The sequence below is a fragment of the Streptomyces similanensis genome, assembly GCF_039543625.1.
GTDB classification, from domain to species: Bacteria; Actinomycetota; Actinomycetes; order Streptomycetales; family Streptomycetaceae; genus Streptomyces; species Streptomyces similanensis.
Genome location: NZ_BAABKC010000002.1, coordinates 1 through 56194, shown reverse-complemented (window position 1 = coordinate 56194; position 56194 = coordinate 1). Strand labels below are relative to the sequence as shown.

General features: G+C 72.3%; 52 protein-coding genes and 2 pseudogenes (1 of these 54 cut by a window edge). 31 read left to right on the top strand and 23 right to left on the bottom strand.

Translation table 11 applies throughout. The features are described 5' to 3' along the window. From ABEB07_RS39135 to ABEB07_RS00710, 4 genes and pseudogenes are all read left to right on the top strand, one after another. A pseudogene (locus ABEB07_RS39135) lies at positions 1-14 on the top strand (RHS repeat-associated core domain-containing protein) (its annotated part extends 259 nt beyond the left edge of the window); the annotation flags it as partial. 489 nt (positions 15-503) lie between these two features. Beyond that, positions 504-815, top strand: a complete 312-nt coding sequence (locus ABEB07_RS00720) for a hypothetical protein (RefSeq protein ID WP_345666544.1) — start codon at positions 504-506, stop codon at positions 813-815. Positions 816-1062: 247 nt separating this feature from the next. Next, positions 1063-1845: a flavin monoamine oxidase family protein gene (locus ABEB07_RS00715; RefSeq protein WP_345666543.1), complete on the top strand. Its 783-nt coding sequence runs from the start codon at positions 1063-1065 to the stop codon at positions 1843-1845. A 143-nt stretch (positions 1846-1988) separates the two neighbouring features. Further along, entirely contained in the window at positions 1989-2141 is a 153-nt protein-coding gene (locus tag ABEB07_RS00710) for a hypothetical protein (RefSeq protein WP_345666542.1), read from the top strand. Between the two features lie 67 nt (positions 2142-2208). Here ABEB07_RS00710 and ABEB07_RS00705 read toward each other — a convergent pair whose 3' ends face one another. Beyond that, positions 2209-2403 (bottom strand): hypothetical protein, encoded by a 195-nt coding sequence (locus ABEB07_RS00705; RefSeq protein WP_345666541.1) that lies wholly within the window; start codon positions 2401-2403, stop codon positions 2209-2211. Between ABEB07_RS00705 and ABEB07_RS39130 the strand changes: the two are divergent. Further along, a pseudogene (locus ABEB07_RS39130) lies at positions 2357-2719 on the top strand (AraC-like ligand-binding domain-containing protein); the annotation flags it as partial. The gene ABEB07_RS00705 and the pseudogene ABEB07_RS39130 overlap by 47 nt on opposite strands. Positions 2720-2993: 274 nt before the next feature. Next, complete coding sequence (locus ABEB07_RS39125; protein WP_425588930.1) at positions 2994-3137, top strand: helix-turn-helix domain-containing protein; 144 nt, start codon at positions 2994-2996, stop codon at positions 3135-3137. A gap of 132 nt (positions 3138-3269) precedes the next feature. Here the strand turns inward: ABEB07_RS39125 and ABEB07_RS00700 are convergent, their stop codons facing one another. Further along, positions 3270-4226 carry an amidohydrolase family protein gene (locus ABEB07_RS00700; RefSeq protein WP_345666540.1) on the bottom strand — a complete coding sequence of 319 codons (957 nt, stop codon included), beginning with the start codon at positions 4224-4226 and terminating at the stop codon, positions 3270-3272. A 61-nt stretch (positions 4227-4287) separates the two neighbouring features. Here ABEB07_RS00700 and ABEB07_RS00695 point away from each other — a divergent pair, with 61 nt between their 5' ends. Further along, positions 4288-4788, top strand: coding sequence for a MarR family winged helix-turn-helix transcriptional regulator (locus tag ABEB07_RS00695; RefSeq protein ID WP_176147244.1), 501 nt, complete (start codon positions 4288-4290; stop codon positions 4786-4788). Between the two features lie 90 nt (positions 4789-4878). Here the strand turns inward: ABEB07_RS00695 and ABEB07_RS00690 are convergent, their stop codons facing one another. The 5 genes from ABEB07_RS00690 to ABEB07_RS00670 form a co-directional block, all read right to left on the bottom strand. Then, complete coding sequence (locus tag ABEB07_RS00690; protein ID WP_345666539.1) at positions 4879-5481, bottom strand: hypothetical protein; 603 nt, start codon at positions 5479-5481, stop codon at positions 4879-4881. Positions 5482-5513: 32 nt separating this feature from the next. Beyond that, on the bottom strand, positions 5514-6503 hold the full coding sequence (locus ABEB07_RS00685; RefSeq protein WP_345666538.1) for a hypothetical protein: 990 nt from the start codon (positions 6501-6503) through the stop codon (positions 5514-5516). A gap of 256 nt (positions 6504-6759) precedes the next feature. After that, entirely contained in the window at positions 6760-7326 is a 567-nt protein-coding gene (locus ABEB07_RS00680) for a GNAT family N-acetyltransferase (RefSeq protein ID WP_345666537.1), read from the bottom strand. 121 nt (positions 7327-7447) lie between these two features. Next, positions 7448-8353, bottom strand: coding sequence for an alpha/beta hydrolase (locus ABEB07_RS00675; RefSeq protein ID WP_345666641.1), 906 nt, complete (start codon positions 8351-8353; stop codon positions 7448-7450). A 253-nt stretch (positions 8354-8606) separates the two neighbouring features. Beyond that, positions 8607-9542: a transcriptional regulator gene (locus ABEB07_RS00670; RefSeq protein ID WP_176147248.1), complete on the bottom strand. Its 936-nt coding sequence runs from the start codon at positions 9540-9542 to the stop codon at positions 8607-8609. 394 nt (positions 9543-9936) lie between these two features. On the opposite strand from ABEB07_RS00670, the gene ABEB07_RS00665 reads away from it, so the two are divergent. Then, a complete protein-coding gene (locus ABEB07_RS00665) occupies positions 9937-10836 on the top strand; it encodes a C1 family peptidase (protein ID WP_345666536.1) in 900 nt (299 codons plus the stop codon). A 149-nt stretch (positions 10837-10985) separates the two neighbouring features. Here ABEB07_RS00665 and ABEB07_RS00660 read toward each other — a convergent pair whose 3' ends face one another. The 3 genes from ABEB07_RS00660 to ABEB07_RS00650 form a co-directional block, all read right to left on the bottom strand. Continuing rightward, positions 10986-11666 (bottom strand): DUF5701 family protein, encoded by a 681-nt coding sequence (locus ABEB07_RS00660; protein WP_345666535.1) that lies wholly within the window; start codon positions 11664-11666, stop codon positions 10986-10988. Positions 11667-11752: 86 nt separating this feature from the next. Then, entirely contained in the window at positions 11753-12094 is a 342-nt protein-coding gene (locus tag ABEB07_RS00655) for a hypothetical protein (RefSeq protein WP_345666534.1), read from the bottom strand. Between the two features lie 116 nt (positions 12095-12210). Next, positions 12211-13920 (bottom strand): type IV pilus twitching motility protein PilT, encoded by a 1710-nt coding sequence (locus ABEB07_RS00650; RefSeq protein ID WP_345666533.1) that lies wholly within the window; start codon positions 13918-13920, stop codon positions 12211-12213. Between the two features lie 92 nt (positions 13921-14012). On the opposite strand from ABEB07_RS00650, the gene ABEB07_RS39120 reads away from it, so the two are divergent. The 3 genes from ABEB07_RS39120 to ABEB07_RS00640 all read left to right on the top strand — a co-directional run bounded on the left by ABEB07_RS39120 (position 14013) and on the right by ABEB07_RS00640 (position 15361). After that, a complete protein-coding gene (locus tag ABEB07_RS39120) occupies positions 14013-14330 on the top strand; it encodes a type II secretion system protein (RefSeq protein ID WP_425588927.1) in 318 nt (105 codons plus the stop codon). After that, positions 14257-14856, top strand: coding sequence for a YncE family protein (locus ABEB07_RS00645; protein ID WP_345666532.1), 600 nt, complete (start codon positions 14257-14259; stop codon positions 14854-14856). The genes ABEB07_RS39120 and ABEB07_RS00645 overlap by 74 nt, the downstream gene beginning before the upstream one ends. 88 nt (positions 14857-14944) lie before the next feature. Then, positions 14945-15361, top strand: coding sequence for a hypothetical protein (locus ABEB07_RS00640; RefSeq protein ID WP_345666531.1), 417 nt, complete (start codon positions 14945-14947; stop codon positions 15359-15361). A 220-nt stretch (positions 15362-15581) separates the two neighbouring features. On the opposite strand, the gene ABEB07_RS00635 is transcribed toward ABEB07_RS00640, so the two are convergent. Then, positions 15582-17153 carry an RICIN domain-containing protein gene (locus ABEB07_RS00635; RefSeq protein ID WP_345666530.1) on the bottom strand — a complete coding sequence of 524 codons (1572 nt, stop codon included), beginning with the start codon at positions 17151-17153 and terminating at the stop codon, positions 15582-15584. Between the two features lie 259 nt (positions 17154-17412). Next, the gene (locus tag ABEB07_RS00630; protein ID WP_345666529.1) at positions 17413-18615 is read right to left on the bottom strand and encodes a metallophosphoesterase; all 1203 of its coding nucleotides are present in this window, start codon (positions 18613-18615) and stop codon (positions 17413-17415) included. Positions 18616-18740: 125 nt separating this feature from the next. Here ABEB07_RS00630 and ABEB07_RS00625 point away from each other — a divergent pair, with 125 nt between their 5' ends. Then, a complete protein-coding gene (locus ABEB07_RS00625; RefSeq protein WP_176147256.1) occupies positions 18741-19157 on the top strand; it encodes an SRPBCC family protein in 417 nt (138 codons plus the stop codon). Further along, positions 19157-19585: a MarR family winged helix-turn-helix transcriptional regulator gene (locus ABEB07_RS00620; RefSeq protein WP_176147257.1), complete on the top strand. Its 429-nt coding sequence runs from the start codon at positions 19157-19159 to the stop codon at positions 19583-19585. The genes ABEB07_RS00625 and ABEB07_RS00620 overlap by 1 nt, the downstream gene beginning before the upstream one ends. Positions 19586-19866: 281 nt before the next feature. On the opposite strand, the gene ABEB07_RS00615 is transcribed toward ABEB07_RS00620, so the two are convergent. From ABEB07_RS00615 to ABEB07_RS00600, 4 genes are all read right to left on the bottom strand, one after another. After that, a complete protein-coding gene (locus ABEB07_RS00615) occupies positions 19867-20070 on the bottom strand; it encodes an antitoxin (RefSeq protein WP_176147258.1) in 204 nt (67 codons plus the stop codon). Between the two features lie 259 nt (positions 20071-20329). Next, positions 20330-21070, bottom strand: a complete 741-nt coding sequence (locus ABEB07_RS00610) for a phosphatase PAP2 family protein (RefSeq protein ID WP_176147259.1) — start codon at positions 21068-21070, stop codon at positions 20330-20332. Then, on the bottom strand, positions 21067-21672 hold the full coding sequence (locus tag ABEB07_RS00605) for a phosphatase PAP2 family protein (RefSeq protein ID WP_345666528.1): 606 nt from the start codon (positions 21670-21672) through the stop codon (positions 21067-21069). Before ABEB07_RS00605 ends, ABEB07_RS00610 begins: the two co-directional genes overlap by 4 nt. Continuing rightward, positions 21669-22337 carry a DedA family protein gene (locus ABEB07_RS00600; RefSeq protein ID WP_345666527.1) on the bottom strand — a complete coding sequence of 223 codons (669 nt, stop codon included), beginning with the start codon at positions 22335-22337 and terminating at the stop codon, positions 21669-21671. Before ABEB07_RS00600 ends, ABEB07_RS00605 begins: the two co-directional genes overlap by 4 nt. A gap of 259 nt (positions 22338-22596) precedes the next feature. Between ABEB07_RS00600 and ABEB07_RS00595 the strand changes: the two genes are divergently transcribed. Both ABEB07_RS00595 and ABEB07_RS00590 read left to right on the top strand, forming a co-directional pair. Next, the gene (locus ABEB07_RS00595; RefSeq protein WP_176147262.1) at positions 22597-22971 is read left to right on the top strand and encodes a BlaI/MecI/CopY family transcriptional regulator; all 375 of its coding nucleotides are present in this window, start codon (positions 22597-22599) and stop codon (positions 22969-22971) included. Next, positions 22968-23909 (top strand): M48 family metalloprotease, encoded by a 942-nt coding sequence (locus ABEB07_RS00590; protein WP_345666526.1) that lies wholly within the window; start codon positions 22968-22970, stop codon positions 23907-23909. The genes ABEB07_RS00595 and ABEB07_RS00590 overlap by 4 nt, the downstream gene beginning before the upstream one ends. A gap of 159 nt (positions 23910-24068) precedes the next feature. Here ABEB07_RS00590 and ABEB07_RS00585 read toward each other — a convergent pair whose 3' ends face one another. Continuing rightward, positions 24069-25016 (bottom strand): M48 family metalloprotease, encoded by a 948-nt coding sequence (locus tag ABEB07_RS00585; RefSeq protein ID WP_345666525.1) that lies wholly within the window; start codon positions 25014-25016, stop codon positions 24069-24071. After that, positions 25013-25396: a BlaI/MecI/CopY family transcriptional regulator gene (locus ABEB07_RS00580; protein WP_345666524.1), complete on the bottom strand. Its 384-nt coding sequence runs from the start codon at positions 25394-25396 to the stop codon at positions 25013-25015. The genes ABEB07_RS00585 and ABEB07_RS00580 overlap by 4 nt, the downstream gene beginning before the upstream one ends. Positions 25397-25758: 362 nt before the next feature. On the opposite strand from ABEB07_RS00580, the gene ABEB07_RS00575 reads away from it, so the two are divergent. Next, entirely contained in the window at positions 25759-27519 is a 1761-nt protein-coding gene (locus ABEB07_RS00575; RefSeq protein WP_345666523.1) for a M4 family metallopeptidase, read from the top strand. Positions 27520-27718: 199 nt separating this feature from the next. Beyond that, entirely contained in the window at positions 27719-29287 is a 1569-nt protein-coding gene (locus ABEB07_RS00570; protein ID WP_345666522.1) for an ABC transporter substrate-binding protein, read from the top strand. A gap of 104 nt (positions 29288-29391) precedes the next feature. Here the strand turns inward: ABEB07_RS00570 and ABEB07_RS00565 are convergent, their stop codons facing one another. The 3 genes from ABEB07_RS00565 to ABEB07_RS00555 all read right to left on the bottom strand — a co-directional run bounded on the left by ABEB07_RS00565 (position 29392) and on the right by ABEB07_RS00555 (position 32233). Beyond that, on the bottom strand, positions 29392-30249 hold the full coding sequence (locus tag ABEB07_RS00565; protein WP_345666521.1) for a hypothetical protein: 858 nt from the start codon (positions 30247-30249) through the stop codon (positions 29392-29394). Positions 30250-30254: 5 nt separating this feature from the next. Then, positions 30255-30866 carry a papain-like cysteine protease family protein gene (locus ABEB07_RS00560; protein ID WP_345666520.1) on the bottom strand — a complete coding sequence of 204 codons (612 nt, stop codon included), beginning with the start codon at positions 30864-30866 and terminating at the stop codon, positions 30255-30257. A gap of 137 nt (positions 30867-31003) precedes the next feature. After that, positions 31004-32233 (bottom strand): S8 family peptidase, encoded by a 1230-nt coding sequence (locus tag ABEB07_RS00555; protein WP_345666519.1) that lies wholly within the window; start codon positions 32231-32233, stop codon positions 31004-31006. Between the two features lie 514 nt (positions 32234-32747). Here ABEB07_RS00555 and ABEB07_RS00550 point away from each other — a divergent pair. Both ABEB07_RS00550 and ABEB07_RS00545 read left to right on the top strand, forming a co-directional pair. Further along, entirely contained in the window at positions 32748-35471 is a 2724-nt protein-coding gene (locus ABEB07_RS00550) for a helix-turn-helix transcriptional regulator (RefSeq protein WP_345666518.1), read from the top strand. Between the two features lie 151 nt (positions 35472-35622). Beyond that, positions 35623-36459: a hypothetical protein gene (locus ABEB07_RS00545; protein WP_176147271.1), complete on the top strand. Its 837-nt coding sequence runs from the start codon at positions 35623-35625 to the stop codon at positions 36457-36459. Positions 36460-36498: 39 nt separating this feature from the next. Here ABEB07_RS00545 and ABEB07_RS00540 read toward each other — a convergent pair whose 3' ends face one another. Further along, positions 36499-38829 (bottom strand): SpoIIE family protein phosphatase, encoded by a 2331-nt coding sequence (locus ABEB07_RS00540; protein ID WP_345666517.1) that lies wholly within the window; start codon positions 38827-38829, stop codon positions 36499-36501. Positions 38830-38967: 138 nt separating this feature from the next. On the opposite strand from ABEB07_RS00540, the gene ABEB07_RS00535 reads away from it, so the two are divergent. The 11 genes from ABEB07_RS00535 to ABEB07_RS00485 all read left to right on the top strand — a co-directional run bounded on the left by ABEB07_RS00535 (position 38968) and on the right by ABEB07_RS00485 (position 52101). After that, positions 38968-40167 carry an acyl-CoA dehydrogenase family protein gene (locus ABEB07_RS00535; protein WP_345666516.1) on the top strand — a complete coding sequence of 400 codons (1200 nt, stop codon included), beginning with the start codon at positions 38968-38970 and terminating at the stop codon, positions 40165-40167. A 67-nt stretch (positions 40168-40234) separates the two neighbouring features. Further along, entirely contained in the window at positions 40235-41506 is a 1272-nt protein-coding gene (locus ABEB07_RS00530; protein ID WP_345666515.1) for a CaiB/BaiF CoA transferase family protein, read from the top strand. 468 nt (positions 41507-41974) lie between these two features. After that, a complete protein-coding gene (locus ABEB07_RS00525) occupies positions 41975-43558 on the top strand; it encodes an MBL fold metallo-hydrolase (RefSeq protein ID WP_164588777.1) in 1584 nt (527 codons plus the stop codon). Continuing rightward, positions 43546-44868, top strand: a complete 1323-nt coding sequence (locus ABEB07_RS00520) for an aminotransferase-like domain-containing protein (RefSeq protein ID WP_345666514.1) — start codon at positions 43546-43548, stop codon at positions 44866-44868. Before ABEB07_RS00525 ends, ABEB07_RS00520 begins: the two co-directional genes overlap by 13 nt. Before the next feature lie 112 nt (positions 44869-44980). Further along, positions 44981-46132, top strand: coding sequence for a 3,5-dihydroxyphenylacetyl-CoA synthase DpgA (dpgA, locus tag ABEB07_RS00515; protein ID WP_164588779.1), 1152 nt, complete (start codon positions 44981-44983; stop codon positions 46130-46132). Between the two features lie 23 nt (positions 46133-46155). Beyond that, positions 46156-46854 carry an enoyl-CoA-hydratase DpgB gene (gene dpgB, locus ABEB07_RS00510; protein WP_176147277.1) on the top strand — a complete coding sequence of 233 codons (699 nt, stop codon included), beginning with the start codon at positions 46156-46158 and terminating at the stop codon, positions 46852-46854. Next, positions 46851-48200: a (3,5-dihydroxyphenyl)acetyl-CoA 1,2-dioxygenase DpgC gene (gene dpgC, locus ABEB07_RS00505; protein WP_345666513.1), complete on the top strand. Its 1350-nt coding sequence runs from the start codon at positions 46851-46853 to the stop codon at positions 48198-48200. The genes dpgB and dpgC overlap by 4 nt, the downstream gene beginning before the upstream one ends. After that, positions 48197-49003, top strand: a complete 807-nt coding sequence (gene dpgD / locus ABEB07_RS00500; protein WP_345666512.1) for an enoyl-CoA-hydratase DpgD — start codon at positions 48197-48199, stop codon at positions 49001-49003. The genes dpgC and dpgD overlap by 4 nt, the downstream gene beginning before the upstream one ends. Before the next feature lie 266 nt (positions 49004-49269). After that, a complete protein-coding gene (locus ABEB07_RS00495; protein ID WP_164588782.1) occupies positions 49270-50073 on the top strand; it encodes an alpha/beta fold hydrolase in 804 nt (267 codons plus the stop codon). Positions 50074-50221: 148 nt separating this feature from the next. After that, positions 50222-51154, top strand: a complete 933-nt coding sequence (locus ABEB07_RS00490) for a VOC family protein (RefSeq protein ID WP_345666511.1) — start codon at positions 50222-50224, stop codon at positions 51152-51154. A gap of 341 nt (positions 51155-51495) precedes the next feature. Further along, positions 51496-52101 (top strand): class I SAM-dependent methyltransferase, encoded by a 606-nt coding sequence (locus tag ABEB07_RS00485; protein ID WP_176147280.1) that lies wholly within the window; start codon positions 51496-51498, stop codon positions 52099-52101. A 36-nt stretch (positions 52102-52137) separates the two neighbouring features. On the opposite strand, the gene ABEB07_RS00480 is transcribed toward ABEB07_RS00485, so the two are convergent. Further along, positions 52138-53055 carry a transcriptional regulator gene (locus ABEB07_RS00480; protein WP_345666510.1) on the bottom strand — a complete coding sequence of 306 codons (918 nt, stop codon included), beginning with the start codon at positions 53053-53055 and terminating at the stop codon, positions 52138-52140. Positions 53056-53950: 895 nt separating this feature from the next. Between ABEB07_RS00480 and ABEB07_RS00475 the strand changes: the two genes are divergently transcribed. Beyond that, positions 53951-56194 (top strand): condensation domain-containing protein (locus ABEB07_RS00475; RefSeq protein ID WP_345666509.1); only part of this gene is annotated, 2244 nt, incomplete at its 3' end.

The window sequence follows — 56194 nt, the reverse complement described above, 5'->3', positions numbered from 1 at the left end:
GCCGGAAATGGAAGTGCAAAGCCAAGTGCCAGCTAGCAGGCCGGGGGTCGCACTGCACTGGCTATGTGTTCGGAGCAGGTTCGGGCAACAACGAGGACAGCGCGGTGAAAGACGCGAAGCGGGACGTGGTGCACCAAGCGCCCCGTGGCTGCTACGCCAGGCACTGCAAGGCGTACGACTGCACCAAGAACAGGCTCCGCCAGTGGCTGGACGGCAACTACAACCCGCGCACAATGCACAGGCAGAACGTGCCCAACTGGATGCGCAGTGCCAACCACAATTCGTGGGGCATCCTGTTCCACAGTGAGGTCTGGAGGGGAACCAGCGGCAGCCTCTGCGGCTGCAGTCCCTGATCAATCGGCCGGATCCCATACCTGACGTTCCCGGCCGAGTACCGGCGGTGTGTCCCGCGAGGCTTACTCCGGGACACACCGCCCTCTCTGTCGTCGGGGCCGCAGGCCACGCCGACGACGTCACCCGCAGCAGAGACAAGGAGCAGCATCGTGTCCGACTCCGCCTCCGACGACAACACCCAGGAGCGGCCCAGGCTCTGGCAGGTGACCATCGCGATGGTCGCTACAGCTGCCCAGCACGAGGAACTGATGGACCGGCTGACGGACCTCCTGTGTCCTGATCCCGAACACGAGGGCCCCTGCCCGATCCCCTGGGCCATGCACAGCACCAACGAGGACTCCCTGCCTCGTCGTAAGCGCGAGGCGCTGCTGACGGAGATCAGGGAGACCAACTGGAATCCGGTGAACGAGGAGGACTTCGGCGGATCCGGAGCCGATTCCGGTCGGCGGCCCGCCTACTGACCTTCGTAGCGTGGTGTCGTCATGATGGTTTGGGCAGGCCGGTGCCGGTGGGACAGCCGTCGGTCGTGTCGGTATTGGCATGATCGGCGAGGCCCTGCCGGCCGTGGGCATCACCGAGGGTAGCCTGCGCGGCGACCGGGCCTACGCAGTGCTGGGCGGAGCATCCGCTCACGGTGGGGAGCGCCCCGGCGGTGGGAAGGGCGGTCGGCCGAGGCATGGCTGCGCAGGGTGCCAGGCCGCACGGCGAGTGCTCGCGGTGCTGGTCGCGGTCTCCACCACGGCGGACCTCGACCGCTACTCGATGCACGCCTTCGCCGAGACGGTTCGCTTCCAGGGCGCGCTGGCGGCGATGCTGTCGACCAGGGGCGGCGCCCAGGAGGCGCTGGTCACCGAGGGCGCCGGTACGCTGACGGACCGGCCGGCCGCCGAGCTCGGGTCGCGAGTGCTGACCGGCCGCCGGGTCACCTCGATCCGGTACGACGATGGCGGCGCGACCCTGCACACCACCTCCGGCGCCGTCCGGGCCGGCCGAGTGATCGTGGCCGTCCCGCCTCCGCTGTCCGGCCGGATCGGCTACGACCCTCCGCTCCCGGCGAACCGGACCGAGCTGGAGCGGAACACCTACATGGACTCGGTCTACAAGGCCATCGCGGTCTACGAACGGCCACTCCGGCGGAAAGGCGGCGGCCACGCGGAGTTCGTGATGCTGGGGGAACCGGGCGGCGCGGTCTTCGACACCTCGCCGTCGGACGGTCCCGGCTACCTGTGCGTGCTGGTGGCCGGGGCTGAGGCCCGGAACCTCGACCGGCTGGCTTCCGCGGACCGGCGCCGGACGCTGCTCCAGCAGCTCGCCCCGCACCTGGGGCCGGAGATACTCGAACCGGTGACCGGCTCGCGGGGACGCTGGGCGCCAACGTCATCGCGCACCCGCACACCCTGCGCGCGCTCGGCGCCGGGTTCACCCGAGCCGTCGCCGACCTGCGCTACGGCACGGTCGCGGTCAACGCCTGGACCGCAGTCGGCTATCTGACGGCCCGTGCCACCTGGGGCACCTTTCCCGGTCACACCCTCCATGACGCGCAGAGCGGCATCGGGGTCGTCCACAACGGACTCCTGCTTGCCGACACCGAACGGACCGTCGTGTGCGGGCCGTTCCGGCCCTTCCCCCGGTCCGTGCTCACCGGGCAGTTCACACTCTCCCCGCGACCGCCGTGGTTCGTCACCCACCGGACCGCGGCCGTCACAGGCCGCCGGCTCACCGCGTTCGCCGCCCGCCCCGGATGGGCGAAGCTGCCCGGCCTCTTCGCCGCCGCCCTGCGCGGCTGAGCCGCGGCGTGGCGCGTGATCATCGCGTAGGAATGCGATGAGGGAGCCTTCGGCCAGGCGCGGTCCGTCATGCGGAGCGCTGTAGCGCTGCGGACTCCTCAAGCGCGTCGGCGAGGTACTTCGCCGACGCTCCGACGCCTCCTTCGGCGACCTGCGCCGGGGTGCCGCCGGCGACGACGGTGCTGCCGTCCTCCCACGCTCCGGGCCCGAGGTCGATGACGCGGTCGGCCGTGGCGACGACGCGCATGTCCAGCGCGAGCATCACGACGGTGTTGCCCGCGTCGACGAGCCTGCTCGTCGAACAGGCGGGACGTCGGACGCTCGCGACTCCCGGGTCGCTGGTGATCTACGACAGTGCCGAGCCGTTCTCCCTGTCCGCGAAGGAGTACTACGAGCAGGTCGTCCTCGAACTGCCCGCCGACAAGGCGTTCTCGCTGGCCGGCGTGAGCCGCAGCGACGACCTGCTCGCCAGGACGTTCGACTGCGGCGGGGCTACGGGCGCGGTGGCGGCGTTCTTCGTGCACCTTGCGCAGCGCCAGGACGGCGACCGCCTCGGCGCGCACCGCCTGGAGCCCCAGGCGACCGCGTTGGGAGCATCGCTCATCGGCCTGCTCGCCCCCGGTCAGGGTGTGATGCCCGAGTCGCTGCGTCGCGCGGAGGCGCTGGCCTACATGCGCGCACATCTGGCGGACCCTGACCTGGACGCCGAGGGCATCGCCGCGGGCCTGCACGTCTCCCGCCGCACCCTGTTCCGCCTCTTCGAGGGCACGGGTGAGTCCGCCATGGCCCGCCTGCGCTCCCTGCGGCTGGAGCGCGCCCGGCTGATGCTGCGCACCCACCCGGGCCGGCACGATCGCGCTGGAGACGGGTTTCTCCAGCGCGGTGCAGTTCTACCGCGCCTTCCGCACGGCGACCGGCATGACCCCCAGCGAGTACAGGGAGGCCGCGGTCACGGAGGGGCCGGCTGCTGCGGTCGTCCCGGACCTGGAGACATGACGTGCCCGGGCGGCACGCTCGTGAGCGCATCGCCTGGCATCCGAGGCTCACGCCTCGGCACGGCACGCCTTCCGGTTCCACGGAGCGCCGCCGGAGTGCCGGCGGGACTCGGCGGCTGTGAGGGCACTTCGATCAGCGGGCGAGCCGAGGGAAGAGGGCCTGGGCGTTGCCGTGGTCGATGGCGGTGCGCTGCCGGTCGTCGAGGGGGTAGGCGTCGAGCTGCCGGGTGAAGTAGGCGGACATCTCGGCGGTGGCGTACGGGAAGTCGCTGCCGAAGGTGATGCGGGCGGGGTCGGCGAAGGCGAGCAGGGTGGGGAGGGTGTCGGGGTTGGCGCTGAGGGCGGTGTCGAAGTAGAAACGCCGCAGTTCCGCGAGGATCTCCTCGTGGGGCATGACGGGCCTCGTCCCGCTGACCTGCTGGTGCCCGGGCAGGGCGAGGGCGATGCGGTGGGCGGCGTAGGGGAGGAAGCCGCCGCCGTGGGACAGGATGAACCGGATGTCCGGGTGGCGGGTGGTGGTGCCCGACAGGACGAGGTTCATCGCGGCGCGGGTGGTGTCGAGCAGGAAGTCCGCGGCGTAGGGCGGGATGCCGGGGACGAGCGGGCCGGGCAGTTCGGCGGGGTGGACGAAGACGGTGGCGCCACGCCGGCCGAGTTCGGCCATCAGCGGTTCGAAGGCCGGGTCGCCGAGGTAGGTGCCGCTCTGGTTGGCGAGGAGCACGATGCCGTCGGCGCCGAGCTCGTCCAGGGCACGGGCGGCCTCGTCGAGCGCACCGTCGACATCGGGCAGCGTGAGGGTGGCGAAGAAGCCGTAGCGGTCGGGGCGGTCCCTGACGATCGCGGCGGCGTAGTCGTTGACCTTGCGGGCCCACGTGGTGGCCTCGGCGGCGTCCCCGAGGTAGGCGCCGGGCGTGGAGACCGACAGGACGGCCGCCTGGATGTCCTGGCTGTCCATGAAGGCGAGGTCGGTGTCGACGTCCCAGCGCGGGACGGGCAGACCGCCGGCGGTCACGCCGCGGGAGAGGAGCCAGTCGCGGTAGTGCGGCGGAACGATGTGGTGGTGGGTGTCGATGCGCGCGGGGTGTGTCACGGTGCTTCACCTCTGAGTGACTTAGCAAGCTAACTCTTAGCTTTGTTGTTAACGTAGACCCATGACCCCGCCCACGCAAAACGAACACCCCGGCCCGGAGCCGGCCGGTGACCGCCTGCCGCAGGCCGACGACGCGGAGTTCCATGAGTTCACCCGGGCGGTGCAGAGTCTTCTCGGCGCCGTTCGCCGCAGCCGTGGCCGGCTCGCCGGCCAGACGCGCCCGGCCCTGTCGCTCTCCCAGGTGCAGCTGCTGGAATCACTCGCCGACCACGGTGCCCTCGGCGTCAGCGAGATGGCCGAACGCGCCGGCGTCACCACCCCCACCGCCACCCGGATGCTCAAGCAGCTCGAACGCGACGGCATCGTCACCCGCACCCGCACACCCGGCGATGAACGCCGCGTGGAAATCGCCTTCACCGGGACCGGCGCCGACCTGATGGCCGAGCACCGCACCCGCCTGCGGGAACGTCAACTGCGCGCGTTTCGCGAGTTGACCCCCGAGCACCGCGCCGTGGCCACCGAACTCACCCGTAGGCTCAGCGAGTTGGTCGACGAGATGTGAAATCCGGCCGCCGGAACGGCGGGACGGGGCAGGGATTGCCGCAGGCCGGCCTCGGGCGCGAAGGCGAGGGGCCGTGCCGGCCCGTGCGCGTCAGCCCTTGTGGGGGGCGAACGAGCCGTCGGCGTTGCCGTGGACGGAGCAGTCCGTGTCGCGGTAGTGGTCGACGGAGGTGCCGACGATGCCGGTGAACGCGTCGTACGTTTGGTCCAGGGGCAGGTCCTCGTGCACCCTGAACCGCAGCTGCACATGCACGGACGCGCGGGGTTCGAGCGTCGTCGGGCCGGGGACGGTGCCGCCGGCCTTTCCGTCGGCCCGGCGCAGTGTCTTCCAGACGTGCCGCGAGGTGTCCCAGTACTCCAGGTCGCCGTACGGGCTCAGGTCGCGCTCGCCCTCGTTGTAGACGTAACTGCCCAACTCGGCGGTGAGTGCGAAGGACTTGAGCTGCTTCGCCGAGGCGTTGGTGAGTGTGGCGGTGTAGGTGGTCCAGTCTGTGCCCGGGGTGATCGACCTGGGTATGCCGAACGTCCGGCCCACGAATGTGTTGCTGTGGTACTGCCCGTGGGCGGTGTCGAGGTCGGAGCAGGTCGGGAGGTCCGCGGCGGGAGCTGCCTGGGAGGCGGGCGCGGCGGCCACCGCCATGGGGAGCAGGGCGGCCGAGGCGGCCGAGAGGGACAGGACGCGGCGCAGTGTCATGGAGGTCTCTTTCCTGGACGGCAGGGCGGGGCTCACGTGGTGGCGTCCGTGCCGCCTGGACCGGCGGTGCCCCTGCGGCGGCGTACGCCGATGACCGCGCCCGCGCCGGCTACCAGCGCGGCTCCGCCGATGAGAGCGATCGCCGGGAGCGCGGACGAGGAGCCGGTCGTGGAGAGCCGGCCTCCGCCCCGCGGGCTCGCGCCGCCGGCGGCGCCGGAGCCCGCCGTACCACCGGCCGGCGCGGCGTCGTCGCCGGGCCCGGCCGTGCCACCCGGCTTCGCGCCTGCCGGGGCGATGGTGAAGTCGTACCAGGTCTCCTTGGCCGAACCGCAGGAGCCGTCGCCGTCGCGGTAGTCGCCGGAGGCGAGCACGTACCCGGCGCCGGGTACGGCGGTCTTGACCGCATGGGTACGCAGCTGGAGCGTGACGGTGCCGTGCGGGCCGATGGCGAAGGAGCCGAACAGCTCGTCTGGCGTCGCGTCGTGGAAGGTCTTCCACCGTCCCGACCCGGCGTCGTGGTACTCGGTCTCCAGCTCCCAGTACGGCCGGTCGACGTTCTCGGCGGAGGACACGTACAGGAAGGGCTGGACCTTCTCCAGCGCCCTGCCGGTGGTGTTGGCGAGCGTCATGGAGAAGGTGCTCCAGGCCCCTCCCGCGGCCAGCCGGCGCGGCAGCCCCTGGACGGCCACGCGCACCTGGTCGGACTCGAACGCGCAGGACTTGCCCGCACCGCTGGAGTCCCCGACGCCCTGGTCACGGCCGTGGCCGACGGCACCGCCCGAGCCGACGGTCCCGCCGCCTTTCGACGCCCTCCCCCGGCTCCCGTCGCCCCGCTCGGCTCCAGTCCCACCGCCGCCCGGTGCGGACTCCGCCGGTGGCGGGGCATCGGGGGAGGCGGTCGTACGCGGGCCGTCCTCGGCCACCGGACCCGCCGCGAACGCGGCGGCGGGCGCGGCCAGTACGGCGGCGGGCGCGACCGCGGCAGCCGCTGCGGCTGCCACCAGGGCGCGGCGAATCTTCATCCGGCAACCTCTCGCATCCAAGTACCGTCGAAACGGCACCGGTTGGCGGTCGTCATGCTCAGGTCGTGCATGATGCGTGCTGCACGGGTGCGCGCACGCGGACATGCCCACATCCACATCTGTCATGACCGCTCGTACTGCGAAAAGGTTGCAACCGCCGACGCCGAAGCAGCACTGTTGACCGGTTTCCGACGCCAGCTGTTCCGTGCTTCGGGAGGCACCCGGACCGCAGCGTGTTCGATAGGGCGGGCAGGTCTCAGTCCGGGCGGCCGGCCGTCGCGTGCCACTCGCGCCGGAGGAGGCCGAAGACCCAGGAGTCGGAGACCTCGCCGTTGACGACGCAGTCCTCGCGGAGGGTGCCTTCGCGGACGAAGCCGAGCTTCTCCAGGACCCGGGCGGACGCCACGTTGCGGGTATCGGTCTCGGCCTGGACGCGGTTCAGGTCCAGGGCGTCGAACGCCCACCGCAGGACGGCGTGCGCGGTCTCCGTGGCGTAGCCGTTGCCCCACACGGCTGCGTCGAAGACGTAGCCCAGGGACGCGCTGCGGAAATCCGGGTTCCAGCCGGTCAGGCCGCACCAGCCGATGAACGAGTCGTCGCAGACGCGCTCCACGGCCATCCGCGCTCCCGTGCCTTCCTCCTCGATCGTCCGGCAGGTCGCGATGAAGCGCTGGGCGCGGGCCGCTTCGGTCCACGGCGGGGAGTCCCAGTAACGCAGCACATGGGCGCTGCTGTGCAGCGCGTAGAGCGGCGCCGCGTCGGCGTCGGTGAACGGCCGCAGTCGCAGGCGCGCGGTGGGCAACTCGGGGGTGGGCAAGGTCATGCGGAGCATCCTGCCGGGTCACGCTCGTCCCCGACCATCCGTTTACCCGGACGGTCGGGAGGCGGACCGCGAGGGCGGCCTCCCCGCCGACTCCGCGAAAGGTCCACTCTCGCGGCAGACCTTAGCCCCCCTGCCCCGCGAGCGTGTCCAGGACGTCCGCGACCGGGGTGGGATCCAGAGGGCCGACGTGTGACGCCCCGGGGAAGTCATGCACGCGGAAGCGGTTGCCGGGTGTGGACGCGTCCGCCTCCGCGATCATTCTGTCCTGGAGCGCGGTGGCGATCGTACGGTCCCTGCCGAAACGCAGATACGTGCGGGGAACGCGTCCCCAGTCGCCGGCTCGGCCGACCGCTCGGCCCGCGTAGGCGGCGACGGGCTCGTCGGTCTGCATGCCGGCCAGTATCCGGCGGAAGTCGGCGTCGGGGTAGTCCGCGCAGATCATCTCCTTGAGGAGGGCCAGCTCACCGCTCACACCCGTACGGAAGTTCAGCCGCAACACCCCGAGCCGGTCCGGGTCACCCACCGTCAGCTCCACCGGGCTCACGGCGTTCGCGTTCTCGGGTGCCGCCGTGCAGGCGTCCGCCGTGGGCAGGACGCGGCTGGGACAGAAGGCCGCCATGTAGCAGAGGTGGTGAAGCAGGTGCGGGACGGCGTCGCCGACACGGCTGACCGACACGCCACCGAGGCTGTGCCCGACCAGCACCACCGGGCCGTTCCGTGCGGCCTGCCGCACGATCCCCGTGACACGCGCCTCGTAGTCGTCCAGCCCGAGGCCCTTCAGCGGAGAGGGCTCGACCGCCATCGCGGTGAGGTCCTGCCGCTGGTACGACTCCGCCACGAAAGCCTCCGCGCCGTGCCGCGGCTGGTCCACCATGACGACGCGATGGCCGCGCAGCACCAGTTCCCGCGCGATCGGCATCCAGAACGCGCCGGCACTGTGGGTACCGTGTACCAGGACGTAAGTGACGAGCCCGCGACGCGGGTACGCCGCGGCCGGCGAGGTTCCGAGCCCGGTGGCCGGCGCCATGCCCCCCACCGCGAGTCCCAGCCCACGCAGCGCCGTCCGCCGGGTGGTGCCTTTCCGTTCTTCGTTCGTGTCATCCATCATGAACACAACGCTATGAACGTCTCGTTCGGCTCACCAGCGGTCCAGCGCCCCCACGGGGGGTGGACCCAGAACCACCCGTCCCCTTCCGCGGCGTGGTCATCGACGGTGTTCCCTGGACCGTCGTGCGGTCCGTCGACGGGGGCGTGCTCGGACAACGCGCCACCAGTACGTGTCACTCCCAGCGGATACCGTAGACACCGGGACTGGTCCGCGTGCCGATCACATGGACGCAGCCGTCGGTCGTGTGGAGGAGGCGGCGGGACTCCGGACCTGATTCGCTCGACGTGCTGAAGGCGTAGCACGTGGCAGGCAACGCGGCCGGATCGAAATGCACCTCCATCGCGTATTCACCGGCGGGTTCGCGCTGGCGGACGGTGAACTCCTCGGCCGACGGGCGCGGTTCGGCGTGGGTCAGGACGGCCTCGAAGATGGCGGTGTCGCCGCGCCGCAGCGGCCGGCTGAACAGCACCTCGGCGACGAGCATGCCGGTGCGCGGGTTCTCGACGACGGTGCCCCGACGGCACGGCGGCCGCAGTTCCAGGGACGGCACGGAGCCGGGGGTGTCCGGCAGGTGGGTGAGGATCGCGCGGTCCGGTCCGTCCTGTTCCGCCCGTACCACCTGGCGCATCCACACGCGGTGTTCACGCCCGCGCGCGTCCACCTCCAGCCGCATGTGACGGTTGAGGCAGCGCAGTGACGACATCCAGCGGGAGTCGACGCTGCGGTACGCCTCGCCCACATCGCTTCCTCTGGACCGCGGCCAGAGCGTGGTGAGACCGGGGGCGTCGGCGGCGAGGCGCAGCCACCGTGCCCGGGGCCGGGGAGGGCCGAGGAGGGAGCTGAGCGCGCCCGGCGCCACCTCCAGGACGCCCTCCAGCGAGGCCAGGGCGGCCAGTGCGGCGGTCTGTGACGGCTGGTGACGGCCGGAACGCCAGCAGCTGAGGGTGGCGGTGGAGACCGGCGTACCCAGGCTCTGGAGCCGGTGCCGGATGCGGCTGAGGGTCAGGCCGCTGGCTTCCATCGCGGCACGCAGGGCGTCCGGGAAGGGGCCGGTGCGCAGCAGGTCCGCCAGCCGTTCGTCGGGGAGCGAAGCGGCGTCGTCATGCATCGTCGTGTCTGCCTCCTGCGGACGTCGGGCCGGTTCTCGGCCGGACAGCTCGACGATCCATCGGCTGCGGCCCCGGAAGCGGAACGTGGTTCCGCGCGGCGTCCAGCGAAGCGGGGGTCACCCACTCAAGTCAACGAAGCGCAGGTAAGAGTTGGGGCAGAAGCCGAACTCTTGGCTGTGGGCCGTCAACTCCTAACAGTTAAAGGGAAGATGGCCTTGCCCTCTCCGGGCGGTACAGCGCAGGCTTCCGGTTGCCGGTCGAACAAGGAGTCGGGAGGCGGCCGTTCAGTCGCCAAGTCCTTCCCCGCCGACCTCCGTTCACCGGCATGTGCCCGGTCTCCACCACCTCGTGGGGCCCGGCATGTCCCCCACTGCTCCCCAAGGAGTCGGAACGATGCGTTTCCGCAGAATCGCCGGTGTCGCCGCCGTGACCGCCGCCGCCCTGTCCTGCCTCTCCACCGCCGCGTTCGCGAACCCCGCGACCGCCGCCGGCCAGGCCACCCCCCACGCGCACCACCTGTCGCACGGTCTGGGTCTCAACCTCAAGGAACTGAAGGCCCACTCCGACGCGCAGCTGGCCGGCCACGGCGCCCAGCCGGTCTTCAAGACCTCCAGCGCCGTGCCGGACAGCTTCGACCTGACCAAGTACGCGCTCTCGCCGGGCGACCAGGGCCAGGTCGGCTCCTGCGTCACCTGGGCCACCGGGTACTCCGCCTACGGCATCCTCATGAACGAGCAGGGCATCCAGGGCGCTCCCATGGCGCCGATGTACATCTACTCGCAGATCGCCAAGGGCGACGACGAGGGCACCACCGCGGCCGTCGCGCTGCCCATGGAGCAGAAGCAGGGCATCGACACCCAGTCCGACTACTGGCAGGGCACCGAGGACTACACGACCCAGCCGGACTCCGGCGAGCGCGCCAACGCGGCCCACTACAAGCTGTCGGGCTACACCAGGCTGTCCACCAGCGGTACGGCGGCCCAGTCGGACATCGAGAAGGCCATCTCCCAGGGGCAGCCCGTGGCGATCGGCTTCACGGCGCACCAGAGCTTCGAGGACCTGAACTCCACGACCGCCGCGAACTACACCTACGTGCCCGGGAGTTCCATCAGCGACCCGGTCATCGGCGGCCACGAAGTCACCATAGTCGGGTACAACACCAAGGGCGTGAAGATCGAGAACAGCTGGGGCACCAACTGGGGCGCCGGCGGCTACTTCACCGTGCCGTGGAAGTTCTTCACCACCAGCAACGTCAACGAGGTCCACGCGGTCGGAAAGCTCGTCACCAGCTGACCTCTGACCGCCGGCGTCGGTGACGGCCGCCCTCCGCGACACCGGTGCCCGGCTCGGTCTCTGACCGAGCCGGGCACCGGCAGTTCGGCTTGAGGAGCGGAGCACGGTCATCTGGCTCCGCAGCCTCCGCCCCGCCTGATCACGCCTCCTTACAGGTGCCGGACCCTACGGCCCGTTGCGGAGGCGAAGCCCAGCCAGGTGTGACGCTTGCCCGCCCAGCACCAGCCGACCTTGGGGGCGTCGCGGCGCTCGCGGCCGTCGCGCCCGGTGCCGTTGCTGATCCAGAGTGCCGGTGTGCGGGCGTCCAGAGCGCCGTTGGCTTTGCGCCGCCGAGAGCCGATGGTCATGAAGCAGTGGTTGCGCTCCAGGACGGCCGGCTGCTGCATCACCCAGTGGATGCCCTCGGTGAGCAGCAATGGGGTCCGGGCCTCCGCCGTGAGGGCGGGCAGCGCCTCGTCCGGGCTCCAGCCGGCGATCCGGTCGCCACGGTCGAGGCCGGTGAGGAGGTAGAGCGGGGCGTCGGGCAGCACGACCGCGTCGAGCGGGGCGAAGAGGTCGACATCCGTCATGTCGGTGACGACGAAGCCCGCTTTGCCCTCACGGCGGAGCAGCGGCGCCAGGGCGGAGGCAGGAACCTGGTCCGGGTGCACAGCGAGCAGGGCACTGTCGCCGCCCACAGGGGCGTCGGCGGCTGCGGCGAAGGCACGAAGCTCGGCGGCAGGCAGCCCTGCCGACTCGTGCACCCCCAGCTCGATGAGTCGCTCGGCCTGCGCGCTCAGGGCCGGGAGCGCGGGGAGGACAGTGGAGGTGGCGTGCGTGGTTTCGGGCACGATACTCCCAGGGGTGGCAACGTGGATGGACCCCGGGGCAACGAAGCACCTCGCCGGAACGTTCCCGCCGTCGCGGCCTTCCCCCGTTAAAAACCTTGCTGCGGAGGAACGTCTGATCGCACCAGGCGGACTCGCGCGGCTGGTATGCGGCTGGGCAGGTAGACGAACCCGTTGCCGTTGTCGCGGAGCAGCCCCTCATCTATGCCGTCCACGGACCAGAGATCGGCCGGCCCACCGGTGTTGTTGATCTGAAGGAAGAACTCTGCGTCCTCCTCGCCCCGACAGACGAAGATCCCCTCCACCTCGGGGCGGCGGCTGCCGGCGATCCCCCGTGCGGCGCCCATCCGGGTCCAATCCAGGCCATGTTGTGCGATCGACTGCCGGTTGAGCACGGACGAAACGTGGAAGAGGTGCGACGTATCAGACACGCCAGGAGTATAGGAGGCAGCGAGGCCGTAGTCCTCGTCGCGCTCGCTCTGCTGCGGCTGTCCCGCGTGGTCGCCGGCCGCGCTGCGGAGCGTCTCTTCGAGACGCCATCGCACGGTCAGGCGCGGCCGACCGGGGCGTGGGGTCGCTGGATGTCCTCCGGGTGGGCCGTGTGCAGCACGGCCTCCTCGTAGGTGATGGCGCCCGCCGCGAGCGTCTGGTTGAGGATGCCGACCAGGGTGTGCGCCAACTGCAGGCGGATCTGCGGCTGTTGCTCGGCCGGGAACACGTCGACGATGCGGTCCAGTGTCTGCGACGTGTCGTTGGTGTGCAGGGTGGCGAACACCAGGTGCCCGGTCTCGGCGATGGTCAGGGCCGCGGAGATGCTCTCCGGGTCGCGCATCTCGCCCAAGAGCAGGACGTCGGGATCCTCGCGCAGGGCCGAGCGCAGCGCGGCGGGGAACGACTCGGTGTCGGTGCCGACCTCGCGCTGGTTGACCGCCGAGCGCTTGTGCCGGTGCAGATACTCGATCGGGTCCTCGATGGTGAGGATGTGCACCGGCCGGTGCGTGTTCACATGGTCGAGAAGCGCCGCAAGGCTCGTCGACTTCCCCGACCCGGTCGGCCCGGTGACCAGCACGAACCCGCGCGGCATGCCCGCCCATCCGACGACGACCGGGGGGAGTCCCAGCTGCTCGGACGACGGCACGGAGAACGGGATGATCCGCAGCGCCAGCGCCGACGCGCCGCGCTGCACGAACGCGTTCCCGCGCAGCCTGGCCTTCTTCCCCCAGCTGAACGCGAAGTCGACCTGCTTCTCCCGCCGGAACCGCTCCGTGAGTTCCGCGCCCAGCACCCCGGTCACCAGGCGATCGACCTCCGGCTCGGTCAGCGCGGCCCCCTCGACCGGTCGCAGGGCGCCGTCGACGCGGAGGAACGGCGCCGATCCGGCGGTGAGCAGCAGATCGCTGCCGCCCCGCTCCGACAGCTCACCGAGCAGGTGGTCGATGATCGCGGAACTCGGCCCGGACATGGTGGTCTCCAAGGTGGCGTGCTGGTACACCGCGATCTGCTGCCTGTCCGGGCTCACCGGGGCGCACAGTTCGACGTGTCCGCGGTCGACCTGGAACCGGCTGCCGCCGCCCATCATGACCTCGACGCCTTCGGGCCGCGTCCGGTCACACCCGCCCGGGTCGGGGACGGCCGGGCGGATGGGGCTCGCGGGGTCCCAGCCTGCCCGCGTGCCGCCGACCACGCTGACCGTCGGGTCGTCGACCGTCCAGACCGCGCTGCCGCCGGTGAAGGTGAAGTCGAAGTAGTAGACACCCGGCTCCAGCCAGACGACGACGTGCGGGCAGTCGCCGCCGGTGAGGTGGCTGAGGGCGCGGGCGTCGTCGTAGTAGCCGGGCCGCAGCCGCGCCAGCCAGGAACCGGGGGCGGGGCACGCGGGCGCCGTCCGCCGGACCGGGACGGCCGTGGCGGGCGGGGTGTAGTCCGGGTCGCCGCCCACGGCCTCGTCGGCGGGGGCCGGCGGGGTGTCGTCGGCGCAGTCGTGGGCGTACGGCACCTGGGTCGGTGGCAGTGGGGTCTGGGACACGGCACGGGAGCAGTCGCCGACGGCGGACACGTCGCCCGACACCGTCATCGACGCGCCGGCGCCGGTGGTGACGTTCGAGTGCGAGAACACGCCGCCCTGCACGCGCAGGCCGCGCGTGGACACGTCGATGCCGTCCGTGGCCGCCCGGCCCAGGCTGCGCAGCGCGTCCTGCGGTTGGGTGGCGCGGGTGAGTGCGGGGGACGCGTTGAGGGGGTCGCAGTGGACGGTCATCCGCCCGCCGTTGATCGGCGGGGCGGTGTAGGGAGCGCACGGGTCGCCCTGCGAGAAGTTCTTGATCGCGAGCGGACCACAGCCCGTTCTCCTTGCGCGCCAGACGCCAGGACGGCTTCTTGCTCATTGAGTTGCTCGTGGTCATCGTGATCCTCGGCGTCCTCGCCGCCATCGTGGTGTTCTCCGTCAGGGGGCATCGGCGACAAGGGCCACAAGAGCGCGACCGCCGCGGACGCGGCCGCGCTGCGCACAGCGGAGGAGTCCTTCTGCGCGCGGCACGGACACTACGGGACCGTCGACGATCTCAAGGACGACGGGCTGCTGTCCAGCGAACCGGTGTACAACGTGCTGGTGGTCGGCGAGGAGAACAAGTGCGGCCGAGGCGAGAAGTCGTCGTACACGGTGCATGACACCTCACCGACGGAGAACGGAGCGGAAGCGATCCCGGTGGGCCTGGCTCCGGCCGACGTCGCGGTGGACGAGAAGGCCGACCGCGTGTACGTCGCGGCTTCCGGCAGCAACGCCGTGACCGTGATCGACGGCAGGACCGACGAACCGATCGGTCCTCCGATCGACGTCTCCAGCGCTGTGTCGGCCCCGAATCGCATCGCGGTCGACCCCGGCACGGGGCGGGTCTACGTCGGGGGTACCGCGGCAGCCGGGAGCGGCGGCAGCGTCGCGATCATCGACACGGCGCACGCCAACCGAGTGACCCAGGTCAGCGACTACACGACGACCGTCACCGGCCTGGCGGTCTCCCCCGAGAACGGCGACGTCTATGTCGGCGGCGGCAACGCCAGCTCCTCGGCGGTCGCCTACATCGCGGCCGGCAGCTCGTCCGCGACGCCGATCCGTCTGCCCGACGGGGGACTTGTGGGCCCGAGCAACGGCATGGACTTCTCCTTCGACCCGTGCACCACGCGGTGTACTTCGTGAAGGCGGGTGTCAGCAACAGCACCGGCGGCCTCTTCGCCGTCTCGTCATCGACCCCGTCGGCCGCACTTCGACAGCGATCGACGACCCGGTGGGATCCCTCTACCCCTTCAACCCCATCACCGTGGTCTACAACTCCGCGGCAGGGGCCGTCTACGTCTACCTGGACGGTGGAACGAGCTGCGGCAAGTCCGGTGGCCGCATCGACCGCATCGTCGGGACGACGGTCACGGGGCAGGCAGCGGTCTGCGGAGCTTCGAAGGCCACCGGGAATCCGGCGCGCAAGCTCACCGTGCTGAAGAACTTCAACAGGGTCTTCGCGGCGCAGCAGAACGCCATCGGCACGTCGGGCGGCATCGGGGTGGTCGACGGCAGCACACTGCTCCCGCAAGCTCCGCTCGGCACGCCTCGTCAGTTCGCCGCGCTGGCCGTGAACAACACCACCGGGAAGGTGTACGCGGTCGATCCGGCCGGAACGGTCGCGGTGTTCCGGACCGGATCGGCCTAGAACAACGCCGGACCGGCCACGCACCCGGCCGGCGCGCCGTCGCACGACCTCGCCGCCGCGGCACGGCCGCAAGTGCTGACCTGCCGGCCGGGGCGGCGGGTGTCCGCCGACTCCCCCTCCGAGGTGCGGCACGCCGCCCCAGCGCCGGGGTCGCCGCGAACCCCCGGGTCCCCCTGCCGGACCGCAGGCGGGGGGACCCGGGGGTTCAGGTCCGGTCGGACTACTTCGGGCAGGTCACGAGGCCCATGACGATGCCGCTGAAGGCGCCGGTCATCATGCCGGTGGCCACTCCGGGAGGTCCGCTCAGGAGGCCCATGACCCCTCCGCTGACGATGCTGGTGCCGATCTTCGCGGCCATGCACTTGTCGTGCGCGTCGCTGTTCCGGGCAGCGGCAGCGGCCTCGAAGGACGCCGCCGACATCGTCCGGACGCTCTTCTCGGCGGCGGCGGAGCCGGTGGCGGCGCTGTCGCCCAAGGAGAAGGCCGGGGGTGTGATCGTGCCGGTGACGGTGTCCCCGGTGACGCCCTCGACGTTCTGGGTGACGGTGGTCCCGTTCAGGGTGAAGGAGATCTTGTGGACCTGTCCGTCGGTGTCGATGACCGTGCCGGGCATGACCGTGGCCACCGTGGAGCCGTCCGCGTCACTCACCCTGATCCCGCCCTGGTAGGCGGTCAGCCTGCCGCCCTCGGGCACGTCCACGGCGGCCGACGCGGTCCTCGCGATGACGGCGGGCTTGACGTCGGCGCCGCCGGTGCCGGCGCTGGCGCCGGGCGCGTTCGCGCTGGTGCGGGCGACGTACATCGTGGACCCGGCCGCCGAGTTGATGACGGGGACGGTCACGGTCGCGTCGGCCGTCCAGGGCTGGTGGTCGGCGTCGAAGGTCCAGGTGCCGGTGACCTTCTTGCCGACGGCGGCGAAGTCGACCCATCCGTAGTTCTTGGGCGGGACGTCGATCGAGATGCCGTTCACGGTGGTCTCGTCGGAGGTGTAGGTCTGCGTCGCGTTGAGCTGGCTGGTGACCATCGCCTGGACCGGGGCGGAGACGCCGACGGAGGACGACAGACCCACGGAGTACGACTGTGCCCAGCCGGAGTGGTAGATCGTGGTGAAGACCTGCTTCATCGTGGCGTCGGTGTCGTTGTACCAGATCGACGAAGCGGGCTGACGGGGCAGGACTTCCGGCTGCCCTTCGGACTTCTCCGTCCACGAACAGGTGCTGGTCTTGCGGGAGCACAGGTCGGCGTAGTAGTCGAGCGCGAGCTTCAGCGCCTCGGGCGCCTTCGCCTGGGGCACCGTCCACTCCTGCCCGGCGGAGCCGTCGCAGGGGTTGGGCTGGGCCAGGATGCCCCACAGGTGCAGGCCGCCCCGGTTGTCCAGGCAGTAGCTCTCATCGGTGCGCACCAGCCGGAAGGCGTTCGGCTTGCCGGTGACGGGGTGGAAGTGCCACAGCTGGCCGTCGTCGCTGTCGCCGCCGCCGCATGAGCGCTGAACGAGCGGCTGGACGGAGTAGAGGCATCTGCCGGTGTTGGTGTTGGCGACGCGGAAGGTGCCGGTACCGGCGGCGATCAGGCGCCAGTTCGTGTAGTTGGTGCCGTCGGGGGTGACGGAGATCTGCGCTCCGTCGCCGGTGCCGGTCGCGTTGAGGGTGCCGTCCGGGTTGGTGAACGTCCAGGCGGCGGAGTCGGCCGCCCGCGCGGTGGTGGCGGAGGCGATGACACCGGTGGTGAGCATGGCCAGGGCGACGAGCGGGGCCGCCAAGAGGCGCCTGACGTCCTTGATCTGTCTGTGCATGTCGACCTTCCGTAGGGAGCCCGTGAACTTCCTGGCGGAGCGCGGCGCACCTGTGGGGACCCCCCGGACGTGTCGTCCGCTGTCCGCTGCCTCGCCGTGGTGGCGCGGTGGCGCGGCGGCGGCCACCGGCTGGCCGCACTCCTCATTCCCTGAGTGTGCGGGGGCCGATGAAATCGGCGTGAAGGCCGAGTCGGTCGCCGGTTCACCCCCCAGGTCCACCGCGACGATCAGGCCGGACCACCCGCCACGGGTCGCGGTGCTACCGCGAGCGGAGGACGAGCAGGGTGATCTCGCTGGGCGCGAAGACGCGGAAGGGCGGGCCCCAGAAGCCGGTGCCGCGGCTGGTGTAGAGGAGGGTGCGGGCGCCGTGCCGGCTGAGACCGGCGAGGGCGGGCTGGTCGACGCGGACCAGGTGGTGGAAGGGCCAGATCTGGCCGCCGTGGGTGTGCCCGGAGAGCTGGAGGTCGATGCCGGCGGCTGCCGCCCGGTCGATGAACTTGGGCTGGTGCGCCAGGAGCAGCACGGGCAGGTCGGGGTCGGCGCCGTCCAATGCTCCGGCGAGGTGGGCACGGTGGCCCGCCAGGCCGGAGGACTCGGCGGTGACGTCGTCCACGCCGGCGACCACGAGGGTGTCGCCGCCGCGTTCGAGCAGCAGATGGCGGTTGCGCAGCGGTTCCCAGCCCAGCTCGTCCATCAGGTCGACCCAGCCCTGGGCCTCGCTGTAGTACTCGTGGTTGCCGGTGACGTAGACCCGGGCGCGGGTGGCCCGCACGGTTTTGAGCGGGGCGGCCTGCGCGCGGCGGCGGTCGGCCGTGCCGTCCGCGATGTCGCCGGTGTGGCAGACCAGGTCGGCCTCCAGGGTGTTCACGATCTCGCACACACGTGCCGACCAGCGGGCGCGGTCGAGCGGACCGTAGTGGGTGTCGGTGATGAGGACGACGCGGGTGCCGTCCAGTCCGGCGCCCAGCCGGGGAAGCCGCACGTCGAGCCGCCGCACGCGCGGCACACGGCGGGCCTCGGCGTACCCCCAGGCGAGCAGGACGGCGGTCACACCGAGGACGGCCCAGGTGACGATGCGGGCCCGGTCCTGACCCGTGCCGACTCCGGCCGCGGTCAGGCCGAGCCGCAGGAGGACGCCGACCAGAACGGACCAGGTGAACAGCACCCAACTGGCGCCCAGCAGGGTGTCGCCGACGATCGCCGCCCGGTCCTGCTGGCGCCGGCCGTGGCCGCGCACCATCGCGAGCGGCATGCAGACGAGCCCGAGGGCGAACAGCGCGGTGCCGGCCAGTGTGACGGGCGGCGGCCAGTGCTGGCCGCCGTACAGGAGCACCCCGCAGGGCACCGCCCACAGCAGAACGGGGGCGATCAGGGGGACGTGACGCATCAGGCGGTGCAGCCGGCTCGGCCGAGGAGCCTTTGCCCCGCTGTCGACGGATCGGGTGTTGCTGGTGTCGGTCACGCTTCCCCTCCCTGACCGGGCTGCCGTCATGCGCACTGTATCCGGTCGCCCCCGGACGGCCTGGACAGACTATCTGCGCGCAGATAGTCTGTGCGAAGAACAAATTCTGGACCGGGAGGCCACTGATGTGGACGTATGAGCACAGCATCGAGACCGACGCCGCGCCTGAGGCGATCTGGGGCCTGTGGGCCGACGTCGTGAACTGGGGAACCTGGAACGCCGACGTCGCGAGCATCCGGATCAGCGGTCCGTTCGCGGCGGGCGCCGAGATCGTGATGACCCCGGCCGGGGACGACCCGGTGCACCTGCTGGTCGCCGAGGCGGTCCCCGGCGAACTGTTCGTGGACGAGGCCCGGTTCGGCGGGCTGCTCCTGCGCACCGTCCACCGGATCGGTCCGGGCGAGGGACCGCGCACCCGGGTGACGTACCGGATGGAGATCACCGGCGCCGGCGCGGACGAGATCGGCCCGCAGATCGGCCCGGGCATCACCGCGGACTGGCCGGAGACGATGGCGGCCCTGGTCAAGCTGGCGCAGGGCTGATGGCCCTAGACCCCGGGGGCAGTCCCGGCTTCCTGCTCTGGCACGCCACGCTGCGCTGGCAACGCGACATCGCCGCCGCCCTCGGCCCCCTGGACCTCACCCACGTCCAGTTCGTCCTCCTCGCCTGCACGTGGTGGCTCAACACACACGGCACGCACCCCAACCAACTGGCCCTGGCCCGCCAGGCCGGCACCGACGTCAAGATGACCTCGCAGGTCCTGCGCGCGCTGGAGGCCAAGGGGTTGATCGAGCGCGAGGTCGACCCCGCCGACACCCGCGCCAAACGCCTGCGCGTCACCGACGCCGGCGCCGGGCTGGCCCCGCGCGCGATCGCCGCCGTCGAGGACGTCGACGCGCGCTTCTTCCGGCCGGTGGGGCACGAGGACGCCGTGACCCTGCTCAGCCGCCTGGCCGACCCCGAAGCCTGAGCCTGCCCGGGAGCCGCCCCCGACGGGCCGTCACCCACGGCCCGGCGAACACGTCGGGCCCCGGCCCCGCACCGGACAGTCCCATGAGACGGCCGGGGCGTCGGCGGCCGGCTGCCGATCGAGGGCGGCCAGTACCGGGGCGGCGCCAACTACCGCCACAACCGAGCCCTGTCGGGGTTATGGACCCGGGCGAACGGAGGGGGACGGCCCGACATCCCGAATGCCTCCCGGCCCGGGGGGCGGGAGGCATTCGGGGAACATTCGGGGAAGAGGAACTGCTCCTACTGGTCCTGCTGGTCCTGCTGCTGACCGCCGCCGTAGTAACGGCGCGCCGCGTCGGCGGCCTTGTCGGTCTGCGCGTCGTACTTGTCGCCGGTTCGCTCGTCCACCAGTTTCTCGGCGCGCTCCACGCCCTGGTCGGCCTGGTCCGGGTGGCTCTTGGCCATCTCCTTGGCCTTGTTCGCCATGTCGCCCAGCTTGCCCATGAGAACCCTCCTGGGATCGTGCTCGTGCGGTCGTTCTCCAACCGGGTGCCCACCCGCGGCCGATCGATCCCCACGAATTCGCCGCGGCCCGTCGCGGACCGGCACCGGCGGCATCCGCAACCCGCGGGGGAGGGCGGCCGGTTCCACGGTCGCGGCCGGAACGCCGGCCCGGGCGACGGCGTTTCGGCGACGGCGTTTCCGTGGCGGTACGACGCCGACGGGCGACGCGACGGTCCATGACCGGCGTCGCCCGTCAACGTCAGGCGCCCTTCCCCCGGTCAGGTCCCCGGGCCGGCCGGCCGACCCCTGCGCGACTCCGCGACTCCTCGGCGCCCGTGCGCGGGGGCGGTTGGGCGACGAACACGTCGGGCAGCCAGCGGGCCGCACCCCACAGGCACGCTCCCAGCCAGCCCGCGGCGAAGAGCCACCCTCCGGCGACATCGGTGCACCAGTGCACCCCGAGATAGGCGCGGCTCAGTCCCACCGACACGGCCCAGCAGCCGATCAGCAGCCGGAGTCCGGTCGCCCCGCGCGGCGCCCGCCACGACACCGCGGCGATCAGCAGGCCGGCCGCGAGCGCGCTCGTCGCGGTGTGCCCGGACGGGAACGCCCAGCCGGAGGCGTGCGTCGCCCAGTCCGGGTACGGCGGACGCGGCCGGTGCGCCAGGCGCATCACCGCGTAGCGCGACGCCTGGCCCCCTCCCATCGCGGCCAGGCCGAACGCCGCCATGGCCAGCCGTTGCCGCGGTGCGCGTCCGGCCGCCAGGGCCGCCACCGCCACCAGCAGACAGGGAAACACGCCGGTCCCGGTGGCGGTGACCCCGCGGGCCACCGCCAGTGCCGTGGCCGACCGGTGGCCGACCGCCCAGGCGAGAACGTCGCGGTCCAGTACGAGCGGCGCGCCGCCGTGGCCGACGGCGACCGCGCCCAGCACTCCGAACGCGGCCCAGGCGCCGAGGCCGAGGCTCCCGGCCAGCTCGGCCAGCTCACGGCGCTTCATGCGGTCAGCAGCAGAGCGCCCAGACGCCGGTGCACGAGCCACCGCGCCCACGTCCGCGACCGGCGCCGGACGGCGAGCATCGCACCCGTCGCCACGAGCGCGCCGACGAGCAGGCCGGCCAGGACGTCGTGCGGATAGTGCGCGCCGACCCACACCCGGGACACCCCCATCGCCACGGCGGCGACCAGCGCGACAGCGGCCGGGCGACGCGCGACGAACAGCAGGGCCACGGCCGCCGAAGCCGCGATCACCATGTGGTTGCTGGGGAAGGACCAGTCGCCGGGCGCCGGGCACGCCTCAAGGGTGCGCACGTGCAGGCTCCGGCACGGCCGGTCCTCGCGGACGAGCGACTTCAGCACCATGTCCACGCCGTACGCCACGACCACGACGACCGGCACGGCCAGTGCCGCCACCGCCGTCGCCGCGTCGGCCCGGCGCGCTCGCCACCAGCAGATCACCAGGAGGGCGGCGAAGACCACGAGCCCGTATGCCGACCACGCGGTCACCAGGTCGTCGAGCCATCCGGGCGCGCGCTGAGCCCGGTGAACCACCGCCTCGTAGGCGGCACCGTCGATGGACGAACCGTCGAAGGCCAGGATCACCGTGCCTCCTCCTTCCGCTGGGCGTTCCGCCGGCTCCGGAGAACCTCCGGGAGCAGGGGGACGAGAGACACGACGACGATCAGGGCGACCAGCGGCAGCAGGTAGTGGTCGACGTTCGGGATCGACGACCCCAGCGCGTACCCCGCGAGGATCACCCCCACCGTCCACACCAGACCGCCGACGACCTGCCAGAGCGTGAAGGTCCGCACGGGCACGCCCAGGACGCCGGCCAGCGGGTTCAGCACCGTGCGTACCACCGGGACGAAGCGGGCCAGCACGATCGCCTTGGCGTGTCCGTAGCGCCCGAGCAGTTCCTCGGCCCGCTCGGCGCCGTCGTGGAGCCGCCGCGACCGGCTGCGCGCGAGCAGCGAGCCACCCGCACGCCGACCGATCAGATAACCGCACTGAGCCCCGGCCAGCGCGCCGACCACGGCGGAGAGCAGCAGGAAGCCCAGCGACAGACGGGCCGTCCCCTCCACCGGGCCTGTGGCCAGCAGTCCGGCCGTGAACAGCAGCGAGTCCCCCGGCAGGAAGAACCCGACGAGCAGTCCCGTCTCGGCGAACAGCACCACGCCCACGCCCAGCGCGCCGAACGCTGCCAGCAGGGATCTGGCGTCGAGCACGTTCACGGCGAGCTGTGCCGCCAGGTGCGTCGATGTCGTCATTGAATCGCGGCCTCTTCCGTCGCGCGTCGTGGAGGGGGTGAGTGGCCCCATTCTCGACTACATCACTGTAGACGGTCTACGTCACTGTAGACGATGACGGGCGAGGCGCGGCGTCTCTGCGGGCGTAAGGAGGCGGGTGTCGCCCGCACGCGGCCTGGGCGTCCGGCTCCGGGCGGGAGCCTATGCTTACGTCTACAAGAAAGTAGTCCGATCGCTTCCGCTCGGGCGACGCGGGGTGCGGTGAACGGAAGGAGACGCCATGGCGGACACGGAGGGCGAGCGCCGGCCCGCCAGGGAGCTGGAGGCCAGTGTGCTCGGGGTGCTGTGGGCCGCCGGCGCGCCACGGTCGGCCGCCGAGGTCAGAGCGGCGATACCCCAGGACCTGGCGCGCACCACCGTGGCCACCCTGCTGGGGCGGCTGTGCGCGAAGGGAATGGTGGGCCGCCGGCCCGGCCGACGCGGCTTCGTCTACTTCGCCGTGCAGGACGAGCACGGACTGACGGCCCGGCGCATGCATCGCGAGCTCGACCAGGGCGGCGGCGACCGCGGCCTGGTCCTGGCCCGGTTCGTCGAGGGACTCGATCCCCGCGACGAGGCCGAGCTGCGCCGCCTGCTGGAGGGCGGCGGATCGTGATCGTCCTCCTCGTCGTCCCGCTGCTGCTGCCCTGGGCGCTGCCGCCGCTGGCGCGCCGGACCGCCGAGCGGGTGCGTCCGGACGTCGCCCTGTGCGCGATCACCGGCGCCGCGGCCACGCTCGCCCTCGGGGTGGTCGCCTGCCTGGGCGTGCTCCTGCTCCCGCTCGTGCTCCGCCTGCCCCTGCTCGCCCAACTCGCGCACCTGCTCCATCCGCTGCGGGTGGGACCGGCCTTCCTCACCTCGACGGCCTCCTGTCTGGCGGCCGGAGCGCTCGGCGTCGCCGTGGCCGCCGGGGTGCGGGGCGCCGCGACGGAGGTGGCACGGCTGCGGGCGGTCCGCCGGTACCTGGCGGGGCTGCCGCACGCCGGGGGCATGTGCGTCCTCGACGACGACCGGCCGGACGCCTTCGCCCTGCCGGCCGGCCTGCGCTCACGGAGCCGGATCGTGGTGACGGCGGGCATGCTCCGCGCCCTCGACGCACGGGAGCGCGAAGCGCTCCTGGGCCACGAGCGCGCACACCTGGCCTCCCGTCACCACCTGTTCCTGGCCGTCGCCCAGCTGGCCGGCTGGTGCCATCCGGCCCTGGCCGCCGTCGTCGCCCACGCCTCTTTCGCCGCCGAACGCGCCGCGGACGAGGCTGCCGCGCGGGTGTGCGGGGACCGGCGGCTGACGGCCCGGGCCGTCGGGCGCGCCGCCCTGGCCGCCGCCGCCCACCGGGCCGGCCCGACGCCACCGCTGTTCGCGGCCAAGGGCACCACCGGGCCGGTGCCGGCACGGGTCAAGGCCCTGCTCGCCCAGGCTCCCGCACGTCGTATCGCTCCCGCCCTGCTGGCCATGACCCTCCTGTGCGCCGCGGCCGGCGCGTCGTCCCTCGCCGGTGCCCTCTGGGTGCACCACGGGATCGAGATCGCGCAGGGGGAACGGTCGGCCGGCTGACGCCGTGTGCCGCCAGGTGGGAGGGGCGCCCATGACGGCCCATGGCAGCCCATGACGGCCCAAGACGGCCCATGGCCCCTGGCCTACCTGAGCACGGCGGCGGAGGCGGCCGCGCACCGTTCCGCCCGGGGCGCCGCCGCGTGCGGCTCGGGCGGCGGGTCAGTGTCCGCGCACGGCGACGGCCGCGTATTCCACGTACTCGTGGAGTCCGTAGGCCAGCGCGAGTGCCGCGAGAGCCGAGACGGCCACGGTCGCCGCCAGGCCCACGGCGGCCGCCCGGCGGGCTCCGCCCCGCGGTGCCGCGGGCTCCGGCAGGAGCAGCGCCTCGACCCGCCGGGGCACCGGCCCGCTCGCCACCGACAACCGCGGATACCCGCCGCCGGCACCGCGCGGGCGGGCCGCTCCGGCCAGCGCCGCCCGGGCCACGGCCGTCGCCACCGCCTTGCGGTCACCGACGGCGGCGGCGGCCTCTTCGTCCGCCCACCGTTCGAGGTGGAAGTCCAGCGGCCCCCGCAGACCGCGCACCGCGGGGTGCACGGTCGCGCCGAGGTCGGTCAGCAAGGACAGGAAGTGGTGGCGGCCCGACAAGTGGGCGCGTTCGTGGGCCAACAGGGCCGCACGTTCGACCGGTTCCAGCGCCCGCACCATGCCGGCGGTCACAACGATCCGGCCGGGGCGGCCCCGGTGGCCGGGAAGCGCGAAGGCGTCCACGTCCTCGTCCGGCAGCATCAGCAGATCCCCGTCGCCCGCGCCCCCAGCGGCCGACAGCCACGCTTCCCCGAGCAGGGACCGGTGCCGCGCCCAGCGCCGGACCAGCAGAACCGCCTGAACCGTCATGATCAGCGCGGCCGCGCATGCCACCGGAACCGCCGCCGGCCACACCGCGAGCACACGAGGCAGGGACACGTGTTCCAGCGAGGCGAGGAACGGCACCTGGAACAGGCCGATCAGGGCCGCGATCGTGCCGCCGGCCATCAGGACCGCCGCGCTCGCCAGCGCCCAGCACGCCTCACGCGGCCGGAGCCCCGCGGCCAGACGCCGGGCGACGGGGGCGGCGCCCCACGGGAACGCGAGCGCCGCCACGACCAGGATCAGCGCGTACGTCACCCGGACTCGTCCCCGGCTTCCAGGAGAAGGCGTCGCAGCGTCTCCTCGTCGTCCTCGGAGAGGGAGGACACGAACCGCTTCAGCACCAGATCGCGCCGTGGCTCGCTCTCCAGTTCGCGCCGCATGCGCCCGGCGACGAGTCCGGCCGCGTCCTCCACCGGCTCGTAGGCGAAGCCGCGTCCGGCGGGGGCACGGCGCAGCGTGCCCTTCTCGTACAGGCGGGTCAGGATGGTGGCCATCGTCGTCCTGGCCAGTCCCTTGCCGAGGGCGGCGTTGACCTGTTGCGCGGTCATCGGCCGACCGGCCTGCCAGAGCACCGCCAGCACGTCCGCGAGAAGCTCGCCGTGCGGACGTCTCTCGTCCCGACGTTTGTCCGACACCTCTGTCCCGTCCTCCCACACCCGCGGTGACGCGGCGAGCCGCCGCGCCTCGCACCTGACGGCGGCCGCGTGCGCGTCGACACGTGGCGCGGCCGGTCCTCCAGGCACGGTCAATCTACCCGCCCTGCCGCCGGGCCGGTCCGCCCGCGCCCGCTCCCGTGGTGCGGGCGCGCAAATAAATAGGGATACGTAGAAGCCCGCACACGGATAGCTCCCGCGGGGGCGCCGGAGGGAGAGTGCCGCAGCGACGACGCAAGATCCGCCGCGTCACCGCTGCCGCTGCCCACAGGCAGCGGACTCACTTCCCCCTCAAGGAGTCCTCCATGCGTGGAGCCCCCATACGCACTTCCGTGGCCGTTGTCATGGCGGCAACAACCCTGTGGGGTGCGAGTGCGCTCAGCTCGGCCTCCGCCGCTCCCGGCCGGCCCGCGCAGGCCGCCGGAACCCTCGCGTCGCGCCACGCCTCCGCCGCCGTCGTGGCCGCCGCCGAGGCCGCCGCGCACGCCCATGAAGCGGCGACCGGCGTGAGCGAGGACGACGTACTGAAGGCCACGGACGCCCTGGAGGACGCCGGCGGCAGGAAGCACGTCCGCTTCCAGCGCACGCACGACGGCCTCGCGGTGCTGGGCGCCGACCTGATCATCCACCTGGACGCCCGGAACCAGTACCTGGGTGTGACCCGGGCGACCGACCGCGCGATCTCCGTCTCCACCACCACACCGAACAAGTCCGCCGCCGACGCCCGGGCCACGGCCGCCGACGCGGCCGGGGGCACGGCGGGCAAGGCCGAACTGGTCGTCAGCGCCCTGGCGGACAAGGCGCCGGTGCTCGCCTACCGGATACGTGTCACCGGCAAGGCGACCTCGAACGACACCGGCGTGCGGGACGTCGTCGTCGACGCCGCCACCGGCAAGGTGCTGAGCAACGCCCCGGTCGCGGACGCGTTCCTGGCCCCCTCGACGCTCGCCAAGCTCAACAAGGAGGCACAGGCGCCCGCTTCCCCGCCGCTGGCCACCGGCGCCCCGCTCGCGGGCGGCGGCAAGCCGCAGCCCGCCGCGGCCGGCGCGGGAACGGACATCAGCGGCAACTCGCTCTACAGCGGCACCGTCACCCTCACCGCCTCGCCCTACACCGACGGCCAGGGCACGAAGTGGAACATCCTGCGCGACCCCAGCCGCGCCAACACCGAGGTCCGCGACGCCAACGGCCAGCAGGCCAAGAAGTTCTCGGACGGCCAGCTCATCGGTACCACCGGCACCACCATCGGCAACGGGTCCACCAGCAACCGCACCACGGTCGCCGTGGACGCCATGTACGGCATCACCAAGACCCTCGACTTCTACAAGAACACGTTCGGCCGGGACGGCATCGGCGGCAACGGCGGCGGCGCCTACGGCATGGTCCACTGGGGCTCGAAGGTGGGCAACGCCTTCTGGAGCCCCGACTGCGGCTGCATGGAGTACGGCGACGGAGACGGCAGCACCTTCAAGAACCCGCTGGTCGTGCTGGACGTCACCGGTCATGAGCTGACGCACGGAGTGGTCGACGCCACCGCGAACCTCCAGCCCACCCGCATCGACAGCAGGGGCAACCAGTTCGGCGAGCCCGGCGCCCTCAACGAGTCGCTGGCCGACATCTTCGGCACCGGCATGGAGTTCGCGACGAACAACTCCAAGAACCCGCCCAACTACCTGCTCGGCGAGAAGCTCGGCCTGGCCCAGGGTTTCCTGCGCCGCCTGGACCAGCCCTCCCTCGACAAGCTCGAAGGCACCGTCGACTACTGGTCCTCGAAGGCGTACGACACCGAGGTGCACGCGGGCTCCGGCATCTCCTCCCACGCCTTCTACCTGCTCGCCGAAGGCAGCGGCAAGAAGACCATCGGCGACGTCGCCTACAACTCCGCCACCTACGACGGCGCCGCCGTCACCGGCATCGGACGGGCGAAGGCGCTGAACATCTTCTACACCGCCCTGACGAGCTACATGGTCTCCACCACCGACTTCCACGGCGCCCGCACCGCCACCCTCAACGCCGCCAAGGACCTCTACGGCTCCGGCAGCACCGAGTACCAGACCGTCAACCGGGCCTGGGCCGCCGTCAACGTCACCGCCGCCAACGGCTGACCGACCGGTCCGCCGGCTCACGGCGGCGGCCGGGCACGAGCGGAACGGGTGACGGCACCCCGTCCCGGCTCCGCCGCAGGCACGGCCGCCGACACCCTCCACACCCCCCGCAGGCAGCGGGCCGCCATCCTCGCGGCCCGCTGTCCGGCTGTGCGGGACACCCGCCCAGCATTCCCCCACACCCCCCGGGAGGGCCACCATGCGGCCTCTTCGCACACGTATCATCACGGCACTGCTGGTGCTCACGGCGGCCGCGGCAGGCGGCCGGCAACTGCTCGCGGAACAGGAGGAGGACCAGGAGGCGATCACGGTGGGAACGACGGAACCCGTCACCTCACTGGACCCGGCCGGCGCGTACGACTCCGGTTCCTGGGCCCTGTTCAGCAACGTCTTCCAGGCGTTACTGACCTTCGAGCCGGGCGACACGACCCCGGTACCGGACGCCGCCGAGAGATGCGGCTTCCAGGACGACGGCCTGCGGCTCTTCCGCTGCACGCTGCGGCACGGCATCAGATTCCCGAGCGGGCGCGAGATGACCGCGGCGGACGTGACGTACTCCTTCGACCGGATCAGGCGGATCGACTCCGACCTCGGCCCGGCCTCCCTCTTCACGACGCTCGGCTCGGTGACCGCCGACGACAGCCGGACGGTCACGTTCCACCTGTCGACCCCGGACGCCACCTTCCCGCTGAAAGTCGCGACCGGAGCCGCTTCCATCGTGGACCGGGAGACATACCCGGCCGCCTCCCTGCGCGCCGGCTCCGCGGTCGACGGCACCGGCCCGTACACGCTGACCGCGTACACCAAGGACCGTACGGCGGACCTGAAGCCGAACCCGCACTACAAGGGCTACCTGCACCGGACCGGAAGCCCGATCAGGCTCCGCTACTACTCCGACGCCCACGCGCTCGCCCGCGCCTGGAGCGCGCGGCAGGTCGACGTCACCAGCCGCACGCTCCCCGTGGACCTGCTCGCGGAACTCAACCCCGGCAACCCCACGCAGCGGGTGGCCGAGGGCGACACCGCCCAGACGCACAACCTCTACCTCAACACCCGGGGCGGCTCTCCCCTGCACGACCCACGTGTGCGCCGCGCCCTGGCCTGGCTGGTCGACCGGGAGGCCCTCGCCTACACCGTGTACCGCAACACGGTCGATCCGCTGTACTCGGTCATCCCGAGGGGCATGACCGGACACACCACGCCGTTCTTCGACCGCTACCCGGGAGCCCCGAGCGCCGGGAAGGCCCGCGCGCTGCTCGCCCAGGCCGGGGTGAGCCTGCCGGTGCACGTCAGTCTCGGCTACGACCGCGGCCGCGGCGTCGGCGTGAGCGCCAGGGAGGCGGCCGCGCTGAAGAGGCAGTTGCAGACGGGCGGCCTCTTCGCCGTGGACGTCAAGGGCTATGAGTGGGCGGACTTCCAGCGGCGGTGGGCGGCGGGGAGGATGGACGCGTGGGCGGTGAGCTGGGTGGCCGACTACCCCGACCCGGAGACCTTCGGCGCCGCACTCGTCGAGACCGGCTCCTCGATGAACACCGGGTACAGCAACGACCAGGTCGACCGTCTCGTACGCCGCACCAGGGGGCTCGCCGACCGGGGCGGGACCGTGGACGCCTTCGGCGCGCTCCAGACCCGCGTGGCCCAGGACGTGCCCCTGAGCCCCCTGTGGCAGCGCAAGGACTACGTGGTGAGCACCTCGTACGTGGGCGGCGGGCAGTACTTGCAGGACGGCACCGGCGTCTTCCGGCTGTGGCGGCTGAGGCGGACCTGATCGCCCGCGCGCCGGCGGTGACGTGCGGGCGGCACGGCGCCGCCGGCGGCGCGGACGTGCCGGCGCCCCGTGCCCGGCAGGCACGGGGCGCCGGTGAGCGTGGGTCAGACCGCGCCGCCGCGGCGGCGCGTGACCAGGGTGATCAGGGCCGCGCCGGCTCCGGCCGCGGCGACCCCGCCGCCGCCCACGAGCAGGGCGCGCGGGGTGGCGGCGTCCGCCGAGGCGGTGCCGGTGGCCGGGGTGACACCGCCGAACTTGTGGGACCGCTGGTAGGCGGACCCGGGCAGCTTGTCGGCGTACCGCTCGTGCACCAGCTGCCGGTAGGCGGCGAGCGAGGCGCCGTGCTCGCCCACCGACGCGCGGGCGGCCGCGTTGAGCGGCAGGACCCGCTGGCCGGACACCCGGTACCAGGCGTTGATCTGCGGTTCGGTGAAGGCGTAACCGTCCTTGGCCTGGGCGGTGTAGGACAGTTCGTCGGTGCCCTGGGCCATGCCGACGACGGCGAAGCCGTGCTGCTGCGGCTCGACCCGGGCGACGGCCCGCTGCCCGTCGGCGGAGACGGACCGCACGGCCAGGTAGGCGACCTGGGCCGGCGCGCTGCCGGCCCGGCCGGTGACGAAGTCGGCGCTCAGCGAGTAGACCGGGACCGCGTCGCCGCTCGCCTCGGGGGCCTTGGCCTTGGCCTGGGAGGTGATGTCGGCGCGGGCGGCCTGGTCCACGGGCATGCGGCGGGCGCGCTGGTCGAGGTGGACGAAGAAGCGGCCGGCCATGCTCCGTCCGGCGGCGGAGTCCGCCGCGTGCGCGGCCTGGGCGAGGTCGGCGGCGGAGGGCGCCGTCGGGGCCGGTACGGGCAGGTCGGCGGCGTGCGCGGAGCCGGTGCCGAGGAACAGGGCGAGGCTCACACCCGCACCGGCGGCGAGCGAGGTGGCGGCCGTCAGGACGCGGCGGGAGTTCTTCTTCATGCCGATCACGCTCCGACCCGGTAGACGGTACCGCCCCAGCGGAACTGGGAGTTGCTGACGTAGGTGTTGTAGTTCATCTCCTGGTAGCGCTGGTTGGTGGGCCAGGGGTCGCTGAAGAGGATGGTGCCGGCCGACGCGTTGTAGCCGTAGATCACCCGAGCGTGACCGCCGCCGGAGGTCCAGTACACACCGGTCTCAAGGGGCCGGTTGGCGTTTATCTCGCTCTGCACGGTGGAGTAGTTGACGCCGCCGTTGACCTCCGTGCCGGCACTCATGCCGAGGGCGCGCCAGCCGCGCTGCACGACGGAGAGCTCGGCGGGCTGGTTGGGGCAGGTGCCGGAGGACAGGCCGCGCGAGGCCAGACAGAAGCTGTTCTGGCTGGTGTTCTGCCCGTAGCCCTTGTACTGGGCGATGCTCAGGCCGGTCGCGGCCCAGCACCACTGGTTCTGCTCCTGCACCAGCTCGCTGAAGTTGAGGCTGCCGCCGTAGCCCGACGCGGCACGGGACGCGGTGCCGTGGCCGGCCGGGACGGCCTGGGCGGCGGTGCCGCTCGCGCCGACGAGCAGGGCGGCCGCGGTGGCCGCGGTGGCCAGGGCGGCCCGGCGGCGGTGTCTCACCGGCTTCGCAAGGGTGGGGGGTTGGGGATCGCTGGCCCTCATGGGCGCACACGTCCTTTCGGGGTGGGGGGTGGTGGGGGTGGTGACGGGTGGGGCCGGTCGGCCCCGGGACCTGGGGTGCGGTCCTCTGCCGAGGCTCAGTGAGCGATGTACAGCAGCCTGTTGGGCGATCCCTGCGCGTCGCCGACGGCGTTGGCGGTGGCGTTGTCGAGGAGCGCCTTCTGCACTTGCGCCGGGGTCGCGGTGGGGTTCGCGGAGAGGTAGAGGGCGGCGGCCCCGGTCACATGGGGCGCCGCCATGGAGGTACCGGTCATGGTCGTGGTGGCGGTGTCGCTGCCGGGAGCGGCGGACACGATGTCGGTGCCGGGCGCGAACAGGTCGGTGCAGGTGCCGTAGTTGGAGTCGAAGCGCCGCTGGTCGCCGCTGGTGGCGTTGTTCACCACGAGGGCTTCCTTGACGTCGCCGGGCGAGTTGCGGCACGCGTCGCTCTGCGCGTTGCCGGAGGAGACCACCCAGGTGACGCCCTTGGCGATGGAGTTCTTGATCGCCTGGTCCTCGGCCGGCACGACGGAGCCGGGCCCGCTGTTGATGCTCATGTTGACCACGGCCCGCCGGCCGGGGTCCTTGGCGGCCTGCTCGGTGATCCAGTTCGCCGCCTTGATGATGTCGGAGTCGGCGGCGCTGTCCTGGCAGTTCAGCACCCGCACCGACACGATCCGGGCCTTCTTGGCGATGCCGTAGTCCTTGCCCGCCACGGTGCCCGCCACATGTGTGCCGTGGCTCATGCAGGTCTGGTTGTACGCGTCGCTGGCGAAGTTGGCGCCGATCGACGCGCGGCCCTCGAACTGGGTGTGACCGATCCTGATGCCGCTGTCCACGATGTACGCGGTGACGTCGGAGGCGGTGTTGGGGTAGGTGTAGCTCCGGTCGAGGGTCTTCCCGCGCTGGTCGACGCGGTCCAGGCCCCAGGAAGGGGGGTTGGTCTGGGTGCCGGAGCCGTGGGAGTACCCGTCCTGCTGGACGTAGGCGACACGGGGATCGGCGGCCGTGCGGCGGGCGTCCTCGGCGCTCATCGACGCCGCGTATCCCTTGAGGGCGGTGCCGTAGGTGAAGCGCACCTGGCCGCCGTGCCGGCGCGCCAGTTCCGCGGCACGCTCGCCGACCGCGGACCTGGTCAGGCCGGTGTCCTTGAGGACGACGATGTAGCGGTCCGGGACGGGGTGGGCGGCGGCGACGACCCGGCCGGCCGTGGGGGCGGGCGCGGCGGGCGCGGCGGGCGTGGTGGCGACGGCGTGCGACGCGGCCAGCAGGCTGCCGATGGCCGCGGTCGCGGCGCCGACGGCTATGCAGGACGTCCTGGTGCGCATGATGGCTCCGTAGCTTCGGGGGTGTGGGCGTGCGGGCCCGGCGGGGAGCGGGGACGCGTGCGGTACGCCGGAGATGGCCTCACGCTTGGCCGGAACCCTAGGACGGCGGCGGACGGGTGTTCCATCAGGACCCCGGTTTTACGGATACGCGAGAAACGGAGGATGGGGAGCGGCGCGGGGCGGGCGGGCCCCGGCGACTTCGCGATGTGACGTGCCGTCGGGTGGGCGAGGGACCCGCGCGGGACGCTGCCGCCGTCCTGGGCGGTGCCGGGGTACGGGCACATGCCGCCGCGTCAGGTTTCCTGCGTATCCGTAGCGCTCAGGTCCCGGAGGCGGGAGGGCTACGGACCCGTGGGCGGGCGGGAAGGCGCGCCGGTGCGGCCCGCGCTGCCGGGACAGAAACTTATGTGATCAACATATGGACGGAGTCATTCCTGTTCGTCTAGGGTCCTCACTCCGGACCGGCTCCCAGGCCCCCGGCCGATCGGGCCGATCGAAAGCGATGGTCGACGACATGACGGCTGCACCATGCTCCCCCTGGCTCGCCCCCTTGCGTCTGGCACTCGCGGGAAACGGCTCGGTCCTCGTGTTCGTCGAAGGCGCGGCCGGCCTGGGCAAGAGCCGCCTCCTGGCCGAACTGGGCGGCCTGCCGGAGGCCGTCGGCACCCCTCGGGTCCTGTGGCGCTGCGGCGCGGCGGAAGACCGTCCGGACCCGGCGGGCGGGCCCGCCCTGCTCATGGTGGACGACGCGCACCGGGCGAGCCCGGAGGAGAAGCAGTGGCTGCGCCGCCTCCTGGAAGAGCCGCGGGACGGGCTCGCGGCCGTCGTGGCCTATCGGCCCGAGGAGTTGGCCACCGCCGGTCTGCCCCTGGGCGCGCCGACCGTCGCCTACCCTCCCGGCCTCGCGGTCTTCCGGCACCGTCTGCGTGCCTGGGACGTGGAGCGGGTGCGCCGTGCCGCCGCGGACATCCTGGGCGAGCGGGCGACGGACGAGGCCGTCGCCCGGCTGCACACGTGTTCCGGCGGGGTGCCGCAGGTGGTGGCCGACCTGCTCGCCGCTCTCCGCGCGGGCCCGGGTCCCCGGTGCACGGCCGCCGACGTGGACGCGGCCGGGGTGCCCGTCCGGCTGGCCGAACTGGTGCTGAGCCGCGCCGACGCGCTCGCGGCCGCGCACCGGCCCGTCGTCTGGGCGGCCGCGGTGCTGGGCGAACCGGCCGGCCGGGACGAGCTGCTCGCCGTGTCGGGGCTGGACCCCGCCCACGGCCGGGACGCGTTGCTGGCGGCCCTGGCCGGCGCCGTGCTGACGGAGGTGGGGGAGGGGCGTTACGGGTTCGCCGTACGGCTCGCCGCCCCGGCCGTGCGCGAGCGGGTGCCCGGACCGGTCCGCCAGGAACTGCACGAGCGGGCCGCGCGGGTGCTCGCCCGCCGTCAGCCGGTGCCGTGGGCGGAGGTGGCCCGGCACCGCAAGGCCGCCGGCCGGAGCAGGAGTTGGCTGCGGGCGGTGGAGAAGGCCGCCCGGGCCGCGGCGGAGGCGGGCCGTCACCAGGAGGCGATCGGCCTCCTGGAACGGACGCTCGCGGTGCCGGAGGTCTCGCCCGCGGACCGTGCCCGGCTGGCGCCGCTGCTGGCCCGCAGCGCCGTCCTCGGACTCCGGTCCGACCAGACGGTGAACGTGCTCACCCAGGTCGTCCAGGACCCCGCCCTGCCGGCAGAGGTCCGGGGCGAACTGCGGCTGGACCTGGGCCTGATGCTGTGCAACCAGGTCGGCGATCTCGTCGCCGGGGCACGGGAACTGGAAGTGGCCGTAGGAGAGTTGGGCGAGGTGCGGCCCACGCTCGCCGCCCGGGCGATGGTGGCGCTGGCCATGCCGGAGTGGCCGACCGGGACGCTGGCGGGACATCTGGAGTGGCTGCACAAGGCCGCCGCACTCGCACGCGAGAGCGGGAACGACGTCGCGCGGGCCGCCGTCGCCGCCAACCACGCGTCGCTGGCCGTCGCCTGCGGCGACCCGCGGGCGCGGCAGCTGGTGGCGGCACTGCCCGTCGACAGTCCGCAGGCCGGATGCAGGGAGCACGCCGCTCGCGGGCTGTGCAACGCCGCCGACGCCGCCCTCTGGCGGGGGTCCTACCCGTGGGGGGAGGAACTGCTGGCCGCGGGCCTCGACCTCGCGGCCCGTATCGGCGCCCCGTACACCGAGCAGACGGCACAGGGCACACGTGTGCTGCTGGACTGGTGGACCGGGCGGTGGGCCGGTCTGGCCGAGCGGTGCGAGCGGTTCGTCGCGACGGCGGCCGACATGCCCGTACTGGCGGCGGACGGACACATGGTGCGGGGCATGCTGGCCTTCGCCCAGGGGAACTGGGCGGAGGCGGTGCGCTGGCTGACCGCCCTGGGGGCGCCCTCGCCCGAGCGCACCCGCCTGCCGCTGGCCGCGGCCACGGCGGGCACCCTGATCCGCCTCGCCCTGGTCCGCGACGACCTGCCGGCCGCGGCGGACCAGGCGCGGGCGGCCTGGTCGGCCGTGGCGAACAAGGGCATCTGGTCCTGGGCGGCGGAACTGGCGCCCTGGGCGGTCGAGGCGCTGGCCCGGGCGGGAGACACCGCGGCCGCCCGGCGGATGGTCACCGAGTTCGCCGAGGGTCTGGAAGGACACGAGGCGTCGGCCGCCCAGGCCGCCGTCACATGGAGCCGGGCCGCTCTGGAGGAGTGCGAGGGCCGTCGGCAGGAGGCGGCCAGAACGTACCGGAAGGCCGCGGCCGCCTACCGCACGCTGCCCCGCCCGTACGCCTGGGCCATGACGACCGAGGGAGCGGCGCGCTGCTCCCTCGCCCACGCGGGAGAACCCTCCGCCCCGGCCGGCGGACCGCCTGCGGACACCGCGGCCGGGGCCGCCGAGGACGGCAGGGGCCGGGCCCAGGCCATCGCGTCGTTGCGGCACTGCGTCGACGCGTACACCGAACTCGGCGCGGTCTACGACGCCGCCCGGGCCCGCGCCCTGCTGCGGGCGCACGAACCCGCGGAGGTCCGCCGGCCGGGCCGGCCCGCACTCCACGACCAGCTCTCCCCGCGCGAGCGCGAGGTGGCGGAACTCGCGGCCCGCGGCATGATGAACCGCGAGATCGCGGTGGTGCTGCACCTGTCCCCCCGCACGGTGGAACAGCACGTCGCCCGCGCCATCCGGAAGACGGGAGCCCTCTCCCGCCGCGACCTCTTCCGCACGTCCCCCGACCCGCGGTAGCGAACTGCCCGCAGGCCGCCCGCAGGAGCGAGGTGTGCGAAGGGGGCGTCCGGCTGGAGTAGTGCCGGTGGCCGGTACGGGGTAGGTCGCGGAGGCTGCTGGACGGGCACCGGATGCCGTGTCGGTCCCCTCGTCCCGGAAGCAGGCGCCCATGGTTTCCAGCCACCCCAGCGGCGACGGGGACGAGGAGGGGGCGGTCCGGTCGGCCGACCGGAAGGGCGGCCCCGGGCACACGGTCCTGCTGGCGCTGGTCCTCGCGGTCCCGGTGACGAAGGTCGCGTACACCGTCGGCGGCGGCAGCGCGGCGCGTGACGTGTTCGTGGGCATGGAGCCCGCGAACTGGCCGGACGTGCTGATCGGCATGGTGCTCACCGATCCGCTCCTGGCCGCCGTGCTGGCCGTCGTCGTCTCCCGTCTCGTGTTCGTCCTGTTCGCCGCGCGCGGCGCGGTCCCGGTGGGCGGCGGCGTCCTGCGGGCCCTCCAGCGGGGCGCGCTGACCGTGGTGAACCCGCTCGCGATGGGCGTGATCGACGCGTGCTTCTTCGGCCCCTGGTGGGGGCTGGGCACCGGGCTCGCCGCGTACGCGCTGCGCAAGGGGGTCGTGGTGGAGTACCGCACCGGCCGACGGCGCACGCACGGACACCGCGGGCGGGGGACGACAGCCGGATCGGGCCACGACGGCGGCTACCGGCCATCGCGGCGGCTGCGCCGGGCGGCGGCCCTCGAACAGTGGGTGGCCCTGGCCCTGACCACCGTCGCCCTCCCGGCCCTGGCGTTCGTCTCGGCGCTGGACGGGCAGGCGTGGACCTCGATCGTCCGCTGCCAGGTCACCGACGGCAGACGGTCCCAGAGTGACCGCCTGATCGAGCTGGGCCGCAAGGGGAACGGCGTCGTGGGGTGGAATCTGGACACGCGGGAGATCGCGAACGGCCAGGGGTGCACGGGCGAGGAGAGCCTGTACGTGCGTGAGCCGTGGTGGCGCGGCTGACCCGGGGTGCCACGGCACCGGTTCAGGTGTGCCGCGCGGTCACCGGTTCAGGTGTGCCGCGACGTCCGCGGCCGGCGGCGGCAGGGGCTGTTCGGCCCACAGGGTCTTGCCGTGCCGGGTGTAGCGGCTGCCCCAGCGGGTGGTGAGCTGGGCGACCAGGTACAGGCCGCGGCCTCCCTCGTCGGTCAGCCGGGCCCGCCGCATACGGGGCTGGGTCGCGCTCGGGTCGGACACCTCGCAGGTCAGGCACTCCGCGAGGATCAACCGCACCTGCAACGGGCCGCCCGCGTAGCGGATGGCGTTGGTGACCAGTTCGCTCAGCACCAGTTCCGTGGTGAAGACCAGGTCGTCCAGGCCCCACTCCCGCAGCCGGCCGCTCGCCAGCTCCCGCACCTTCGCGACCGCCGCCGGGTCGGCCTCCAGAGACCAGACCGCCGTGTCCGCCTCCGGGATGCACCGGGTGCGGGCGAGCAGCAGCGTGACGTCGTCGGCCAGCTCGTGCGCCGGCAGATCGCCCACGATCGCGTCGACGGCCGCCCGCAGCGGCCGGTCCGCGGCGCGGGCCCCGGCCAGCCGCCGGGCCAGCTCGGCCATCCCGCGGTCCAGCTCGCCGCCGACCTCTTCGAGCAGACCGTTGCTGAAGAGCGCCAGGACGCTGCCGGAGCCCAGATCCGTCTCGGCGACCTCGAAGGGCAGGCCGCCGACGCCGAGCGGCGGCCCGGGGCTCACCGGAACGTAGGTGACACGGCCCTCCGGGTCGATCACCGCGGGCGGCGGATGCCCGGCGGAGGCGACCGCGCAGCGGCCGGACACCGCGTCGTAGACGGCGTACACGCAGGTGCCGCCGATCGTCACCGGCCGCCACTCGGCGTCCTCCGGCTCGCCGTCCTCGACGACCAGCTGGGCCACCAGGTCGTCGAGGTGGACGAGCAGTTCCTCCGGGTCCAGATCCAGGTCGGCGAGGGTGCGGACGGCGGTGCGCAGCCGGCCCATGGTGGCGCTGGCGCCCAGCCCGTGCCCGACGACGTCGCCGGCGACCAGCGCGACCCGGGCCGAGGAGAGCGGGATGACGTCGAACCAGTCGCCGCCGACCCCGGTCGACGGGTCCCTGGGCAGGTAGACCCCGGCCGTGGACACCACGGCACCCGCGGTCTCCGACGGGGGCAGCAGGCTGCGCTGCAGGCCCACCGCCGCGCGGTGTTCGCGGGTGTAGCTGCGGGCGTTGTCCAGGACGAGGGAGGCACGGCCGGCGATCTCGCGCAGCAGGTCGAGGTCGGCGGGCTCGAAGGCGCCCCGACCCGGCTCGCGCCGTACGGTGAGGTAGCCGAGCAGGATGCCCCGGGCGCGCAGCGAGGCGGTCAGCTCCAGCGGGTCACCGCTCGCCTCCCCGCTCTCCCCTCGGTCGGCGAGAGCGGCGCCGCTCACGGTCAGGCCCGCGCTGGTGACCGCGGTACGGCGCAGCAGCAACCGCCCGTCCTGCTCCGTGGCGGGCTCCCCGCCCGAGAACACGGCCTCCGCGATCTCGACCACCGCGGTGTCGGCCAGATGGGGGACCAGGACCGAGGCCAGGGCCTCGCCCGCGCCCGTGACGGACAGCAGACCGCCGACGGCGGCCGTGGCGCGGTGCAGGAGTTCGAGACGGGCGCGGGAGCGGTGCAGCTCGGTGACGTCGGTGAACAGGAGGGTCAGCCCGACGACCCGGCCGTCCAGCGCCTGGAGGCCGAACGCCGCGAGGTCCATCACCGCCCCGCCCTGCGGGTCGTCCAGCGTCCGCGTCAGCACCCCTCCCCGCACCAGCGGTCTGCCGGTGTCGAGGATCCCGGCCAAGAGCCGTTCGATCTCCGCGGCGTCCTCGGGCATCAGGAAGTCCCCCAGGCGCCGGCCGGTGAGGTCGGGCGGCACACCGGTGTACGGCAGCAGGGAGGTGTTCGTGCGCACGATGCGCAGCCGGTCGTCGAAGACGGCGAGCCCCACCCGGTCCTGGAGCAGCAGCCCACGGGTGATGGCCTGGTCCTGGCGCCAGTGCGCGACCTCGGAGGCGGGCGCGCCGAGGACGAGGTACCGGGCCGCGCCCTCGGCCGCCTCCGTCCCGGCGTGGCACACCGGCAGCACCCGGTAGACGATCTTCCGGGCGCGGCCCGAGCGGTCGCGCAGCACGGTCTCGCCGGACCAGGGCACGCCGCGGTCCCGCGGCACGGCGGGCCGGCCGTCCGGGTCGTGCAGCAGATCCCACACGGGCCGGCCGCACACCTCCTCGGCACGGTAGGCCAGCAACCGCTCGGCCGCCGCCGTCCACGCGACGACGACGCCCAGCCCGTCCAGGGCGATGCCGGCCATGCTCTCGGCGTAGGGAAACAGATGGCGCTCCATACCTCCACCTCGGAGATCTCCAGTCCCTCCCATCGTCTGCCGAATCCCGCCACCGCGCACCGGCAGAGTCACCGGCGCGGATCGCGGGAACTCCGGACGGGTGCACCGTACGGCCTCACCGCTCAGGGAAGGACGAACATGTCCACGCAGCACAAGAAGGTCGACCCGTCCGCCGTCGAAGGCGACTTCTTCCGCGTCAAGGACATCCTCTCCGCGCAGGAGCGGCAGACGCTGGAGAGGATCCGCTCCTTCCTCGCGGAGAAGGTGGAGCCGCGCGCCACAGAGCTGTGGGCCCGGGCCGAGTCACCGCTCGATCTGGTGGACGCGATCCGCGACCTGGGCATCACCGGCATCCCCGGCGACGCCCCCGGCACCACCGCCCGCAGCCCGCTGCTCAGCGGCCTGATCAGCATGGAGATGTCCCGCGTCGATCCCTCGTTCGCCACCTTCTTCGGCGTCCACAACGGTCTGGGCATGGGCTCCATCCGCGAGTGCGGCTCCGCCGAGCAGCGGGAGCGGTGGCTGCCGCAGATGGTCCAGTGGCGCAAGATCGGCGCGTTCGGCCTGACCGAACCGCTGGTCGGATCGGGCACGGCCGGCGGACTGCTGACCACCGCCCGCCGCGACGGCGACCACTGGGTGCTCAACGGCGAGAAGAAGTGGATCGGCAACGCCACGTTCGCCGACCTGGTGGTGATCTGGGCGCGCGACGCGGCGGACGGGCAGGTCAAGGGCTTCGTGGTGGAGAAGGGCACCGCCGGCTTCACCGCCGACAAGCTGGAGGGCAAGATCTCGCTGCGGGGCGTGCAGAACGCCCACATCATCCTGGACGGCGTACGCGTCCCCGAGGACAACCGCCTCCAGCGGGCCGACTCCTTCCGTGACACCGCACGCGTCCTCAAAGTCACCCGCGGCGGCGTGGCCTGGCAGGCCATCGGCTGCTCGATCGGCGCCTACGAGGCCGCCCGCGCCTACGCGGTGGAGCGCGAGCAGTTCGGCAAGCCGATCGCGAGCTTCCAGCTCATCCAGGACCTGCTGTCGCGCATGCTCGGCAACATCACCGCCTCGCAGGCCATGGCGGTGCGGATGGCCCAGTTGCACGCCGAGGACACGCTGAGCGACGCCCAGGCGGCCATGGCCAAGATGTTCTGCACCACCAGGATGCGGGAGACCGTCGCATGGGCCCGTGAGGTCTTCGGCGGCAACGGCATCCTGCTGGAGTACAAGGCCGCGCGATTCTTCGCCGACGCCGAGGCCCTCTACTCCTACGAGGGAACCCGCGACATGAACTCCCTCATCGTCGGCCGCGCCGCCACCGGCATCAGCGCCTTCGTCTGAGCCCCGGCACCGCGCCACCGCGCCCGCCCCGCGTTCCGTACAGCGCCGCACAGGGATGAGACCACTCATGACCGAACCCACCACGCCCACGCCCGGCACCGGAACCGGTGCCACGCCCGGCACCGCCGCCGCCACGTCCGGCGCCCGCCCCCTGGAAGGGCTGCGCGTCATCGATCTGGCGAGCGTCATCATGGGCCCGTACGCCTGCCAGATCCTCGGCGACCTCGGCGCCGACGTCATCAAGATCGAGTCGCCGACCGGTGACGTGATGCGCCACGTGCACAAGCGGGACGCCGACACCATCGGAGCGCTGGCGCTGAACATCAACCGCAACAAGCGCGGCGTCCGGCTGGACCTGAAGCGCCCCGAGGGCAGGCGGGCCGCCCTCGACCTCATCGCCACGGCCGACGCGCTGATCACCAACATGCGTCCGCGCGCCCTGCGCAAGCTGGGCCTCACCTACGAGGACCTCGCCGCGGACAACCCGCGCCTGGTGTACTGCAACGCCCAGGGCTTCCGCTCCGACTCCCCGGCCGCCGACTACGCCGCCTACGACGAGGTCATCCAGGCGTCCTCCGGCATGGTCGACCTGATGCGGCGCGTCACCGGCAAGCCGTACTACATCCCCACGACCATGGCGGACAAGGTGTGCGGTCTGACCATCGCCTACGCCGTGCTCGCCGCCCTGCTGGGACGCGAGCGCACCGGCGGCGGACAGCACGTCGAGGTGCCGATGGCGGACACGATGTTCGCCTTCACCCTCGTCGAGCACATCGGCGGCCAGGCCTACGAACCGCCCGCCGGGCCGGTCGGCTTCCCCCGCTCCCTGGAACCCGGGCACGCCGCCTTCCGGACCAAGGACGGCTACGCCTGCATCCTGCCGTACAACTACCGTGACGCCGAAGCCTTCTTCGCCTTCGTCGGCCATCCCGAGGAGATCGAGGGTTTCACCCCGGAGAACTTCCAGTCAAAGATCGGCGAGCTGTACGAACTGCTCGCCCCGCACACCGACGGGCACACCACCGCCGAGTGGGAGGCGTTCTGCTCCCAGCACTCCATTCCGTTCGCCCCGGTCATGAACCTGGACCACGCGGGCGAACACCCCTACTGGTCCGGCGGACACATGCTCGACGTCCAGCAGCACCCGCACGTCGGCGCCTACCGGGTGATCGGCGAGCCGGTCCGCTTCTCGGACTCCTCCTTCGCGGTACGCCGGCCCTGCCCCGAACTCGGCGAGGACACCGAATCCGTGCTGACGGAGATCGGTTACACCCCCGAGCAGGTGAACGCCGCGACCCAGGACACCGACGACGACGGCCGGGACCGGAAAGGCAGGTGACCTCTCCCCGCGACGCCCGCCGCATTCCCGGCCGGAATACCGCGACATGCGCGATGCCGAAAAACGCGGCGGTGCGCAGCCGGTGGAGCAATGGGGAGTGAAGAGGATTGAAGGGGAGTGAAAGGGAATGAAGACGAGCGAAGGGCAGTAATTGCGGAGAGGGGAATGAGGGGAGCACATCACCCTAGCACTGCTCCCGGTGTGTTCAACTGCCGCAACGGCCCGGTTGGACACGGGAATTGACGCGGAAGGCCATGGCGGAATGGTCACGGGAGAGGTCGGGCGACGGCATGCCCGGTCGTTCAACTGCGGCACCGAAGCAGTTGAACGAAACACCGCGGGAACTGTGGGACGTTGATGGACCGCGCCGGCCCGCATAGCTTGAGTACGCGTTCTTCGCGTGACCGAAGCGGCGGGCGCCGCGCCCGCACCCTCTCCCGTTCGGTTATTCCAAGAGATGGGAATTTCATGGCTGACCAGCAGCTGTTCCTGCGTTCGAAGGTCATCGTCGAGCCACTGATCGACAGATTCTTCGCGTGGCCGTACACGACGGCGCCGGTGCAGTCCGCGATGAACCTCGCGTTCCTCCAGGTACCGCTGCTGGAGTCCTACCTTCAGTCGCCCCAGGTGCACGTGGCGGCCAGCAACAACCCCGACCTGCGCGGCGGCTACTTCATCAACGTCCCCGAGGAGCGCGCCGACGAACTCCGCGACCTGCTCGCCGAGATCAAGCGGGAACGCGCGCACATCCTGCGCTTCGCCGACGCGATCGTCGCCGGACAGGAACTGCTGCGCGCCAACGCCACCGGCTTCGACCTCACCCCGCTGTACCCGAAGCTGCCGGAGGAACTCGCCGGCCTGATCGAGCTCGCCTACGACACCGACAACCAGGCGCAGATGCGGTTCCTGGAGCCGGTCGTCTACAAGAGCGACATCTACCAGGAGTCGCGCCAGTCGGTGCAGCTGTCCTTCGAGACCGGCATCGAGCGCCCCTTCGTCCTCAGCACCCCGCGACTGACCTCCCCGGACGTCCTGGAACTCGACATCCCCTTCCGCCACGAGGGCCTGGCGGAGCTGTTCAAGACCCGGGTGCGGCCCACCACGCTCGGCCACCTGCGGGAGGCCCTCGGCCTCGACGACGCCCAGGCCGGACAGCTGTCGCACATGCTCACCGACGAGCCGGCCCTCTCCGAGGACCGCCACATCGAGTCCGGCGGCCGCATCCGCTACTTCGGCCACGCCTGTCTGGTGCTCCAGACCCCGCAGGCGGCCATCGTCACCGACCCCTTCATCAGCGCCGACAGCACCGCCGGCGACCGCTACACCCTGGATGACCTGCCCGACTTCATCGACCTCGTGCTCATCACCCACGGGCACCAGGACCACATCGTGCTGGAGACCCTGCTGCAACTGCGCGGCCGGGTCGGGGCGATCGTGGTGCCGCGCTCCTCGCGCGGCAACCTCGCCGACCCGAACATGGCGCTGATGCTCAAGAGCCAGGGCTTCCCCGTCATCGAGGTCGACGACTTCGACGAGGTCGAGTTCCCCGGCGGCAAGGTCACCGCCACACCGTTCCTCGGCGAGCACTGCGACCTCGACATCCGCGCGAAGTCCACGTACTGGGTGCGACTGGCCGGCAAGAACGTCTTCGCCGGCGCGGACTCCTCCGGCATCGCCCCCGCCCTGTACCGCTACATCAAGCAGGAACTGGGCACCGCCGACTACGCCTTCCTCGGCATGGAGTGCGACGGCGCCCCCCTCACCTGGCTCTACCAGGCGCTGCTCACCATCCCGATCACCAAGAAGATGAGCAACTCGCGCAAGCTGTCCGGCTCCAACGCCGAGCAGGCCGGCGCGATCATGACCGAGCTGGGCGCCAAGGAGGCGTACGTGTACGCCATGGGCGAGGAGCCCTGGCTCGGCCACGTCATGGCGACGACGTACACCCCCGACACTTACCAGATCAAGCAGATCGAGGAGTTCCTGACCTGGTGCGCGGACCGCGGCATCAAGGCCGGCCACCTCTACGGCCAGCAGGAATGGCGTTGGTAGACATGGCGCCCGCCACCCTGCGGAAAGCGGAGCTGCACGCCAGCGTCGGCGACCCGGTGCTCGACACCATGAACTTCCTGAACGAGATCACCCACCGCTACCCCCGGGCGGTCTCGTTCGCACCGGGCCGGCCGTACGACGGCTTCTTCGACGTCGAGGACATCTTCCGGCACGTCCGCCGCTACCTGGACCACCTGGCGGAGCGCGGCGCCACACCGGCCGAGATCCGCGACACGCTGTTCCAGTACGGGCCCACCGGCGGACAGATCCGCGAACTCATCGCCGCGTCGCTGCGCGAGGACGAGGACACCGACGTGCGGCCCGGGGCCGTGGTGGTGACCGTGGGCTGTCAGGAAGCCATCTTCCTCACCCTGCGCGCGCTGCTGGCGGGCCCGCAGGACGCCCTGCTGGTCTCCAGCCCCTGCTACGTGGGCATCACCGGGGCCGCCCGGCTGCTCGGCGTCGAGCCGACCGCCGTGCCGGAGGGCCGGGACGGCTTCCGCTGCGCCGACCTGGAGGCCGCACTCGCCGCCGAGAAGGCGCGCGGCCGCCGGCCCCGCGCCTTCTACGTGGTGCCCGACCACTCCAACCCGTCGGGCGCCACGATGTCGACGGCGGAGCGGCACGCCCTGCTCGACCTGGCGGACCGCGAGGACTTCCTCGTCCTGGAGGACAGCCCCTACCGGCTGGTGAGCCCCGGCCGCCGGCTGCCCACCCTGAAGTCCCTGGACCGCGACCGGCGGGTCGTCCACCTCGGCTCCTACTCCAAGACCCTGTTCCCCGGCGCCCGCGTCGGGTTCGCCGTCGCCGACCAGATCGTCGTGGCCGAGGACGGCCGCCAGGGCCTGCTGGCCGACGAACTCGTCAAGATCAAGAGCATGGTCACGGTGAACACCTCACCGCTGAGCCAGGCAGCGGTGGCGGGCATGCTGCTCGCCGCCGACGGACGCGCCTCGGAGTGGAACACCGAGACCGCGGCGTACTACGGCGAGGCGATGCGGGCCACCCTGAAGCGGCTCGACGAATGCTTCCCGCAACCCGGGCGCGAGGCACTCGGCGTCCGCTGGAACGAGCCGGCCGGAGGGTTCTTCCTCACCCTGGACGTCCCCTTCCCCGCCGACAACGCCGCCCTGGCGCGCTCGGCGGAGGACCACGGAGTGATCTGGACGCCCATGTCCTACTTCTACCCCCAGGGCGGCGGCGAGCACAGCATCCGCCTGTCCGTCAGCTACCTGACGCAGGCCGACATCACCGAAGGCATCGCCCGCCTCGCCCGGTTCATCACGGCGGAGGCGGCCCGGTCCCGCTGACCCGCCGCGACTCCTTCCCTTCCCGTCCCGCCACACACAGAAAGCGAACCCGCGTGTCCACAGCACGACGTCTCATCCGCAGCAAGCCACGAATGTGGGGGTGGACCTTCCGATGACCGCCAGCGCGCGACCGCACGGCACCGCTCTCCTCGACGCCTCGCCCACCGCACCGGCCAAGGGCTTCGGCGTCCCCCGGATCATGAGTGTCGGCACCGCCGTCACCGAGCACTCCTACTCCCAGCGCGAGGTCCTCGACCTCTTCGGCATCACCGACCCCAAGGTCCGCTCCGTCTTCCTCAACAGCGCCATCGAACGCCGCCACCTCGTGCTCCCGCCGAGGGACGCCGACGGCGCCGTCCTCGCCGAGCCCCAGGGCGAACTCCTCGCCAAGCACAAGCGCAACGCCCTCGACATGGGCGCCCGAGCCGTACGCGCCTGCCTGGACGACGCCGGACTCGACCTCGCCGACGTCGACTACCTCTGCTGCACCACCACCACCGGCTTCCTCACCCCCGGCCTCAGCGCCCACCTCATCAAGGAGATGGGCCTGCTGCCCCGCACCAGCCGCGTCGACGTCGTCGGCATGGGCTGCAACGCCGGCCTCAACGCCCTCAACGCCACCGCCGGCTGGGTCACGGCCAACCCCGGCAAGGTCGCCGTGATGCTGTGCGCCGAAGCCTGCTCCGCCGCCTACGTCATCGACGGCAGCATGCGCACCGCCGTCGTCAACAGCCTGTTCGGGGACGGCGCCGCGGCCGTCGCGCTCACCACCGACCCACCCGACGCCGCCTACGGCCCGCCCGGCCCCCCGCCGGTGCACGACGGACCACGCATCCTCGCCTTCGCGAGCCACCTGATCACCGACGCCATCGACGCGATGCGCTACGACTGGGACGACGACCAGGGCAAGTTCAGCTTCTACCTCGACCCGCTCGTCCCCTACGTCGTCGGCGCCAACGCCGAACAGGTCGTCGACCGGCTGCTCACCGGCGCCGGCCTGCGCCGCAGCGACATCGCCCACTGGCTCGTCCACTCCGGCGGCAAGAAGGTGATCGACGCCGTACGCGTCAACCTCGGGCTCACCCGCCACGACGTACGGCACACCACCGGCGTACTGCGGGACTACGGCAACCTGTCCAGCGGCTCCTTCCTGTTCTCCTACGAGCGCCTGCTCCAGGAGGAAGCCGCCCACGCCGGTGACTACGGCGTCCTCATGACGATGGGTCCCGGCTCGACCATCGAGACCGCACTGGTGCAGTGGTGACCACGGAACAGGTGAGAGAAGCGATGAACAGCACACCGACGGACACGGCCCACCCCGCGTCCGAGGAGATCCCCCTGCGGATCGACGGACAACAGCCCCTGTCGGCCCAGACGGTGGCGGCCGTCGCCGCGGTCTGCGACGCCGCCGAGGATCTCGACGGACGGGCCAGCGTCGTCGTACGGGTCTCCGGAGTCCCCCGCGGACCGTGGCCCGGCGACCTGACCGTGTCCCTGGTGAGCAAATGGGAACGCGTCCTGCGCCGCCTGGAACGGCTCCCCGCCCCCACCGTCGCCGTCGCCGACGGCGACTGCGGCGGCCCCGCCCTGGACGTCCTGCTGGCCACCGACCACCGCATCGCCACCGGCTCCATGCGCCTGGTGCTCCCGCTCGAAGGCGGCGCGACCTGGCCCGGCATGGCCCTGTACCGGCTGGCCGGACACGGCGCGAACGCGGCGCCCATCCGCCGCGCGGTCCTCTACGGCACCCCGGTCGAGGCGACCGACGCCCTGGCCCTGCACCTGATCGACCAGCTCACGGACGACGTACCCGACGCCCTCCGGCTCGCCGCCGAACGTGCCGCGGCCGTCTCCGGCACCGAACTCGCCATCCGGCGCCAACTCCTGCACGACGCCGCCGCCACCAGCTTCGAGGAAGCGCTGGGCGTCCACCTCGCCGCCTGCGACCGGGCCCTGCGCCGCGCCACGACGGGAGCGCGCGCATGAGCGCCGACGACGAACCCACCGCCCCGCACCCGGACGACGTCCGCACCCCCCTGCCCCAGGCCAGGGAAACCCTCAAGCAGGCCGCACGACGGCACGCGCACCTGCTGGCCGCCCTGCCCCCGCACGGCGAGCGCACCGTACGGCAACAGGCCGACGCCGAAACGGCCGCCTACACCGTACGCACCCTGCGCGCCACGTTCATGGACACCCACACCGACGCCGTCTACGACGAACTCACCGACCGGCTCACCCGCCCACTGCGCGTCGACGAACTCGCCGGAGCCGCGGCGACCGCCTTCCCCGGCCTCGTCCCCACCGGCGAACAACTCGCCGCGGAACGCGCCAGGCCACAGGCCCGCAAAGAGGGCCACGAGATCGACCAGGGCATCTTCTTCAGCAGAGTGCTGCGCTCGCCCCGGGCCGGCGCCCACCTGCTCGACACGATGCTCCTGCCGACACCGCGCGCCACCGCACTGCTGCCCGAGTTCACCCGCACGGGCAGCGTCGACCTCGGATCCGTCCGCCTCGAACGCGCCGGCGCGGTGGCCCGCCTCACCATGTGCCGCGACGACGCCCTCAACGCCGAGGACAACACCCAGGTCGACGACATGGAGACCGCCGTCGACCTCGCCCTGCTCGACCCGGCCGTCGAGGTCGGACTCCTGCGCGGCGGCGAGATGACCCACCCCCGGTACCGGGGACGACGGGTGTTCAGCGCCGGCATCAACCTCAAGGCACTGCACAGCGGAGACATCTCCCTGGTCGACTTCCTGCTCCGCCGCGAACTGGGCTACATCCACAAACTGCTGCGCGGCGTCCGCACCGACCGGCCCGGCTGGCGGCCACGGACCACCGACAAACCCTGGGTCGCCGTCGTCGACTCCTTCGCGATCGGCGGCGGCGCCCAACTGCTGCTCGTCTTCGACCACGTCATCGCCGCCGCGGACGCCTACGTCAGCCTCCCCGCCGCACAGGAGGGCATCGTCCCGGGCGCCGCCAACTTCCGGCTGACCCGCTCCGCGGGCCCCCGCCTGGCGCGGCAGGTGATCCTCGAAGGACGGCGGATCTTCGCCACCGAACCCGAGGCCCGCTTCCTGATCGACGAGGTGCACGACCGGACCGACCTGGACCTCGCCGTGGAGCGCAGCGTGGAACGCCTGCGCGGCAGCGCCGTCCTCGCCAACCGGCGGATGCTCAACCTGGCCGAGGAGTCACCGGACGACTTCCGCCGCTACATGGCGGAGTTCGCCCTGCAGCAGGCCATCCGCCTCTACAGCTCCGACGTCATCGACAAGGTCGGCCGCTTCAGCGGCGCCCCCGCACCGGAACCCGGACGCACACCGTGATCGGCGGCGGCGACAGCGGCATACGGTACGAGAAGGACGGCCAGGTCGCCCGCATCACCCTCGACCGGCCCGACGTGCTCAACGCCATGAACCGGCGCATGCACCAGGAACTGGCCCTGGTCTGGGACGACGTCGAGGCCGACGACGACATCCGGGTGGCGGTGCTCACCGGCGCCGGCGAACGCTCCTTCACCGTCGGACAGGACCTGCGCGAACGCGCCCGGCTCGACCAGGAGGGCACCGCCCCGACCAGCTTCGGCAGCCGCGGCCAGCCCGGCTCGCCCCGGCTGACCGACCGGTTCGACCTGTCCAAACCGGTGCTCGCCCGCGTCAACGGCTACGCCCTGGGCGGCGGATTCGAACTCGTCCTCGCCTGCGACCTCGTCGTCGCCGCCGACCACGCGGTGTTCGCACTGCCGGAGGCCACCCTCGGACTGATCCCCGGCGCCGGCGGCGCCTTCCGCCTCGCCCGGCAGATGCCCCTGAAGACCGCGATGGGATACCTGCTCACCGGACGCCGCATGAGCGCCGCCGACGCACTGCGCCACGGCCTCGTCAACGAGGTCGTCCCCCTGGAGGACCTGGACGACGCCGTGGACGCCTGGACCGACGCCCTGCGACGCAGCGCCCCGCTCTCCGTACGGGCCCTCAAGGAAGCGGTGCTGCGGTCAGTGGACATGCCGCTGGAAGAGGCCTTCACGGCGACCTACGCCTGGGAGGAGAAACGACGGCGCAGCCAGGACGCCGTCGAGGGCCCACGCGCCTTCGCCGAGAAACGCGCCCCCGTCTGGCGCGGCGCCTGACGGGGGCGGCCGGTGCGGTGTCCAACCGCGCGCACGTGGCGGTTGAACACCCCACCGGCCCCCGGCCGTGAAACCCCGGCAACGCTTGATCGCCACCGAGGTGCGATGCGATCGTAAGCCGTGACGGAGCCCGAGCGGCTCCATCGAGCGCGACACCCGGCCCACGCGCCGGGACCGACGGGGGCCGGCGGTGGGGCGGCCACCCGCGACTCTCCGCGACGACCCGACGGAGAGGGCCAGTTGCCCCCAACGAGGACGGGCTCGACATGCCATTCGTGAACACCAACGGTGTCCGGCTCTCCTACCAGAGGTCGGGCAGCGGCACGCCCGTCCTGCTGATCATGGGATCCTCCGCGTCGGGCCGCGTCTGGACGATGCACCAGACACCAGCGCTCAACCGCGCCGGCTACGAGACCATCACCTTCGACAACCGGGGCATCGCCCCCTCGGACGCCCCCGACGGCGACTACACCCTCACCGACCTGGTCGCCGACACCCGCGGCCTCATCCAGCAACTCGGCCTCGGCCCCTGCCACCTCGTGGGAACCTCGCTCGGCGCGATGATCGCCCAGGAACTCGCCCTCGCCTCCCCCGAACTGGTCCGCTCGGCACTCCTGTTGGCGACCCGGGCCCGCTCGGACGCCTTCCGGCGCGCCCAGAGCGCCGCCGACCGCGTGCTGCGCGACAGCGGCGTACGACTGCCGCCCGGCTACAGCGCGGCGAAGACGGTCATGGAGATGTTCTCCCCGGCGACCCTCAACAACGACACCGCCGTCACCACCATGCTGGAACTCTTCGAACTCACCGGCGGCGGCGACTCCGTGCCGGGACAGGCCGGGGCCGCCGACAGCCTCGGCGACCGGCGCGCCGCACTGCGCGGCGTCACCGTGCCCTGCCGGGCCGTCGCCTTCAGCGACGACCTCATCTGCCCGCCCCACCTGGTCGCCGAGGTGGCCGACGCCATCCCCGACTGCGACCTCGTCGAGATCGCCGACTGCGGCCACCTCGGCTACCTGGAACGCCCCGACGAGATCAACTCGGCCCTGGTCGAGTTCCTCGGCAAGTACTGACCACCCGGCGGCGTCCGCGACACGCGGTCACGCGAGAGCCGGCACGGAACCCGTCGGCGCGAGCCCGATCCCGTGCCCCCTCCTGCCGCCGCGCGCACGCAGTCGCGCACCACGGCCACCGGACCACCTCGCGCAGGAAGGAACACCCATGGCAGGGCACGACATCGCGTATGTCGAGGTGTACGCCAAGGACAAGCAGCGGACCGCCCAGTACCTCGTCTCGGCCATGGGATTCGCCTGCCTGGCGGACTCCGTCGGCTCCGACCGCAGCTCCCTGCTGCTGCGCCGGGCGACGACCCACCTCGTCGTCACCTCCGGACCCGCCACCTGGAAGTTCCTGGACGCGCACGGCGACGGCGTCGCCGACATCGCCCTGCTCTGCACCGACGTCGACGCCACGGCGGAGGAGGCGCTGCGCGCGGGCGCCCGGGAAGTCGGCTCCGTACGGGGCAACCCGATCCTCACCGGCGCCGGCGGCGTGACGCACACCCTGCTGCCCGCCGAGCGCACCCCGGGGGACTGGCCGGCCGGCCACCGCTGGGCGGCACTGCCGCAGCACCCCGCCCCCACGGGACACGTACGGCGGCTCGGAGGCGTCGCGATCGACATCGGGGCGACGGACCTGGAGGAGGCCGTCCGCCTCTACCGGGACGGCTTCGGACTGGCCCACCGCCGGTCGCGCGCCAGCGGGCCGCACCCGCACCGCACCGCGGACCTGGGCGGACTCCAGGGCGGCCCGACGCTCACCCTCCTGTCCGCGGGGCCCGCGACCGGCTTCGGCCCCACGGCCGCCCCGCACCCGTCGCCCGCCGACCGCGCCGTGCAGCGGCTCTCCTTCGAGGTGGACGACATCGCCCGCACCACCCGCGAACTCCTCGACTCCGGAGCCGAGTTCGACACTCCGGTCCTGTGGGAGGAGCCCGGCGGACACCGCGGGCGGCTGTCCCTCGTGGGCCGCTCGCCCCACCTCGGCGCGACCCTCCTCCTCGAACTCGTCCAGCACGGCGACCCCGCAGACCTCGGGGCCGGCCTCCGCGACCTGTACCAGGCGGTGGACCGCCGCCGGCTCGCCGCCCGATGAACCGTGGCCGCACGCCCGCCCGCCGCGGTGCGCACGCCCGCGGCGTCCGGCACCGCCGCGCGGCGGGCTCAGCCCGGAGGCGTACGCCCAGGGGATGACACCCCCAGAGGCGTACGCCTTCCGGAGGCGACGACCGGGGAACGTGCCCTCCGCAGAGGACACCGGCTTGTCACCGGGGAGGACGCGGCACGGCGGGCGAGGGCCTAGCCTCATACCGTCAGCGTGCCGTCCGCCCGACAACGGCGACGGCGCGGCCGTCCACCCGGAAGGACCGATGCGCAGTGGTAGACCACGGAGGGCCGGGGCGCGGGAGCGCCGGCGGACCGCCGACCGAGGCGCCCGTGAGCCGCACGGCGGGCGGCCCCCGCGGTCCCGTCGTCGTGTTTCCGGGACTCCGGTTCTCCCGGCAGCCCCGAGCCGCCCACCCGGTCGTCCAGGACCGGCCGCACCGGCCGGTGCCGCACCCGGAGGCCGCGGGACTGGACCAGCTGGTCTCGCCCGGAGCCGTCTGTCTCGACGTGGGAGCCGGCTGCACGCGGTGCACCGAGGCGCTGCGGAACCTCGCCGGCCCGGACGGGCAGGTGCACCGTCTGGCGCCGGGCCGTCCGGGCCGCGCCCGCCGGGCGGACACCGTGGACGACCTCTGCCGACGCGAGAACCTGGACCGGGTCGACTTCATGCGGGTCCAGTTCGGCGGAGACGAACGCGACGTGCTGCTCGGGGCGTTCACCACCCTGCTGCGCGATCAGCCCACCCTGCTGCTGCGGTGGGGGCGCAGACGCCCGGACCGGCTGCGGACGGCCGAGACCGTCCGCAGCCTCACCGTGTCCCTGTCGTACACGATGCACGGATGGCAGGAGGGGAACTGGCGGCCGGTGACGGACTCCGTACGCGGCTGGGGCGGCTTCCTGTTCAGACCCCAGCCGCTGCCCCGCCGATTACCGTGACGGCGGCCGCCCGTTCCCGGTGGGCGGCGGGGGAGATCACCCGCTGGCGAGGAGACCGGCCTGCAGCCGCTCGTCCAGCTCCTTCGCGAAGCCGAGCCACGTCTTGGCGTACTCCCGGGCCAGACTCGCCACCGTCTCCCGGGAATCGGCGGACAGGGCGGTGCTCAGCGCGGGCCACTCCTGGGTGGCGATGGCGTGCTGCTGGAGCAGACGCAACAGACGTCGGCCTTCCTCCCGGTGCCGCAGCGACGGGTCGCGCGCCAGCTTGTCGATCACGACCGCCGGCTCCTGCACCACCAGACGTATCCTGCGGTGCGGCTTGCGCCCGGCCGGCTGGGGGCGCGCGGCGGGCCGATCGGCGACCGGGCCCTTGTCCGTCCGGCTCCTGGCGCCGGAGCGCGCCGGCGCGGGGGGCTCGCCGGAAGCGAGCCGTCTGCGGACGTCGCTGACGGTCGCCGGTGAGACGCAGGCGAGCCGCGCCAGTTCGCGCAGCGAGGCGTCCGGGCGCTCGGCCAGCAGCTCGGCGACACGGTGCCGGGCCTCCGAGCTGTCCAGCGGACGGACCTTGCCGTCCTGGCCGACGCGCGCGTTGAGCTGGGGAGTCTCGTCCATCCGACGGCGGATGGCGGCGACGGCCTTGGCGCCCAGCCCCGCCGCCTTGGCTATCGCACGGTCGGACATGTGGGGGAGGGACGCGATGATCCTGGCGGCCGCGGCCTTGCGTTCGGCGGGCGAGAGCGGGAGTCCGTGGACCGAGTTGGCCTGCACGGCCCGGAGATACGCCTCTTCGGGGGTTCCGTCGAAGAATTCGACCTCGATCGTCTTCCGCCCGTTGGAGAGCGCCGCCAGATAGCGGTGCATTCCGTCGATGACCTGCATCGTCCGCCGGTCGACCAGCACGGCGGGCAGGGGCCCCTCGATTTCGGCGAGCCGGGCGATGTGCTGGGCGTTCACGCCTTCGGAGCGCGGGGAGTCGCCCGGCAGCAGTGAGGCGGTGGGGACGGTGGTGATCTGGCTTCTGGAAGTCTTGGTGCAGTGTTCCGGTGAAGGAGTGACCCTTTCACTTCCGGATTGCATCAAGATAACCCCCAATTTAATCAGTATCTCGGATCTGCTGTGCGTGGGTCGTGCCGTGCATAGGGCCGGGTCGTGCCACGTAGTTCTACGAGTACTTGAAGCAGCGGGGTGAGTCGGGCCGGTATCCGTACGGACGTCAACGGCCACTGGGCGACCATCACGCGACCGTACGGCGATTGCCAGACGCTCTCCTGGCTCCACCCTACATTCACATCTCCACCGCGGCAGGTGAGTTTTTCCGGAACCGGCGGCTCCGATTCCCTGTCCTCACCTGGGGTGAGCACGGCCGCTGCCTGCGGAGAAGCCGAGGGGGCGAGCGACTCGAAACGGGTGTTTCCGGTGCTAAGCAGAAGATCCAGCTATGTCCGGCGCACGTCCCCTGAAAAAGCGGGAAACTCCTGACAAGGACGCTCGCCGGCCGGAGGGCAATGCCCCCGGGAGGCCGGCCGTCCCTGTTCAAGTGCGGTTGGGACACAGTTGAACGGCCGGCGGTTTTGATCGCCGGGATTGATCAGGCATGCGGCCTGGCTCATAGTGAACTGGCTCGGCCAAGGCTGCCCGTGGACGCGTCTCGTAAGGGATGACCTGATGACCGACACTCCCGGCGAGAATTCGTAAAAATCGAAACAACTACTGCACCCGACGAAACCGACAGTTGACTGACGAGCCGCCGCCGTCGCGGAGGCCGCGAAGGCGTGCCCCTCGGGATGCGACACCTTCGAACCGGGAGCAAGCTCCCCGCCGCGGTTATGCGTAAACAGGAGGAATCCCGATGATCCCGTTGTCGTACGCGCAGCGCCGGCTGTGGTTCCTGACGCAGTTGGAGGGGCCGAGCGCGACGTACAACATCCCGATGGCCCTGCGGTTGTCGGGTGCGCTGAACCGGGACGCGCTGGAAGACGCGCTGCGGGACGTGGTGGAACGCCATGAGGTGCTGCGGACGGTGATCGCGGTGGCCGACGGGGAGCCGCACCAGCGGATCCTGCCGGTCGAGGAGACGGGCTTCGCCCTGACCGTCGCCGAGGTGAGCGCGGCGGACCTGGACGGCGCGGTGGCGGAGGCGGCACGCCACGTCTTCCCGCTGGACTCGGAGATCCCGCTGCGGGCCCGGCTGTTCGCCGTAGGCCCGGATGAGCACGTGCTGATGCTGGTGGTGCATCACATCGCGGGTGACGGCTGGTCGATGGGACCGCTGGCCCGGGACCTCTCCCTGGCGTACGCGGCGCGGTGTGCGGGCCGAGAGCCGGCGTGGGCGGAGCTGCCGGTGCAGTACGCGGACTATGTGCTGTGGCAGCAGGAGGTGTTCGGGTCGGAGGACGATCCGGAGAGTGTGCTGTCGCGGCAGGTGGGGTTCTGGCGTGAGGCGCTGGCGGACGCTCCGGAGGAACTGGCGCTGCCCTACGACCGGACGCGTCCGGCGGTGGCCTCGCACGAGGGTCATGCGGTGGCGCTGGAGCTGTCGGCGGATGTGCATGCGCGGTTGCGTGAGGTGGCGCGTGAGCGTGGCGTGACGGTGTTCATGGTGTTGCAGGCGGCGCTGGCGGTGACGTTGTCGCGGGTGGGTGCGGGGACGGACATCCCGATCGGTTCGGCGGTCGCGGGCCGGACCGACGAGGCGCTGGACGATCTGGTCGGGTTCTTCGTGAACACGCTGGTGATGCGGACGGATCTGTCGGGTGATCCGACGTTCGGGCAGGTGCTGGAGCGGGTCCGGGAGACGAGTCTCGCCGCGTTCGCGCACCAGGACGTGCCCTTCGAGCGGCTGGTGGAGGAGCTGGCGCCGGTGCGTTCCCTGGCGCGGCACCCGCTGTTCCAGGTCATGCTGACCCTCCAGAACAACGCCCAGGCCAGCGTCGACCTGCCGGGACTGCGGGTCGAAGGGATGGTCACCCAGCAGCTGACGGGCGCTCGGAATACCAAGTTCGACCTGGACGTCATGGCGACCGAGGTCTTCGACGCGGACGGCGCCCCGGCCGGCCTGACCGGCCGCATCGTTGTGTCCGCTGACGTGTTCGAGGCGGGGGCGGCTGGTCGGTTCGCGGAGTGGCTGACGCGGGTGGTCGAGGTGGCGGTGGGCGACCCGGGCGTTCGGGTGCGTGGAATCGACGTGGTGGGTTCGGTGGAGCGGTCGTTGGTGTTGGAGGGGTGGAACGGTGTGGGTGTGGGTGTGGGTGTGGTGGGTGGGTTGGTTCCGGAGCGGATTGCGGAGTGGGCGGTGGTGGATCCGGGTGCGGTGGCGGTGGTGTGTGAGGGGGTGGAGTTGTCGTATGGGGAGTTGGATGTGTGGGCGAATCGGTTTGCGTGGTTGTTGAGGGGTCGGGGTGTGGGTGTGGAGTCGGTGGTGGGTTTGTGTTTGCCGCGGGGTGTGGAGATGGTGGCTGCGGTGGTGGGTGTGTGGCGTGCGGGTGGGGCGTATGTGCCGTTGGATCCGGAGTATCCGGTGGAGCGGTTGGAGTTCATGGTGGGGGACAGTGGGGTTGGGGTTGTGGTGGGTCGGGGTGGTCGGTTGGGGGAGTTGTCGGTGGCGGGGGTGGGTGTGGTGGATTTGGGTGATGGTGGTGTGGTGGAGGAGTTGGCTGGTTTGTCGGGGGGTGTGGGTCCTGGGGTGGGGGTGTTGCCGGGGTCTGCGGCGTATGTGGTGTATACGTCGGGTTCGACGGGGCGGCCGAAGGGTGTGGTGGCGACGCATGGGGGGTTGCGGAATTTGGTGGGTGCGTTGGGTCCGGTGATGGGGGTGGGTCCGGGGGTTGGGGTGTTGCAGTTCGCGTCGTTCAGTTTTGATGCGTCGGTGTTGGATGTGGCGGTGACGTTGGCGTCGGGTGGGACGTTGGTGGTGGCGTCGGGGGCGGAGCGGGCGGATGTGTCGTTGTTGGCGGGGTTGGTTCGGGGGCGTGGTGTGGTGTCGGCGAGTGTGGTGCCGTCGTTGTTGGGGGTGTTGGATCCGGGTGAGTTGGGTGGTTTGTCGACGGTTGTGGTGGGTGCGGAGCCGATTGGTGTGGCGCAGGCGGGTGTGTGG

Excerpts from the sequence above, each read along its gene's own strand:
- ABEB07_RS00705 (WP_345666541.1), bottom strand. The coding sequence starts at position 2,403 with ATGCTCGCGCTGGACATGCGCGTCGTCGCCACGGCCGACCGCGTCATC.
- ABEB07_RS00695 (WP_176147244.1), top strand. The coding sequence starts at position 4,288 with ATGACCCCGCCCACGCAAAACGAACACCCCGGCCCGGAGCCGGCCGGT.
- ABEB07_RS00690 (WP_345666539.1), bottom strand. The coding sequence starts at position 5,481 with ATGACACTGCGCCGCGTCCTGTCCCTCTCGGCCGCCTCGGCCGCCCTG.
- ABEB07_RS00685 (WP_345666538.1), bottom strand. The coding sequence starts at position 6,503 with ATGAAGATTCGCCGCGCCCTGGTGGCAGCCGCAGCGGCTGCCGCGGTC.
- ABEB07_RS00680 (WP_345666537.1), bottom strand. The coding sequence starts at position 7,326 with ATGACCTTGCCCACCCCCGAGTTGCCCACCGCGCGCCTGCGACTGCGG.
- ABEB07_RS00675 (WP_345666641.1), bottom strand. The coding sequence starts at position 8,353 with ATGGCGCCGGCCACCGGGCTCGGAACCTCGCCGGCCGCGGCGTACCCG.
- ABEB07_RS00670 (WP_176147248.1), bottom strand. The coding sequence starts at position 9,542 with ATGCATGACGACGCCGCTTCGCTCCCCGACGAACGGCTGGCGGACCTG.
- ABEB07_RS00665 (WP_345666536.1), top strand. The coding sequence starts at position 9,937 with ATGCGTTTCCGCAGAATCGCCGGTGTCGCCGCCGTGACCGCCGCCGCC.
- ABEB07_RS00650 (WP_345666533.1), bottom strand. The coding sequence starts at position 13,920 with ATGACCGTCCACTGCGACCCCCTCAACGCGTCCCCCGCACTCACCCGC.
- ABEB07_RS00635 (WP_345666530.1), bottom strand. The coding sequence starts at position 17,153 with ATGCACAGACAGATCAAGGACGTCAGGCGCCTCTTGGCGGCCCCGCTC.
- ABEB07_RS00625 (WP_176147256.1), top strand. The coding sequence starts at position 18,741 with ATGTGGACGTATGAGCACAGCATCGAGACCGACGCCGCGCCTGAGGCG.
- ABEB07_RS00620 (WP_176147257.1), top strand. The coding sequence starts at position 19,157 with ATGGCCCTAGACCCCGGGGGCAGTCCCGGCTTCCTGCTCTGGCACGCC.
- ABEB07_RS00615 (WP_176147258.1), bottom strand. The coding sequence starts at position 20,070 with ATGGGCAAGCTGGGCGACATGGCGAACAAGGCCAAGGAGATGGCCAAG.
- ABEB07_RS00610 (WP_176147259.1), bottom strand. The coding sequence starts at position 21,070 with ATGAAGCGCCGTGAGCTGGCCGAGCTGGCCGGGAGCCTCGGCCTCGGC.
- ABEB07_RS00600 (WP_345666527.1), bottom strand. The coding sequence starts at position 22,337 with ATGACGACATCGACGCACCTGGCGGCACAGCTCGCCGTGAACGTGCTC.
- ABEB07_RS00595 (WP_176147262.1), top strand. The coding sequence starts at position 22,597 with ATGGCGGACACGGAGGGCGAGCGCCGGCCCGCCAGGGAGCTGGAGGCC.
- ABEB07_RS00575 (WP_345666523.1), top strand. The coding sequence starts at position 25,759 with ATGGCGGCAACAACCCTGTGGGGTGCGAGTGCGCTCAGCTCGGCCTCC.
- ABEB07_RS00570 (WP_345666522.1), top strand. The coding sequence starts at position 27,719 with ATGCGGCCTCTTCGCACACGTATCATCACGGCACTGCTGGTGCTCACG.
- ABEB07_RS00565 (WP_345666521.1), bottom strand. The coding sequence starts at position 30,249 with ATGAAGAAGAACTCCCGCCGCGTCCTGACGGCCGCCACCTCGCTCGCC.
- ABEB07_RS00555 (WP_345666519.1), bottom strand. The coding sequence starts at position 32,233 with ATGCGCACCAGGACGTCCTGCATAGCCGTCGGCGCCGCGACCGCGGCC.
- ABEB07_RS00550 (WP_345666518.1), top strand. The coding sequence starts at position 32,748 with ATGACGGCTGCACCATGCTCCCCCTGGCTCGCCCCCTTGCGTCTGGCA.
- ABEB07_RS00545 (WP_176147271.1), top strand. The coding sequence starts at position 35,623 with ATGGTTTCCAGCCACCCCAGCGGCGACGGGGACGAGGAGGGGGCGGTC.
- ABEB07_RS00540 (WP_345666517.1), bottom strand. The coding sequence starts at position 38,829 with ATGGAGCGCCATCTGTTTCCCTACGCCGAGAGCATGGCCGGCATCGCC.
- ABEB07_RS00535 (WP_345666516.1), top strand. The coding sequence starts at position 38,968 with ATGTCCACGCAGCACAAGAAGGTCGACCCGTCCGCCGTCGAAGGCGAC.
- ABEB07_RS00530 (WP_345666515.1), top strand. The coding sequence starts at position 40,235 with ATGACCGAACCCACCACGCCCACGCCCGGCACCGGAACCGGTGCCACG.
- ABEB07_RS00525 (WP_164588777.1), top strand. The coding sequence starts at position 41,975 with ATGGCTGACCAGCAGCTGTTCCTGCGTTCGAAGGTCATCGTCGAGCCA.
- ABEB07_RS00520 (WP_345666514.1), top strand. The coding sequence starts at position 43,546 with ATGGCGTTGGTAGACATGGCGCCCGCCACCCTGCGGAAAGCGGAGCTG.
- dpgA (WP_164588779.1), top strand. The coding sequence starts at position 44,981 with ATGACCGCCAGCGCGCGACCGCACGGCACCGCTCTCCTCGACGCCTCG.
- dpgB (WP_176147277.1), top strand. The coding sequence starts at position 46,156 with ATGAACAGCACACCGACGGACACGGCCCACCCCGCGTCCGAGGAGATC.
- dpgC (WP_345666513.1), top strand. The coding sequence starts at position 46,851 with ATGAGCGCCGACGACGAACCCACCGCCCCGCACCCGGACGACGTCCGC.
- ABEB07_RS00495 (WP_164588782.1), top strand. The coding sequence starts at position 49,270 with ATGCCATTCGTGAACACCAACGGTGTCCGGCTCTCCTACCAGAGGTCG.
- ABEB07_RS00490 (WP_345666511.1), top strand. The coding sequence starts at position 50,222 with ATGGCAGGGCACGACATCGCGTATGTCGAGGTGTACGCCAAGGACAAG.